Consider the following 57671-nt stretch of genomic DNA (forward strand, 5'->3'; position numbering starts at 1 on the left):
CTGGGCCGACGAGCTGACCACGTTGCTCTTGGCCCTGCCCGGTCAGGAACGCCCGGCTCTCGGCAAACATCCGCTCAACTCCGGTTCCTGTCAGTCAAGGTGGAGGGTGGTCAGGGCGACCGCCGGCACCCGGAGAACTCGCCCGCAGCTGACCCCGAGGTAACCGGCCAAAGAGTGGGCCGCCGCACTGGCCCCCTCCGCCATGCCATCGCGGAACCACGGCGAACATGGGCCCTGGCTTGAGGTTTGACCTTGGCTGTCGTCAGGGGTTCGCTCGCCACGCGTCGGTCCGGCCGTTTACGAGCAGTCGAATGTGTGGGTGCAGGGCCGGTCGGGGCACTGTTGGCAGGTGAAGAGGTAGATGCCGCCCATGTCGCCGAACATCAGTCCCGGCGGGCTCTGGATCAATCGGCGGTTCTCGTAGGGGAGGTCCCAGATGGTGCCCGTGTCGGGGGTGTCCTCCACGGGCAGCCAGGTTCGCCACGATGCCCCGTCGAATTCCGCGCTGTTGACCGTGAGCAGGTGGTCCATGCGCTCGCCACAGCCCGCGCAGTCGGGCCAGACCGGTTCCTGCGTCCACGTCGGGTATCCGCCGACCTTGACGCCGTCGGCCACCGACAGGTGTTGCCAGTACGACCAACCGGTCTCCTTCTCCACCCGGTCGAACCGCTCCTTCAGTACCTCGGCGATCTCATCGGGCAGATCCCAGCTCGGATAATCGACGACCCGTTCCGGGTGCAGGACGCAGGGGTCGGGCAGGTAGTCCTCCTCCGCGCCGTCCGGCAGGGGGCGCGCGGCGAGTTCCCCCTCACACGTGGAGCTGTCCTGCCAGTACAGCTTGGGCTGGGGAATGTAGCCGTGATCGAAGGGGCACCACAGGACCTGCAGGACGTCAGTACCGGCCGGAAAGGGCAGTTCGGGCACGTCGGCGGCGAACAGCTGGAGCACGGGTACCAGGGGCATCACCCCTGCACCAGGGCTGACTTGACCGTGATCGTCGTCGCAGTGCGGCCATCGCAGGGAGTGTGGCCACAGGAGCGGGCCGCCCAGCGAGCTGTCCCGGGGGCCAGGACTCCCTACTCGTGGATGCAGCCGGACGGTGTCCTTGCGGTAGGCGGCGACCTCGGGAAACAGCATCTCCACGTCGACGGGACGCGGTGGGGTGGTACGAGCCATCTCAGACTCCTGGTAGACCGGCACACCACGGCTGATGCCGCGGCGAACGGCAGCGTAATTGCCGGGTGTGACACCTGAACCGCTCGGAGCCTCCACCGACCCCGGAGCGGTTCACTCGGTGCCTCAGGCAAAGACCCTGAACCCTTGAGGCCCGCCCGACGGCTTGAGCGGGTTCCCGCCGTGGACGGTGACCATGATCGCTGCCTGTCGGCCGGGGGAAAGAGTCCAGGTGGCCGAACACCAGTAGGCATCCCCCAGACAGTCCACCTCGAACAGCCTCGGCAGGCCGTGCGCCGTGGAGGCTCGGGGTGAATGTCGAACTCGGTGCCTTCTCCATAGGCATGTGTGCCGACTGGCAGGCTGAAGGACACCGCCCACCGCTGCACCGGTACATCGGAGTCGTTGGTCACCGTCAAGCGGAAAAGGGCATGGCCTGGGGCCGGCTCTTCCATGAGCTTGCAGTCGACCTGCCAGAGCTGCGGTGACCTGGATTCCGTCGGCTCAAGAGTGTCAGTCACGTCGTTTGAGTCCTTCGGGCTTAAGTCCTTCGGGCTCGGGTCGCCTCAGGCTCTCACGCCGCGAAGAGCCCAGCATCTGTGCTGAGTCGAAACGGCGCGTAAGCATCGGGCCAAGGCGCCACGATCCGTCTGCCCGCCCGAGCTGCGCACCCGTTCCCGGGCGAGATCGCCGACCAGGAAGGGAGGCATGCCATCACTTCCTGGGCTGACACGTCTTGGCCGGGGGAGGATGAGCGGAGTCCGGCGGCCGCGCGGACGGCCCAGACGGCCGGGGTTCAGACGGCCAGGCGGCGAATGGCGACTACGGCCGCGTCGTCGTTGAGGTGTCCGTCAACGTGGGCCAGCAGGTCGTCCTGGAGGTGGCGCAGGAGTTCGTCGGGGTCGTCCTTGGTCCACTCGGGCACCCGCTCGGTGAAGGGATAGAAGAGTCCGTCGGCGTTGCGTGCTTCGATGACGCCGTCGGTGTAGAGGAGTAGCAGGTCGCCCACCTCGAACGGGAAGGTCTGGACGTCGTAGGCGGTGATGCCGAAGATCCCGCCGAATCCGATCGGGAGGTGGCTCGCCTCGGCCGTGAGAGGGGTGAGGCGACTGCCGCGCAGCAGGAGCGGCGGTGGGTGGCCGCAGGTGATGAGGTGGACGACCGGATCGTGGTCGGGGATGTCGAGCAGTGTGGCGGTGGCGAAGTCCTCGTTGGTGTCCTGCTCCGCCCGTGATCGCCACTGGTTGGTGTCCCAGCGGAACGCGGCGTCCAGGTGGACGGCCAGGCGAGGGAGGGTGGCCTGCCGATGGGCGGCCGCGCGGAAGGCGCCCAGCAGCAGGGCGGCGTTGTTGATCGCAGCCAGTCCGCTGCCGCGCACATCGCCGATGAGCAGCCGGGTGCTGTGGTCGGCGGTACGTGCGGCGGCGTAGAGGTCTCCGCCCAGGTCGGCCTCTTCCTCGGCGGGGATGTACAGGCCGGCGATCCGCAGCGGGCCGGTGCGGGTGGGCAGCGGCTGCAGCAGTACACTCTGCGCCGCCTCGGCCACCGACCGCACCCGGTGCAACTGCAGCTCACGTCGGTCCCGCACTACGCAGATGGTGACACAGATGCTGGAGACGACGATCAGGGCGGCCATCTGGGCCTGGATGTTGGTGGTGGGCAGGACCCCCCTGAGTACGCCGATCAGCACCTGGGCCGCCACCGCGAGAGCCCCCATCAGGGCCGTGACGCGGGCGCCGGCGAACGCCACCGTGATCGCGGGTGCCGCCACGAGCAGCGGACCGAGGTGGATGTGCGGCGGCGACAGTACATCCACGACACAGACTGTGACGATCAGCCCCAGCGGAATCACGAGAAGCGCGGGTGCGTGACCCGGCTGCCAGGAACGCTCGGAGTCCGGCCGTCGTCGAAGGGCCATGACCTAAGCGTCCCACCTGTCTTTGCATACGGGGATGTGCGTCGCCTCAAGGAAGTCGAGAAGGGGACGGTAGCGCGCCGCGCCGGAGACACGATTCGGGGCGGCACCACCGATCTCAGCGGTGCTGCTGCCCTTCGTCGGCCCGATTTGCGGCCATCCCGCCTCGCGGCCCATCTCGGCGGGTCGCGCCGCGTCACTTCCTCGCACGTGGTCCGTGCGGGGCGTTCGGCGTCAGGTAGCTTTTTTATGTCTGTTTATTCCATTTTTTGGGGTGTTCGGTGTGGTGGGATGGTTCCACTCGCTTCGAAGACTGGCGGCGGAGGAACCTGTCGCGCCCCGGGGCCTGCCCGTCCAGGACCTCGGCGTGTCATCCCAGCTGGCCGCGCTGCGTACGGCGGCGGCTCGGATCGGCACCACACTGGACGAGGACACCACCTGCGGGGAGCTGACTCGTGAGGCCGCCAGGCAGGTGGGCGGAACGGCGGCGCTACTGCGGCCGAGAACACACGCCGGCGTCGAGTACGAAGCCGTCAGCGGGAACCCGGCCGTGCTGCCTGATGCCCGGCGGGCCGCCCCCGTGACACAGGAGGCGCCGGGACTGGGGGAGAACAGGGCTGCCGGCCAGGCGTCCGGCGGGCCCCGTCCCGCCTTGTGCGTGCCACTGGCCACCAACGGGCACCACTACGGCACGCTTGTGTGCGCCCGGGACGGCGCACCCTTCACCAGCCTGGAGGCGGAATTCCTCGCCTTTCTCGCCGAGCATGCCGCCTCCCACATCCGACATGCCCGGGAGCACGACCAGGTCAGCGGCATCGTGGGCAAGCTGCAGCACGCCCTTCTCGCGGAACCCGGTCGCCCGCACCCGAACCTGGACGTCGCCATCCGCTACCTGCCGGTCGGGCAGAGCGCCGTGGTCGGCGGCGACTGGTGCGAGACCGTCCGGCTGCACTTCGGCCGGACCCTGCTCATCGTCGGCGACGTCATGGGGCACGGCTTGGAGGCAGCCGTCGATATGACCGCCTACCGCTCCTCTCTGCGCTACATCGCCTCTGCCGACCTGCCACCACACCGCGTACTGCGCCAGCTCGACGACATCGCCTCCAGGGAGCCGGACCGCCGCCCGGCCACCTGCCTGATCGCGCGCCTCGATCCCAACCGCGGCCAGGTGACCGTGGCCAGCGCCGGACACCTGCCCCCGGCCGTCATCGACGGACAGGGTCGCACCGCACTGTTGCCGATTCCTGTCGGCCCGCCCCTGGGCACCGGCCTCGGTGGCTACGAATCGGCCACCTACCGGCTGGAATCCTCCCAGACGCTGATGCTCTTCACGGACGGGCTCGTCGAGCGTCGCGGCGAGGACATCGATCAGTCCTTGGCCCGGCTGTCCGGCGTCGGCGTCGAAGGCGGCGCGGGTGTCGAGGACGTCCTCGACGCCATGCTCACCCGCCTCGACGCCGGCCACGCCGAGGACGACGTGGCAGTTCTGGCTGCCCGGTTGCACCATCGCCCGGGCCACACCTACGACGCGCGACGCTGAACGGCCTGCACGGGACCTCTTCGTGATCAGCCGGCTTCGGCACCAACATGATCACTGGCTCCGTGCCTGTTCTGCTGCGGCGTCAACTCCCGCCGCACAGCGACGATGGACCGGGCGTCCTGACGTTGGCCAGTTCGGCCCTGTCAGGTCTTGCTCCGCGCCCGCCGGCGCCGGCCTGGCGGCCGTCCAGACCGGCGGACGGGGCGACGTCACGCAGGGATGCCGAGCGGCGGGTGTTCGAGCACGCGGGGCTTGTACTCGACCAGCTGGATGCAGCCGTCGAAGTTGCGGTGCTCGATCATCTCGAGGGCAACGTCCGGATAGCCGTCGTAGATGCGTTCTTCACCCGTGGCTCCGGTGATCACCGGGAACATCACGACCCGGAAGCGGTCGACGAGTCCGGCTCGCAGCAGGGACCTGCACAGGCTGAGACTGCCGATCGTGCTGAGGAGCCCCGAGCCGCTCGACTTCATGGCGCGGACCGTCTCGACGGCGTCGTCACGGACGAGCTTGGAGTTGGCCCACGTCAGTGGCTCCTCGAGCGAGGAGGAGAACACCACCTTGGGCGCTTGCGTGAGCTCGTCGACGGACGCCTCTTCTTCGGGCCTGAACTCGTCTTGGCCCTTCGGGACCTCGCCTGCGGCGAATCCCGACATCAGGCGGTAGGTGTTCGCTCCCATCAGGTAGGTGGCCTCGGGCTGCTCGCCGAGCCATGCGAGGTACTCCGGGCCCTCGAGGCCCCAGAACCCGGGCCATCCCTCTCCCGATGCGTAGCCGTCGAGAGAGGTGATGAAGTCGACGAGAAGCTCCGACATGGCGGTGTCCTTTCCTGGGGTGTCACGAGCTTGGACCGGCCGGGAGCCACAAACTCATCGGCCGCGCTGTGGAGTGGCGGGAAAACCCATGAGGCTGCAGCCGGTCAGGTTGGCGGAGGGGTACTGCTTCTTGAGGGCCGGAGCCCTACATGATTGCACTATGCACGCAGTCGGGTAATGATCTCCACGCGATTGGGCACGGTGGTTTGAGTTCTCGCAAAGCCCCGGCTCAGCCCCACCCGAGAACGGCCCCGCCGATCTACGCGATCCCGGAACTTAAAGCTGCCCTGCCGGTGGGGAGGGCTCCGCTCGTGAGGGCGGCGGTGTGCTCCCACGTGGTCCGAAAACCGAGTGGGAATGGTCGCGATGAATCGATCAGGTCTGTACCCACCTTCGAGTGCAAAGGAGCCTCGAACAAACGCCAACAAGCCTTGGTCTCGATCATTCATGAGTCCCCGTCAGCTTGCTGACGGGGACTTTGGGGTGGTGATGTCGTCCTCGGCGTGGTCTTCGGCCAGGGCACGACGAACGGCGTCCGCCATGGCGCCGACGGCGACCGCCGTCCGGTGCGCCGGGTGCGGGGCTGGGGCACGGCGTTCGGGGCGAGAGATGCATAAAGCATTCATATAAACACTGTATGCTTCACGCATGAGCCGTCAAGATGCCACTCGTGGCGCATCCACTGCGATCGGGTCGGCCCTCTACGGGCTGGCCACCAGGGCTGTGAGACGCCTTCCGCGCGATATGAGCATCACGTCCGCCGCCACCCTGGCCACCCTGCACAGGACCGGCCCGCGACGCATCACCGATCTGGCCGTGATCGAGGGTGTCACCCAGCCCGCGATGACCGTCCTGGTCCGGGTGATGGAGGAGTCCGGACTGGTCGAGCGGAAGGGCGATCCCTCCGACAAGCGGGTCACGCTGGTGTGTCTGACCGAGGCCGGCACGTCGTACGTTCAGACGCGGCACCAGGCGGGCGTCGATGCGTTCGCGCGGCTGATCGACGAACTCGCCGACGACGAGGTCGAGGCCCTGGTGGCGGCGCTTCCGGCGCTGGCGCACCTGGCAGAGCTCGAAAGCCAGGACCGAGAAGGGCCGAAGCGGTGACGGGGCGCACCCCGGAGCGCTCCGAGGCGCGGCTGCTGGTCCCCGCCCTGATGTTCATAGCCCTGGTCGTGGCGGCGGTCGCCAGCCTGGGGACGCCGCTGATCACCAGTGTGGCGACCACGTTCCACGTCTCGCTCGACAGCGCGCAGTGGACGCTGACCGTCGCACTGCTGAGCGGCGCCGTCGCCACGCCTGTCCTCGGCCGGCTCGGAGCCGGCCCGCACCGACGGGCCACGATCCTCGCCACGCTGGCGATCGTCGTCGTCGGCAGTGCGCTGACCGTGCTGCCGCTGCCGTTCGCGGGGCTGCTCATCGGCAGGGCGGCCCAAGGCGTCGGGCTCGGTCTGACGGCGCTGATGATGGGCGTGGCCCGGGACCATCTTCCCGAGGAGCGCAGCACGGCGACGATCGCCCTTATCTCGGTGGTCTCGATCATCGGCGCCGGCGTCGGCTACCCGCTCACCGCACTGCTCGCCGAGATCGGCGGCGTACGGGCCGCCTACAGCTTCGGCCTGTTCGTCACCACTGTCGCCTTCCTGACCGCGTGGCGCTCCATACCCGCGGCGCCCGAAGGCCGCTCCGCTCACGTGAATGTTCCGGGCGCGCTCGTCCTCGCGGGTGGACTGTTCCTCGTCCTGTTCCTGGCCGGCCAGCGGAGCCTGTGGAGCCGTCACCTCGCCGTGGCGGTGATCCTCGCCGTCGTCGCCGTGCTCCTGCTGTGCGTCTGGACCGCCTCCGAGCTGCGCAGCAAGGCGCCCCTGGTCGATGTCCGGGCGGTACGGCACCCCGCGGTCGCCGGAGCGAACATCGCCATGTTCGTCGGCGGGAGCGGCATGTACCTCCTGCTCACGCTCATCACGCGGTACGCGCAGACGCCGCACAGCGCCGGCTACGGCTTCGGGCTGACCACCTTCGTCGCCGGGCTGGTCCTCGTCCCGTTCTCGGTGCTGGGGTTCGTCGCCGGCAAGCTCACGCCCCGGGTCCGGACGCTGATCGACGCACCCGTGCTCCTGGCCGGCAGCGCCGTCATCGTCGGCGGCGGGTTCGTCCTCTTCGCCGCGGCCCGGTCTAACCTGGCCGAACTGCTCGTCGCGATGGGTGTGCTGGGCTTCGGCGTCGGCGGCTTCTCAGCCGCCATGCCCGGCGTCATCCTGGCCGTCACGCCCAAGAGCGAGACGTCGAGCGCGATGAGCTTCAACTACGTCGTCCGCAGCGTGGGGTACTCCCTGGGCAGCGCGATAGGCGGCCTGGTCCTGGCCACCGGCACCGACACCGGTCATCTCTTCCCGAACGACCACGCCTACACCACCGCAGCGCTGGTCGGCATCGCCGCGATGGCGGTCACCGCCCTGACCGCCACCGCTCTCGCCCGCCAACGCCCGCCCGAGACCAACCCGACCGCGGCCACGGCCAGCGTGCCGAGTCAGGGCCGGTCGAGCCGATGACCGGCTCGCCGGAAGGGCGGCGGCCCCGTCGCGCTGGTCGGCACCGAGGAGACATATCGATGATCGCCGGCGCCAATGGCCTGCTGGGACGAGAACAACAGGTGGACCACGACTCGGCCGGCAGATCGGACGGGAGGAGGTTCTCGGCCTGCTGGAGGGGCTAGCCGAGCTGTTGGACCCGCGTGACCCGCGCGGGGTGCGCTACAGCCTGGCCGTCGTGCTCGCTCTCAACCGCGCCGCAGCTGCGTACCGGTCAGGCGGACATGGCTGAGTCAGTGAGCATCATCGGAGCGTGACCTGCTGTCCGGAAGCGGGGGTGCGTCGAGGGCTCAGCCGAGTTTGATGAAAGGTGCCGTCTTGCAGGGCAGCCCGTCGGTGTCGACGAAAGCGATCTGCATGTCGGCGCCTTCAGCTCGGCCGCGACGCGACGATCGACCAGCTCCTTCGCCGTCTGGACCGATCCCGCGCGTACTGCATGGTCCTCGCCATGCTGCGGGCCTGCTCGTGATATGTCCCCTGAGCGATGGCGTCTTGGTGGCACGCCTCTCAGAGCGCCGGAGCACTCCAGCCCCGCTCTCCTCGATCGAGTCAGTCCCACCATCGACTGTAATGCGATATGCGTATGGTGCATGAGGTCTGCGCGATAGAGTCTGCATCATGGGTATGAGCCTTGAGGAGCGGGTGCGATCGGCGGTGGCAGCGCTTCTGCATGCGGCCGGCGAGTCGCAGACCGAGCTGGCCGCCGCTCTGGGGGTGAGTCAGGCCCAGGTGAGCCGCCGTCAGTCCGGCACCGCGGCCTGGAGTCTGACCGACTGTGAGTCGGTCGCCGCGCACTACGGCATCGACGTCCTCGAACTGCTGGCGGGACCCACCAGGGCCACGGAGGCACTGCCTGCCGTGCGCCGCCGCGTTCCCGGCCGCCCGGCCGGTACCCAACGCCCTGCAGCCGTCGAAGGAGGCGTGTGATGACGGACTTCGGCGCGATCGACGCGCTGCTCGCCGGTGCCAGGAAGGAGGTGGTGCTCCCTCCCGTCGAGGAGCGGCGTGCCCTGCGTGAGGAGCTGAACGTCTCGCGCGCCCAGCTTGCGCAGGCCCTGGGGGTGAGCCCTTCCACGGTAGGAGGCTGGGAGTCCGGACGGGACCCGAGCGGCGAAGTGCGGGAGAAGTACGCGTACTTCCTGGAGGGAGCAGGGAGCAAACTGGCCGCCGAGGCAACCAGGGCGGCCGAGGAGCCGGAGGACGAGCTTGAGGCGGATGTCGAGCAGACCGCCGAGCAGGACGACGATGTCGACGTGCTCGCCACCCCCCAATCCTGCGTGCTGTGCGGACAGCCCGCCCGCCACCAGGTCGCGGGCTTCCCCCAGCACCTGGATCCCGCCGAGTGCCACGCCGCCGCGCCCGCACGGACGAACGAGCCCGCGGCACCGGAGGAGCCTGCCTCGCGCACGGACTGCTCGCGCGCACAACCCCCCGGCCTGCAGGAGCAGGCGGGACGAAGTGTCCGGGTCGTGCCCGTCGGCCGCCGCATGCAGACCGCCGACACCCCGGACCTGATCGGCTCCGCCGTCGCGGCCGCCCTCGCTGAGCACTCCGGTGACGTGGAAGAGGCGACCAAGGCGCTGGTGAAGCGGGCGATCCCGGACGCGATGGCACTGCTGGATCACACCCGCAAGGGCGGCCGCTACGACATCGTCGCCCACCCCTGGCTGCCCGACGTCCTGCGCAAGCAGACCTCCCGCGGAGCCGACCAGATCTGGGAGGCCCGACCCAAGTGGGCGCGGCCCGAACTACCGCCTGGCGTCCACGAGGTCACCGCGCTCGACATCAACGGCGCCTATCTGAGCGCCCTCAAGACCCACCTGCCGCTCGGCCAGCTGGAACACTCCACCGGCAACCACCACAACCCGCGCCGCGCCGGAGTCCACCTGATCACCCCGCCCGCCTGGGACCACGACGCCTGCCTGCCCAACCCGATCGGCAGCCGTGACGAGCCGGGCCCGCTGTGGGTGACCGAACCCACGCTGCGGCTGCTGTTGCGGATCTCGGGTCCGAAGTACGGGCTGTGCGACCCCCCGGAGATTCACGAATCGTGGACCTCCGGGGCCACCGAAGGCTTGCTGGAGAAGTTTCGCGTAGCCCTTAAGGACGCCCGGGACCGGGCGATCGCCGAAGACGACGAAGTGACGCTGGAGTACGTCAAGACGATGTACTCGAAGTTCGTCTCGACGCTGGGAGAGTCGAACTACAACCGGGAGCTGTACCGCAGCGACTGGATGCACCTCATCCGCTCGCAGGCTTTCGCGAACCTTTGGTGGAAAGCGCACCGCGCCTACGACCAGGGTCTGATGGTGGTCCGTGCGATGGGCACCGACGAACTGCACGTCATCGGCGACTGGCGCGCGGTCTTCCCGGAGGGCCGCGGCGTCACCGAGGTGAAGCTCAAGGACGTCTACACCGTCGACACCGAGCCCGGCCCTGCCGACGAGCGCGACGACTGAGGAGACCTGCGGCACTGGCCTGGACTGCTCGGAGCGCACGTCACACATGACGGCGTCGGCGCAGCAGCCAGGGGCGCCACAGGGCCGTCGGCCTGCATCGGCCTGCTCAACCTCGCCATGAGAGGGCGGGCGGCGAGGACGGGACGGCGTGCGAGGACCGACCACGGCGCCAGGTTGCGCCCTGCACCGGCGCATGGGGGACAAGGGCTCACCCGCACCTGCATCAGGCCGGTGTTGCACCACCGCCCTGCCAAGGTCGACCGGATCCCACGGCTTCGGCGCCCAAGAGCTGCACTGCATGCTCGCCGTCATGATCAGCGACGACACGGGCGCCCTTCGCCGCCAGAGGCCGCAGGCCAAGGCGCAGCCCGGATTCACCCCAGTCCCGGCGGAGCGCCCAACTGTGAACTCCTCCCTCAGAAAGTCCGGTTGGCCTCGTTGACATCCCATCAGCTCAGGCGTTTCACTCGACTCTCGTGGATGGCAACGTTGTCAGGCCGATGCGAGTCCATCGACAACGTTGTCTGTCGTCGGCGCTGTGCTGGTTCTCGGAGCGCCGGCACCTGATGTGCGAAGCACGAACTGCTGCGGAGGCAACCGATGGTGAGACCCCGACGTTCAGCTGCGCCACGTGACCGAAAGAGACACCGTCAACGCCTGGCGGCAGTCAGCGTGTTGGCCATGGCTGCCCTGCCACTCACGGCAGTGGGCAGCGCCGATGCCGTGAGCACCGCGACGCCGGCCTTCGTGAAGGATCCCGCGTCCCTGGTCAACCCCCTCATCGGCACGTCCGGTGCCGTGGACACCTTCCCCGGTCCCGACATGCCGGCCGGCATGGTGCAGTGGGGCCCGGACACGACGCCTCACCGCCCGGACGGCGGCGGCTACGAGTACAAGGACAGCAAGATCTCCGGCTTCAGCCTCACCCACGTCTCGGGCCCCGGCTGTCCCGTCGCCGGCGATCTGCCCGTTCTGCCGGTGACCGGGGCGCTGTCCGGCAGCCTCGGTGATGCGTCCGTCGGCTTCAGCCACGACGACGAGCAGGCGGGCCTCGGCTACTACAAGGTCACCGACGCGAACGGCGTCAAGACCGAGTTGACCGACACCACCCGCGCCGGCCTGGGCAGCTTCACCTTCCCCGCGGGCCGGCAGGCGAACCTGTTGTTCAAGCTCAGCGGCGGCGCCACACAAGTGGACGGCACCCGCGTCCAGGTGGTGAACGACCGGGAGATCAGCGGCGCGATCGACAGTGGTCACTTCTGCGGCGCGAACAACAGGTACACGCTGCACTTCGACATCAAGTTCGACCAGCCGTTCACTGCGAGTGGCACCTGGGTCGGCGCCACCATCAACCCCGACGCGACGTCGCTGAAGGCGGGCAAGGTCCGACAGACCCCGCAGACCTCCCAGCCCGCCCCGCTGAAGGAGAGGCACTTCACCGTCCCGGCGAAGCCGGCCCCCACGATCCATGGGAGCACTGACAAGGCCTCCGGCACGCCGTCCCCGGCACCTGGCGCCGGTGCAGCACCCCGGTCGTCGGCCACGGCCAAGGCCGCCCAGCCCCCCACGACGGGCGCGAACGGCATGTACCTGACCTTCGACACCTCCACCAACCCCACGGTGAACGCCAAGGTCGGCATCTCGTACACGAACGACGCCGGCGCGGCCTCCAACCTCGCCGGCGAGATCAGGACATGGAACCTCGACACCGTCGAGCAGGCCAACCACCAGGCGTGGAACGCGGTGCTGAACAGGCTTCAGATCGGCGGCGGCACCTCGGACCAGCAGGTGCAGTTCTACACCGCGCTCTACCACGCGCTGCTGCACCCGAACGTCTTCTCCGACGCCAACGGCCAGTACATGGGCATGGACAACCAGATCCACAAGCTGGCCAAGGGCCAGAAGGCCCAGTACGCCAACTACTCGGGCTGGGACACCTACCGCTCCCAGACCCAGCTGATGGCCATGGTCGAGCCCAAGGTCGCGAGTGACGTCGTCACCTCGATGCTCAATGGCTACGACCAGACGGGTCTGCTGCCCAAGTGGGCCTCGAACAACGGCGAGAGCTACGTGATGGTCGGTGACCCGGCCGCCGGCATCATCGCCGACGCGTACGCCTTCGGCGCGACGGACTTCGACACCGGCAGGGCCCTTGCCGCCCTCCAGCACGAGGCCACCGCCCCCAACAACGACCGCCCGGGGGAGGCCGTACGGGACACGAAGGGTTATCTCCCGCTGGACGAGAACGACTACGGCTGCTGCAACTTCTACGGCCCGGTCTCCACGCAACTGGAGTACGACTCCGCCGACTACGCGCTGGCCGCCTTCGCGAAGTCACTCGGCAGGACGGACGTCTACGAGAAGTTCGCCACCCGAGCCCAGGACTGGATGAACGTCTTCAACCCACAGACCGGCTACCTGCAGGCCAAGAACAAGGACGGCCAGTTCGCGGGCGGTTTCACCCCCGGCACCTCCAACGGCTTCGTGGAAGGCACCTCCGCCCAGTACACGCCCATGGTCCCGTTCAACCTGCAGCAGCTCATCCAGGCACGCGGCGGCGCCAAGGCGTACTCGTCCTTCCTGGACAGCCTCCTCGACAACATCACCAACCCCGGCAACACCAACGCCGACCTGAGCAACGAGCCCAGCGTGGAGATTCCCTGGGAGTACGACTACACGGGCCAGCCATGGAAGACCCAGGCGGCCGTCCGCAAGGCCCAGCAGGACCTGTACTTCAACGCCCCGGTCGGCTCCTTCGGCAACGACGACCTCGGCGCCATGAGCTCCTGGTACGTCTGGTCCGAACTCGGCATGTACCCCGAGACCCCGGGCACGGACACCCTGGCCCTCGGCAGCCCTGCCTTCCCGGTGGCCCAGGCGACCCTCGCCGGCGGCAGGACCGTGCGGATCAACGCACCGCAGGCCGCGCCCGACGCGCCGTACGTGCAGTCGCTCAGCCTCAAGGGCAAGGCATGGAACACCCCCTGGCTGACGTACGGGCAGTTCAAGGGCGCGGGGAGCATCGACTTCACGCTCGGCACCCAGCCCGACACCTCCTGGGCCTCCGACCCGTCGGCGGCACCGCCGTCGGACACCACGGGCGGCAGCCGGGTGCTGGCCGCGACCGGCCCCTCCAGCGACGGCCTGGTGCTCCAGCCCGGCACGTCCGGTGACGGCACCCTCGACCTGACCAATCTCGGCAGCAGGGCCGTCACGGTCGACTGGAAGGCCACGGCGCCCTCCGGCGTCACGTTGGACACGTCGTCCGGCTCGCTGACCGTGCCCGCCTCGGGCAGCGCCGAGGCGAAGATCCACGTAACGGCCGGCACGAGCGAGGGAACCTACCCGGTGACCTTTGCGCTGACCGACCACAGCAGCGGCGCGACGCTGAGCGGGGCGAGTCTCCGCGTGGCCGTGGCCAAGGCCGGTGCGCTGTGGCCGTACAACACCAACGAGGGCATCTATCCCGACGGCGCCACCTTCTCGGGCGGCTTCGACAACGATGGCTGGGCGTTCTCGCAGAACGCGCTGTCGGCAGCCGGTGTCACGAGCGGCTCGACCGTCACCGTCGACGGCATCTCCTACAGCTGGCCGACCGTGACGTCCGGTCAGCTGGACAACCTGGAGATGGCCGGCCAGACCATCTCGATGCCGGCCGGCACATCGGGTGCGTCGCTGGGCCTGCTCGGCGCGGCGACCAACGCGCCCACCGACGGCATCTCGGGCACGGTGACCGTCACCTACACCGACGGCACCACCTCGAAGGCGACGGTCGGCTTCTCCGACTGGACACTGAACGGCGGGTCCAGCACGCCGATCGAGGGCGACACGACGGCCGTCACGACGTCCTACCGCAACACCGCCAGCGGAGGCCGGGACAACGTGAAGACCTACGCCTTCGCCACGAAGGTCCCGCTCGATGCGTCCAAGCAGGTGGCGTCGATCACGCTGCCGGTGACGGGTTCGACGGGCACCGACCACCTCTTCGCCTACGGCTTCGGACAGTAAAGGCCCCGGCGGCACTGACGATGCCGGGCCGCTTCCCGGGCCGCTTCCCGGGCCTCCGCCCGGGAAGCGGCCCCGACGCTAACTGCACGTCAGCGTCGGCATCGCCCAGTCGCCGTGATCGCTGCCGTTCCCGTCACCGGCGTCACCGACCTTGAGGTCGATCACTTGGGCGCCGCTGACATCGACGTCGATCGGCACCGCGGCCTGTTTGCCATGGATCGTCGGCGTGGTCACCAAGGTCTTGCCGTCGGCGATCACGGAGAACGTCACCGTTCCCGCACCACCTGTCTCGTCGTCGACACCGACGTCCGCCGTCAAGCGGGAGCAGTTTCCGGCGAGATAGAGCTCGACGTCGCTGACCGCGTTGGTGCCCAGGCCCTTGCTGTAGCCGACCCCGTTGATGCTGATCGGACGGCCGTCCCCGGCCGCCTGTTCGCCGACGCTGCTGTCACGCTCCACCGGTCCCCAGCCATTGGTGGACAACAGGAACGGCAGGGCGCTCACCGCGCTCTTCCCGGCCGGCGGGGCGGGCGGGATCCCGCCGACGATGCGCTCGTCAGCGCCTACGGCCTGCCGTCCGCTCTGCCGGTAGTGCACCGTCGCCGTGAGCGCGGAGGCCGACGGCAGCGTCCCGGCCGGCGGCTGGACCTTCCAGGTGAAGGTGGCCGATCCGCCGGGCTGGACGCGCTCGACCGAGGTGGGGCCGGTGGCGCTCACGCTCCAGCCGTCGGGCGCGGAGAGCGAGGCCGTCAGCTGGGAGGCGGGCGACCGGTCCTTCGGTACCCGCAACGTCGCCTCGGCCGTGAAGGCCTGGGCCGGGTGAGCGGTGTCGGGCACGTCCAGAGTGACATCCGCTCCTGGACGCTCGGGCATCGCGTACTTCTTGTGGTCGTAGCGGGGGCTGTCGTTCTGCGCGACGCGCAGGGACGAGGCGTAACTGCCGTAATCGGTGAGCGAGACCTTGCCCAGCCCGCCGGTGCTGCCGTTCAGGTTCCACACGGCGATGGCGATGCTGTTGCGGCCGTTCGGATTGAGGATTCCGTTCGGCACCGGGAAGGTGTGCTGCGGGCCGAGGTAGTTGACGTAGTTGCCGACCTGCCAGCCGTTCACGAAGATCGTCGCGCGGTACTTGCGGGACGGGTCGTCGGTGAAGGTCAGCCCGAGCGAGGTGTCCTGGCCGTGTGGCAGGTCGAGTGTCGCGTCGGTCCGGTACCAGGAGACCCCGGGACGGGTGTCGGTCGTCGGCAGGGACACCCGGTTCCACTCGTCGTCCGGGTAGCCCGGCAGGGACCAGCCGGCGCGCTCGCCGTACAGGCCGCCCGTCGAGAGCGGGCCGCGCACCGTGTCCTGCAGGTCCTCGCCACCTCGTACGCCCTGCAGCCGCCAGGTGACGGAGGTCAGCGGCGCGCCGACGAGAGAGGCACTGGTCAGTCCGCGTGCGGTCTTGTTGCCGTTGGTCGAGTTGTAGTCCTCCTCGTGCCCCATGTTCACGGTGAGCACGGAGATGACGTTGTCTCCCTTGTCCTTCACCGAACCGGCGGGGAAGGTGAAGTCGGCGCTGCCCGTGGTGGAGCTGCCCAGGAAGGTGCCGCCCAGCCAGGCCGAGAAGGCCTGCGCGTCTCCACCGGAGTCCGAGACCAGGTGGATGCCGGTCTCCTTGCCGGTGGCGTGGAAGCGGCCGCGGTACCAGGTGTTTCCGGTGTGGAAGCCGTAGTCGTCCGCGTAGAGGACGGGGAGCGAGTTGACGCCGGAGACGCTGTTGGTGGTGGTCTTGTCGGCCACCTGCCAGCTGGTGTCGTCGAAGGCGGGGGCCGCTTCGGGGGACTCGGCGGCGTGCTTCCAGCTTGTCAGGGACGGCAGGTGTACCGGGGCGGCCACGGGGATCGTCCCGGTGAGGCTGTCCGTGTCGGTGGCCCCGGTCTTCAATGGCCTGCCGTTCCAGGTGACATGGCCGGCGGAGCTGAACACCTCGAGGTTCTTGTCATCGGCGTTGTCACCGGTGAGCGCCACGGTGCGGCCGCTGTCGAGGCTGGTCGCCGTCCGCAGCAGGTGGGTGCCGCGTACGAGCACCGGGCCAGTCGCAGTGTCCTGGCGCCAGAAGGTCTTGGCCGTGGCCTTGTCGCCGACGAGCAGGAGCAGCGGGGGTTTTCCGCCGCCGCTGATGCCGATGCGGATCAGGCCCTTGTGCGTGTAGTTCAGCCGCAGGTCACCGGTGTCCTTGTCCCAGGTGGTGGTGGCCGTGCCGCCGCTGGTGGTCACGGTGGGCTCGGAGGAGTAGCGCAGCACGGTCTCTCCGTCGCTGCCCGGGTCGCCGTAGAGCACGGCGACATCCCGGTTCCCGATGGCCGCGCTGGTCATGATCTCCGAGGTCGAGTACTGCAACTGCGCGTTGCCGAGCCGGTAGTTGGCCACAATCACATGGGAGTCGCGTCCGTCGAGGGTGATCGCGGTGCCCGGCTGCTGGGGCACGACCGGGTAGGTCGGCTCCGCGGCGGCGGTACCCGTCGGCACGTCGATGGCGTCGATCGCCACGTAGTTGTCGGTGGAGCCCGAGCTGTGGTTCCCGTCGACGACGATCTTCAGTGTGTGCGCCCCGGGCGTCAGGCCGGTCTTCTGGAAGATCACCGCTTGGTTCTCGCCACCGGAGTCGTCGACCGTGGCCACCTTGGTGCCGTCGAGGTAGACGTCGGCGTTGCCGTGGTTGTTGGTCTTCGATCCGATCCAGCGGATCGCGGTGCCGTCGAAGGGGACGGTGAGCGAGTCACCGGCCTTGTTGGAGAACGACTCGGTGTGTTTGTAGTCGCCGCCGGTGTAGCTCTGGTCGGCCACGTGCGACCACGAACCGGTGTACTGCAGCGCGGAGTCGGGGTCGTCCCAGGTGTAGGTGGTGTCCGCGGAGGGCTGGGCGTTGAAGTCCAAAGAGATGTGGGTCTTGTCGACCGCCGTGGACGTGGAGTTGCCGTGCCGCAGGACGTGGAACTGCGTCTTGGTGTCGGGGTTCATCCGGGCGGTGTCGACGGCCGCGGAGCCGTCCGGCGGTGTGGCCCTGATCGCCTCGGTCTTGGTCAGCGGGGCGACCGACTGCGTGAAGTACCCGATGAGCTTGTCCTCGTCGTACTTCGGATCGAGCTGGCGGTTCTCACGGATCGCGGCGCCGTAGTCGTACGACGTGTAGTTCTCCGGCATGCCCAGCCAGCCCCAGTTGGTGCCGCCGTAGGTCATGTAGAAGCTCTGGGCGGTCGCACCGACGGCTATGTTCTGTTTGTAGAACACGTTGGCGAACTGGTCGTTGATCAGCTGGGCGCACTTGTCGTAGCCCGGCCCGCCCCAGGGGTCGAACGCGCCGCCCTGGAACTCCGGCGAGTACAGCGGCTTGCCCGCCGGGTGGTCGTAGCTGATGTCGGGGACGCCGTTCCACTTCGAGGGATTCGAGCAGTTGAATCCCTGCGGGTACGAGTCCGGGCCGTCGACGTCCAGGGCGCCCGCACCGGAGTTGAAGGTGCCGTTGTTGTTGCCGGTCAGCGGTACGGTGATGCCGTCGGCACGGGCCTTGTCCTCAAGGTGCTGCATGTAGGAGCGGCCGGCGGCGGAGCCGTTGTAGTACTCGTTCTCGACCTGGTAGGCGATGACCGACCCGGTGCCGTTGGTCAGTTGATGCCGGGCGATGATCCTGTCGATCTGCGTCAGCCACTCGTCCGCGTACTTCAGGAACTGCGGGTCGTCACTGCGGTTGTGACCGGCTTTGGTGGTCATCCAGCCGGGCAGACCACCGCTGTCGACTTCCGCGTTGATGTACGGCGCCGGGCGCGCGATCACATAGAGCCCGGCCTCCTGCGCCATGTCGAGCAGCTTGTCGACGTCACGTACCCCACTGAAGTCGTACACACCCGGCTTCGGCGAGTGGTAACCCCAGTCGAAGTACAGCGAGGTGGAGTTGAATCCGGCGGCCTTCATCTTCTGGAAGATGTCGCGCCACAGGTCCGGACTCGGGAGCCGGAAGTAGTGGAACTCGCCGGACCACAGATAGGTGCGCTTGCCGTCGACGAGGAAGGAATAGCCGTCAAGCGTCACTGTGTGCGCCTGCGGGCCGGCGGCAGACGCGGCGGCTGTCTTTCCGCCGCTGTCATGCGCTGCCGCGGGCGCGGTCATGCCCGCGGCCAGGGCGATGGTCGCGGCCGTCGCAAGGACCGCCCTCCACCACCGGCCGCGGCCGGGTCTCGCAGCCCCTGAACCGATCCGATCACTTCGCATTGCGGCCTCCAGACCGCCTGAGTAATCAGCATCAAACAGACTCAGGCAAAGTCGAACAGTAAGGCCACGCAAGACGCAACACAATGGGGCGGGAGCACACGGTTGCGGTGGCGGTTTCGGCGTGAAATCCGTACGGATGGCCGCCGCTGACGACTCGTCACGGGGCGCAGCCATGGAACGGCGGGGGCGGGCACGAAGGCCATGTCACCTGTGGTGACGGCGAGTTTGACGGCCCATGAACCAGTGGCGAAGCAGCAGTCCGTGCAGTGCCACGCCAAGGACTGTCCCGCAGTGAGACAAGCGAGTGCAGGGACCGGTCGTCAGGCCTCCTGGTAGAGGTTGACGATGTTGCCGTCCGGGTCGCGCAGCCACACCGAGCGGCGTCCCCATGGCTGGGTAGTCGGCGGCTTGAGGACTTCAACACCTCGAGCCAGCAGTCGTTCGTGGCATGCGTCCATGTCGGCGACCTGGAACTCCAGGGTGAAGCCTCCCTTCCCCGCGGCGGCCATTGATCCGGGCACCATCGACTCCATGCCCTGCGTGGAGAAGAACGACAGAACGGCACCGGGGACCGTCACGCGGGCGAAGGGGTCGCCCCCTACGACATCGGCGTCCAGGACCGCGGCGTAGAAGGCGGCGAGGGCTGGTACGTCGTCGGTGATCAGCGCGGTGCCGGTGAAGTGTGTCTGCTGCTTCCGGGCATCGTAGGCCGAGGGTGTCAGAGCCAAGCTGGACAGCCTTTGACTTCGGGCTGACTCCCCGTCAGCCGGCGAGTCTGTCAGCGAGTTGCAGCCAGGGGTGCCGACCCTGTGCGTACGGCGTCGTCCGGGCCCCGGTCTGCGTTAAAGGCCGTTGTCAGTGCCTCCCCATAGAGTGAAAGCATCATTCGGGGAAGCTCGGAGGGGGAGCAGAAACATGTCCGCAAACAAGATCCAGCACAAGGTGAACCACGTCGCGCTGGTGGTGGACTGTTCGGGTTCCATGTATCAGCACCAGAGCCAACTCATTCGCGTTGTGGACGAGTTCGTGGCGGGACTGAAAGCCGAGTCGGACAGCCTCGGCCACGAAACCCGGATCAGCCTCTACTCCTTCGACCACAAGGTGGAGAACCTGGTGTGGGACATGGACGTGAAGCATCTGCCGTCCATGCGGGGTCTGTACCAGGTCAACAATGGAGCTACGGCCCTCATTGAGGCTTCGCTCAAGTCCCTGGACGACCTGGGCCATATCTGGGAGGAATACGGCGAACACAGCTTCCTCCAGATCGTCGTGACGGACGGCGAGGAGAACGCCTCCGGGGGCGACAGGCGGCACGACGGCGACATGGCCATCCTTGGCCCCTGGCTCGAGAAAATCACGGCGAAGATGGGCGCGCTTCCGGGCCACTGGACGTCCGCGATCCTCGTTCCGAATTCCCTGGCGAAGCGGACCGCACAGAACTACGGTTTCCCGGCCGGGAACATCGCCATCTGGGATGCGGATTCCCAGAAGGGTGTCGAGGAGGCGATCGGCACCGTGCGAGCTGCCGCCACCAGCTTCCTCCGGGGGCGAGAGCAAGGGGTGCGCGGCACTAAGAACCTGTTCGCCGTGGGCCAGGACATATCACTGGACGACGTCCGGGCGAACCTCGAACCGATTCCGGCGGACAAATACCGGCTCCTGAAGGTCGACAAGGAGGTCGAGATCCGCCCCTTCGTCAACTCGCATCCAGGTGTGACGTACGAACGTGGTTCGTGTTACTACCAGCTGGGCGCCCGGGCTCAAGTTCAGCTGAACAAGGAAGTCATCGTGGTCGAGAAGGACACCGACCGCGCCTATACGGGCGACGCGGCGCGCAGCCTGCTGTTCGGCACGAATATCCAGGGGACCGTCTCCGTGAAGGCGGGGAACAACCCCAAGCTGGAGGTATACGTACAGAGCCGTTCGGTGAATAGGAAGCTCAAGCCGAAGACACGTCTGCTCATCATGCTCTGAACCCACACGTGATAAGAACCCGGGGCCCGAAGGTGAACTCGCCTTCGGGCCCCGGATCAACGCTGGTGTTCCGGCGGCTGCGGTGTGTTTGACGCAATTGGCGAATATTTTGCTGTAAAAATCTCAGTGCCGAGTGTGCCTGGTGTGCGAGTGAAGAGAAGGAGGAGTTATGTCTGTGATCATGACTTTGGAGGTCTCCGGCAATCCGAAGGGGGTGGAGCAGTACGCCTCAGCCAACACGGAGAAGATGCAGACGGTCCTTGAAGCGGCGAAGCGTCATGGCCTCATTGCGCACCGCTTCTACGGATCCGACGACGGCGGCAGCTTGATGGTGCTCGACGAGTGGCCCGACCGGCAGAGCTTCGAGTCGTTTTTCCAGGAGCAGGAAGCCGAGATCAGACCGATGCTCGAAGCCGCTGGAGTGTCAGCGCAAGTCGAGCCGAAGTTCTGGCGGGAGCTCACCACACACGACGCCTACGGTTGGGGCGTCTGATCTCGACGGCACCACGCAGGGGTCAGTGCTCCACCAATGCCTCCATGCCGACCGGTTACCGCCCCATGGCCCGCATCACGCCGGACAGGCCACCTCGCGGAACGAGCTCACCGTCAAAGGTCACCCGCGCTCCGGGCTGGTGGCACATTCGCCAACGGCACGTCGGCCACGGAGAAGCGCTGCCGCACCGACACCATCCGCACCGGGCGGACCCCGCACGCCACCGGTCACGGCGCCTACGCCGCCCTGAGTCTCGTGCGTACGGGCACGCGGTTGCCGTCAGTCGGCCAGCGAGGCTCCGAACAGGGCCCCGGTTGCGGGTAGGCCCATGGTGGACGGGCCGAACGAGAAGGAACCGCTTGCGGTGATGCCGCTGGAGGAAGCCGAGAATACCCACGCGGCACCGTTGTTCGCGTTCTCCGCCCAGTCGCCGACGACCAGGCCGTCCTTCTTGTCGCCGTTGGCGTCCACGAGGGCGGTGTCGCCGCCGAAACGGTCCAGCTTCTCGGCGGTGCCGGGCACCCCGGCGGTGTTCTGGCTGAACGACTTGGCGCCGGCGGTGGTCAGACCGTTCGCGCTGCCGCGCAGCACGAGCACGGTGCCGGCGTCGGTGAGGCCGTCGAAGTCCTCGCCGGGCAGGCCGGTCACTACGTCGGGGTAGCCGTCGCCGTCGGTGTCGCCGATCGACAGGCCCGAGCCCATGCCGTCGCGCCATTCCCCAACGCCCGGTACGCCCACGGTGTCCTGGTTGATCCACACCGGCCTGCGGGTGGTGGACACGCCGTCCGGGCCGCCGTGGACAACGGCAATCGCACCGCCCTTGACCGGGAGGCCGACGTCGTAGTCGGTGCCGTCGACGGAGTGACCGACGACGATCTCGGCGTGACCGTCCTTGTCCAGGTCGCCGATCTCGACGTCGTCGCCGCGGATGAGCCGGCCCTGGGCGTCCTTGAGGAGGCCCTTGTTCGTGAATCCGGAAGGACCGCCCACCAGCAGGGCGACCCCGCCGGTACCGATCTCGCCGTCCTGCTGTCTGGCGCTGACGGCCAGATCGGCAATGCCGTCGCCGGTCACGTCACCGGCGGCCATCGCGAGGGCGTACCACTCCTCGCCGGGGAAGAGGGTGAACCGCGTAGTCTTCGAACTGTCGCCGTCCCGCTGGAACGGGCCGTGCAGCACCGAGCCGTCGCCCGGCGTGGTCTCGTCGCCATAGTCGTCGCCCCACGCCGCCACGTCCGGGTTCCTGTCCCCGTCGACGTCGGCGACCACGAACGTGCCGCGGGAGTTCGCCGGCACGTTCCGCAGCAGGGTCGGCGTTGAGGAAAGCCCCTTGGGGCCGCCCCAGTTGACGGCCAGGAAGCGTCCCTCGTAGCCGCTGATCGGCGACATGTACACGAGCGACAGCAGATCGGCGTAGCCGTCCCGGTCGAGGTCGCCGCTCTGCAGGTCGCTGCCGTAGCGGGTCTGTGGCTGCGCTGTCGACCGGCTCGACCAGGTCAGCACCTGCTTGCGTGAGGTCGACAGCCCGCTGGACGAGCCGTACAGCACGCTGACGGCCCCTGCCTTCGCCTGCCCGTTCAACGTGGTGCCCGGCGCGCCGATCGCCAGGTCGGGGTAGCCGTCGCCGTTGAAGTCGTCGTGCAGGCGCTTGGTGCTGGGAATGGTGGCGGTCGTTGCGGCCGGGGTGGCGGCGTTGACGACGGGAACCAGAACGGCACCGCTGACCAGGGCGACACCGGTGGCGAGCACAAGCCGTCTGCGGCGCCGAAGGAGGGAACGAGAGGCCATGGTTGTCCTGACGTAGGCGGAGAAGAAGGCGCGTGGGGGAGTAGCGGGGAGCAGCGAGGTAACACGTCGCCGAGCCGGGCGCCGCTCGCGACCTACCCGGAGCACCGGCGTACGCCTCCTCACGCCGCCCCATACGACTCACCGGGGAGACGGTTGGTTGCGCTGGGGTCCGCCGCGACTTTCCCTGCCGTTAACCGCGTACCCCACCCCAAGAGCGCGCGGCGCCCGTGAACGGCTTCGAAGTCGTCGAACTCCCGTGTCGCCTCGTCCCGTTCGGCCTGACGGTCACAGCGCCGCCACTACGCAGCCGGCCGTTGGTGCGGGACGCGGGGTTCACCGAGATCGCGCCCGGACTGACGGTCGCGGTCGAGGGACGCGAGCGCGTCGCCGCCCTGGCGGAACGCGCGCATCGACCGACCGCCTGACACCCCCACGATCTCGCCAGGACGCTGGCCGAACAAGGAATGGCCGTCGGCTCCGGCGACTTCCACGCGCCCCAGATCATGAACCGGCTGGACCTGCCCCACGGAGCACTACGAGCAGGCTTCCTGCACTACAACACCACCCACAAAGTCGACCGACTCCTCCAACTGCTCGACGAGATCTGACGCTTCACTCATCCGCTGACACCTGACCCGCACAGGAGCTCACGATGTACGTCGTCCACGACCACGCCCTGTCCGCCCCGGCCCAAGACGCCCAGGCGGTCGCCCTGGAGCTGAGGGACCGCGCGGAGATCCACGGACCAGCGGTACTGCATCAACTCCATCTCGCTGCGCCTGACGCCTGAGGCCTGACGCCTTACGAGGGCGTGCCTACCGGAGTGCGAACAGGCCGGTGACCTCGGCCCCGCGCAGTTGCTTGGCGCGGATGGCCTTCATCCCCGCGTGCAGGGTGGTGGTGCCCTCCTGGTAGGCGGCCTCGATGGGCAGGTAGTAGGTGAGGTTGAAGTAGGCGAACGGGGCGGAACAGGACGGTTCGGTACCGACGGCGCGCAGCCATGTGGTGCCGCCGAAGTGGTAGTAGAGGCTGAAGGCGACCATGCGCTGCCCCTCGTAGGCGGCTGTCACCCGGGCCTGCTCGCCCATCGCCTCGGCCTGCCGGCCCAGCAGACGGGTCATCAGGTCGGTGTCGTCGGCCGTGTGTCCGTGCGCGGACTGGAGGGCTGCCAGCAGCTGCCCGGCCTCCCGGAAGCACTCGCCGAGCGGCAGGTGGCGGATGCTCAGCCCGGCCTCGTGGAACGCCGCACGTTCGTGGCGCACCGCGACCCGGCGCTTGGAGGGCAGGGAGGCGAGGTAGTCCTCGAAGGAGCTGCCGGGCAGCGGGATGGCGGCGTCGTCCTCCATCCGCTGCGGCGCGGCCCTGTCGTACACCGCGCCCAGCTGCTCGGCGGCGGCCTCCGTCAGATACGGCCACCAGTGCGTGGTGTCGTGGCGCTCGGCGTGGGTGCGCGCGCAGTCACGCAGCAGGGCCAGGCAGGCGGTGCGCCGCTCCGGAGGCAGGCCGGGGTCGGTCAGGGGCGCGTTGTGGTACCCGCGGCGGGCACCGGCGAGCACCCGCGGTCCGGGCGGGCCGGACAGCTCCAGCAGGTCCGGGTCGTAGAAGTCGTTGGGTTCGCTGTGGACGAGGTAGAGGGGGGCGGCGGCGAGGAGCGTGCCGTCCCCGTCACGGACCAGGGCGTACGACGCGGTCGCGGTGGGATCCGACTCCTCTCCCAGTAGCCAGCGGTGGGAGAGGTACAGGCCTGCGGATCGGGCGAGCCGGTCCCAGTCGTCCGCCGGGACCTCGCGGACAGTGGAGGCGATGTGGGCTTTCACGGTGATGTCGGTCTCTCCTCGGGATCGGCGGGGGCGGTGGCCGCCGGCCGCAGCGGCCGCAGGGCGGGAACCGCCAGCAGCGCCAGGAGACAGGCAGCGCCCTGAACCACCCACGGCACGAGGCCACCGGCGGCCAGGAGGGTGGTGAACAGCACGGGGGCCGCGATGTTCCCGGTCGACCAGGAGAGCTGGTAGAGGCTCTGTTTGCCGCCCCGGGCGGCACCCGGGGTGAGGGTGACGGAGAGTTCGTTCAGGGCCGGCGAGCAGAAGATCTCGGCGAGGCTGAACAGCACCATCGCCAGCAGCAGTGCGGGCCATGCGGGGATCGCCGTGCCGGGCAGCGCCGGTGCGGCGAAGGCCAGCATGGCGGCCGTGAGGAGGCCGTAGCCGAGGGTGATGGAGTGCCGTGGCTGTGCGGGTGCGGCGTGGGCGGTCAGTGGGGTGGTGAGGGTGGAGACCAGGACCGTGTTCAGGATGAGCAGGAGGCTCGCAGTCCACGCCGCCAGCCCGAGGACAGTGGTGGCGTACAGGGCGATGAGCACGGCCAGCATCGACTGGGACAGCACGAAGGGGAGGGCGCAGGCGACGAGGAGGAGGTAGCGGCGGGTGCCGTCGTCGCGTGGCCGGTCGGGCTCCCGGCTGCTGCTCTCCGCGTCCCCGGAGTCCGGCCGCGGACCGGCCCGTGGCGCGGGCGGCGCCGTCACGGGCACGCGGGCGAAGCAGACCGCGGCCAGCAGGTACAGCGGGGCGGCGGCCACCAGCAGGCCGGTCAGGGCTCGGGTCCCGTACAGCGCGAGGGCACCCGCGGCCAGCGCCGCGCCCGCGCCGATGCCGATGTTGCGCAGGCTCCCGGTGAACGCGAACCAGGCACGGATCTCCCCGGCCGGTGTGGCCTGGGTGATCAGCGTGCGCTGCGCCGTGTAGTACGTGTTCACCCCGGACTGCACCAGGAAGTAGGCGCAGACGATCTGCCAGGGTCGGTGGGCGAGGAGGAAGGTGAGGAATCCGGCGGCGGTGACCACGTTGGCCACGACGGTCGGCGCCCGGGGGCCGAAGCGGTCCATGGTGCGGCCGGCGAGGAAGACCGAGGGCAGGGCGGCCAGTTGACCGACCGTCACGGCGGCGCCGACGGCGGGGGCGGACAGACCGCGCACCGTGGTGAAGTACAGCAGCCCGAGGGGCAGCAGCATGCCGCTGCCCACGGAGTCGACGAGGTTGCCGGTGACGAACCGGCCGTACCCACGGACGGCGGGCAGGCCGAGGGCCCGCGACAGTGGGCCGGGACGGGCGGGCGCGGGCGCGGTGGAGGTGTCCGGGGTCATGAGGCGCGGAGCAGGGTCCGGATCTTGTCCAGCACCTCCTGCCGGGGGAAACCGGTGACGGCGTGCAGGTCCTCCAGCGCCTTGACGGTCTGCTGCTCCTCGCCGTCGGAGAGAGTGAACACGACGATGTCGCCGTGGTCGGTGCCGTCAATGAGAAGTTGGTGCGCGGTGACGAGGTCCACGCGGTCCGCCAGCTCCTCTCGGGCGCCCTGCGGCAGCCGTTCGGGCGAGAGGAACTCGATGGCCCAGCGAGTACGGTGGACCGCGTCGGGGGCGTACCGGCCGAGCGCCATGTCGGCCAGGGCGGTGAAGGTGTTGGTGCCGGAGGCGGCGCAGGAGAGCGTGGTGGCGCCGCCGATGCGGGGGTTGATCTCCAGGACCACATACCGGCCGCCGCTGTAGATCATGTCCACGTTGACGGAACCACGGACGCCCAGCTCCTCGCAGAGGGCGACCAGCCGGGCGGCGACGGGCTCGAACGCCCGGTCGGCCTCGGGTCGCGGCCCGCACCAGCGCAGGTCGGCGAAGGTGAACACCGGTTCGGGGCCGGCGGTGCCGGTCCAGCACACCGGCAGGACCCGGTAGGCGCCGGGCTCGCCGACGATGTCCACGGAGCACAGGTCCCCGCTGACGCACTCCTCGACGACGGCCGACACGGGCGGCGGGTCGAGGAGGTAGGCGTCCAGCGCCGCCGGGTCGGGCACGGCCCGGATCCCGAAGCTGGTGGAGTCCCACAGTGGCTTGGACAGCAGCGGGTAGCCGATCCGCGCGGCCTGGGCCCGCAGCGCGTCGGCGTAGGCGGGGATCGCGAGGCCCCGCCCGGCCAGGAGGTCGGAGTCGGCCCGGAAGCCGCGCGGGACGTCGAGACCCGCACGGACGAGCAGCTGCTTGGTCTCCCATTTGTCGCTCAGCAGCGAGGTGGCGGCGAGCGGGGTCACGACCGTCGGTACGCCCTCTGCATCGAGCAGTTCCTTCGCGGTCGCGTCGCGCAGCGCGTTCTCGCACGGCAGGGAGATGGAGACCGCCGCGTCGGCTCCCCACCGCGTGACCAGCCCGGCCAGTTCGCGAGGGGTGACAGCCGGATCGACGGCCTGGCGGCCACCGGGGAAGTCGTCGTCCCCGGCCTGTCCGTGGGTGTGGAACAGCCGTGCCTCGATGCCCTCGCCGGCCAGTTCCCGGACGGTGCGCTGGATGTAGGGGTCGGCACGCTGGATGTCGACGGACCTCAGGAACGCGATCTTCCGCACGGTCCGGGGCGGGGTGTCCCGCTCGGCGTTCTGCATGGGCTTCCGCTCTGCTCTGGGGACGACGGGTGGGGTCACTTCACTGCTGCTCCGGGGACGGGTGGGTCACTTCACGCTCAGACTGGTGCCGGCGATCGCCAGGTCGGCGAGGCAGCGGGCCTCGGCGGGAGAGTCGGCCACCGCCACCACGTGACCGATCCGGCCGGAGCTGTCCGCCGGTTCGGGGACGGGGTCCCCGGGACGCACCTCGATCTCGCTGTGGGTGCCGGGGACGTCGGGCACCCGGACGAGTTCCAGCACTCCGGCGCGCTCGGGGAGCAGGAAGCGGATGGCCGCCGCCCGTTCCCGGGTCGCCCCGGTGTCGGGCAGCCGGCCCGTCACGGCCTGGAGGTAGGCGACGGCTTCGCTGATCCCGGTCGCGGTCTCGACGACCTCGCAGATGTTGTCACCGGGCAGACGGGCCCCTGTCTCGATCACGACCGGCGTGTGGGATCCGGGCGGGATCTTCACCTCCGTGTGCGCGATGCCGTTGCGGATCCCGACGGCGAGCGCGGCGCGGGCCGCGGTGTGCTGCACCGCCCGGGTCAGCTCCGGCGGCAGTCCGGCCGGGCAGGTGTGCCCGGTCTCGACCCGGTACCGCCCGGAGGTGGTGTCCTTGGCGACCACCGGCAGCGCGTACGGGACGCCGTCGGCGACCACGGTCTCGGCGGAGTACTCCGCCCCCGGCACATAGCTCTGCAACAGCACCCGCGCGTCCAGCGGCAGCCCGTGCGGCATCGCCCGCGTGAACCGCCGGGCAGCGGCGACCGCGTCGTCGAGGCCGTCGGGTCCGGCCACGACGCTGACGCCCCAGGAACCGCCCTGCTCGGCGGGTTTGACCACCAACGGCCAGCCCAGCGCGGCATCGGCTGCGGCCCGGTGTGCCTGCTCGGCGTCGGCGGCCACCGCGCCCGCCGGGACCGGAATCCCGGCCGCCCGGAAGGCCGCGGCCATCGCGATCTTGTTGCGGGCGGCCTGCGCGAGGGCCGGATCGTTGCCGGGCAGTCCGAGCCGTGCCGCCAGCGCCGCCGCCAGCGGGGTGAAGAGTTCCCAGCAGGCCGCGACCGCGCCGATCCGGTGCTCCCGGCAGTAGGACTCCAGGTCGTCCAGCGCCCGGTCGGGGTCCGTCAGGTCGGTGAAGCAGACACCGGCCAACGCCCGGGTCAGCCAGGGGGCGTAACTCTCGTGGACGTCGCGGTGCGTGGCGCCGTACAGCCGCAGTCCGAGCCGGCGGGCGGCCTCTGCCAGGAACGGTCCGGCGTTCCCCATCGGTTCGACCACCATCACGCCGGTGGCGTTCAGCTCTTCACTCATTCGGCATCAACTCTCGCCGGGCATCGGTGACTTGAAGGTTTCCCCAATGTAAATACCTTTCAAGAACCCAGAGTTGGTGCACTCACCCTATGGCCTCAACAAATTGTTGCATGTTCGAATGCGTAGGCACGATAACCCACGCACGGCAGGCCCGACCAGAGGGACCCAACGTGAACAACCTGCGCAACGAGCTCGCCCAGTACATCGAGCAGGGCGTCATTCCGCCCTACCAGTACTCCTACCCGCCGCGCTCGACCTACCGGCCCCTCGATGGGGGAGCCTGGGACGCACACGAGGTCTGGGCGCGCGACCTGACGAACCATCAGGTGCCGGAGCTCAACCTCTACCTGCACGTGCCCTTCTGTCGCTACAAGTGCGGCTTCTGCAACCTCTACACGGTCATCTCCACCGACCAGGAGCTGTACGACGCCTACACCGACGCGCTCTGTACGCAGATCCGCGACCACGCCGAGGTCATCCAGGCACGCCGGCTGCGCACCGTCTACATCGGCGGCGGCACCCCCTCCCTGCTCGGCACCCGCCACTTCGAGAAGATCTTCGACACCCTCGGGTCCGTCTATCCCAACTGGCGCTCCACTGTCGAGGAGGTCGCGGTCGAGGCCACTCCCGACTCGATCGTCGCGGACCCGGAGGGCTTCGGCCGGTTACTCCAACTGGGCCTGACCCGGGCCAACATCGGCATCCAGTCCCTGGTTCCGCAGGAGATCCGGGAGGCGGGGCGCGGCCAGGCGGGCGAGGACACCATCCGCCGGGCCGTCGGGATCGCGCACGAGCGGGGACTGCCCGACCTGTCCACCGACCTGATCATGGGATTCGCGGGACAGACCCCCGAGTCCTGGCGGCACTCGGTGGACGAACTGGCCAAGCTGGCCCCCACCACCGTCTCCACCTACTTCCTGACGGTGCGCCCGGACGCGTGGTTCTCCCGGACAGGCGCCTACCAGTACATGTGGAAGCCCGAGCTGTACGAGCGCTACGACTATGCCCGCGAGGTGTTCACCGCGCACGGCTACGTCCAGGAGGGCTCGGTCCGCTACAAGAAGCCCGGCCGTGGCGGCTACGTGCAGAAGGTCCTCACCTTCCACGGCGTTCCGCTGCTCGGACTCGGGGTCGGCGCACGCTCGTACACCTCGGTCCTGGACTACATGACCGGAAGCGTCAAGCCGTCCCTCACCGAGGTGGCGCAGTACATCGACCAGGCGAAGGCGCACACCCTCCGCCCCACCACGGGCTTCGTCCTCACCCCGGAGGAACGCGCCCGCAAGCGGCTGGTGTTGGACACCTTCGACCTCGACCTGGCCGAGCTGGACCGCTCTGGTCTCGACGCGATTGCCGACGAGGTGGGTACGGTGCTGGACGCCGCCGAGTCCAACGGGCTGGTGCACCGGGTCGGCCCGGGCCGGATCCAGCTCACCCCCAAGGGGTTCAAGTACCGCGACGTCCTGTCCTGGATGTTCTATTCCGACCGGGTCAAGGACCTGGACCGCGAGTACTACGAAGGGCTGCACGAGGTCAACAAGCGGGCCCGCAGGAACATGGGAACTCCGGTGCGCATCACCGGAATCACCGGTGCGCGGGAGACCGCGTGACGGACCTGTTCATCGCGGCGGGCGGGGGCGGAGACCCGATCGGGACCGCGATCACCGCGATCGCCATGAGCGCGCTGCTCACGACTGCCGGGCCGGGCGGGGCGCACGGGACCGGCGGCCCGGACCTACCCGTGGTCGCCACCTACTCCTGGGAGCGCCCGGAGGTCGACCCGACTCCCGGCCCCCTCGGCGTACGGGACTTCACCGGACTCCTCGACCGTCCCGAAGGACATGTCCTGACTCCTGCCGCGCGGGCGGTCGCCCCGGCCGGTTCCACCCTCCCCCGGCTCGCCGCGGACCTGCCGGTACGGCTCGTGCTGCTCGACCCCTACGAGGGGCTCGCCGGTCTGGCGGCGCGGATCCGGCGGCTGGCCGAGGCCTATGGCCCCGGCCGGGTGCGGATCGTCGACGTCGGCGGCGACATCCTCACCCACGGCGACGAGGACACGCTGTGCAGCCCGCTGGTCGACGCTCTGGTACTCGCCGCGTGCACCCTCGCCGAAGTCGACGCCACCGTGCACATCGCCGGCCCCGGGACCGACGGGGAGATCCCCCAGGACGTCCTTCTGGACCGCCTGGACCGCCTGGCCGGCACGGAGGACCGGTTCGCACCGACTCCCCTGCATGTGGAGGCGGCCTCCCGCGCCCTGGCCTGGCATCCGTCGGAGGCATCGGCCCTGTTCGCCGCGGCCGTCCATGGAGTGCGCGGCACCGTGCGGACCGTGGGGCGGGCGATCCCGCTCACCGACGCCTCCGCGTACGTCCTGAACACGGGCCTGGAAGCCGCCGTGGCGGAGAACCCGGTGGCGCGGGGCCTGCTGGAGTTGCGTCCCAGAACCGTGGACGAGGCGGCCGACCTCTCGGCGCAGCTCACGGGCATCCACGAGATCGCCCGCGAACGCCGCCCCACCGTGCCGCCCACCCCTTCGGCGGCACCGTTTCCGGCCGACGCGCACCAGGCACGGGAGCGGATACAGGCACAGGCCGGCGACGCGAGCCACGTGACGTCCCGCTTCGCCACCCGGGCACTGGGCCTGCCCTGGCAACGCATCCCCGAGGTACGCACCCTGCTCGGCGACGAGGGCCCCGTCCACGCCCTGCACTGACCGGCCACGAGTATCCGGCGCGTCCGCGCCCGGTGAAGGCCGGACATGCCTTGGTCAGCGCGGTGCCGCCGTGCTGTTCCTGACGGCCAGGCTCGTCGGGACGAGGTCGGTGCCGGGGCTGGGGCCGCCGTGGGTGCGGATCTGGCTCAGGACGCCCTGGACGCAGCGGCGGCCCACCTCGGCGAAGTCCTGGTGGACCGGGCAGCCGCCCGCACGGTCGCCAAACTGCACGCGAAGATCCGGCGGCAACGGCCGGACCACCACCACAAGCGCGCCCTGGACCTCGTGCGCGAGCACGACGTGATCGGGCACGAGAAGCTGAACACAGCGGGCATGACCAAGGCGCCCGCGCCCAAGCCCGACCCCGCAGGCGACGGCGGGTTCCTGCCGAATGGTGCCGCCGCCAAGGCCGGGCTGAACAAGAGCATCCTCGACGCGGGTTGGGGCCAGTTCCTCGGAATCCTGACGCAGAAGGCTGAGAGAGCCGCTCGCCGCGTGATCCCGGTGGACGCCCGCAACACCTCCCGCACGTGCCCGGTCGCAGGCGGAGGCTGCGGACACGTCGCTCAGGAGAACCGCGTCACCCAAAGCAAGTTCCAGTGCACCGCGTGCGGGTTCGTGGAGAACGCCGACACAGTGGGCACGCTGAACGTTGTGCACAGGGCCGGGCTGGTCCTCTGCGCGGAGACTTAGCCACCGATGCAGGAAACCCGCGCATTTACGCGTGGGTGGAGTCACGACCGGTGGGCGTGGTCCGGTTTCAGAAGGTGCGGGCCGCAGCGGCGCCACGGAGGAGTCCGGCGAAGGTCTGGGCGGCGGGGGTGAGCGAGTGGTCGGCCATCCGGACCAGGAGGATGCGGCGGATGGGGGCCGGCGGCTGGAGGGGCAGGATGTTGACGCCGGGTCGGATGCCCTCCAGGGCCAGGGTGGGGGCGAGGGCGACGCCGATGCCGGCGGCGACCATGGCCTGGGCTTCCTGGTAGTCGTGGGCCTCGTACGCGATATGAGGCTCGAAGCCGACGGCGCGGCAGCCGCGGACGAGGGCTTCGGCCACCGGGTGATGGTCGGCGCGGGTGATCCAGGGGTCGTCTGCGAAGTCGGCGAGCGAGGCGGCGTCGCGGCCGGCGAGTGGATGGTGGTCGCTGACGAGAAGGGCCGGCGGGTCATCGAGGAGTGGGGTGACGACGATGTCCTCCCGGTCGATTCGGCTCCAGTCGTAGTCCCACATCAGCGACATTTCGATCTCCCGGTTCTCCAGCATGGTCCAGAGTCCGGCGATGCGTGCGCTGCGGACGGTCAGCCGTACGTCCGGGTGGGCGTCCCGGAACGCGATCACGGCCTGCGGAAGGAGCGAGGCGCCGACGGTGGGGAAGGTGCCGATGCGCAGTGTGCCCGCGCGCAGGCCGGCGTAGTCGGCGAGTTCGTTTTCCGCGGCCCGCAGTTCACGTTCGATCCGGTGCCCTCGTTCGGCCAGCGCCCGGCCGGCGTCGGTGAGGGTGACACCCCGGGCGTGCCGTTCCAGCAGGGGCTGTCCTGCCTCTGTTTCCAGACGGCTGATCTGCTGCGATACCGCTGACGGGGTGTAGTTGAGGGCGCGGGCGGTCGCTGTCACCGAGCCACGCCGGGCGACCTCCGTGAACAGCAGGATGCGCCGGACGTCGAGCATGTCGCCACCTTCAGAGTTTACTTCAGCTTAATAGCCATGCAGATTTCCGAGATTGTACTTCACGCTGCCGTCACCCACCGTGGAGGACACCACGCACGGCAAGACCGTCGGTGGACTTCCCTTTCTCTGTCTGTGAGGAGTCAGTTGTGCTGCGTCTGCAGGGCGAGATGATCCGCGGAGGAACCAGCAAGTGCTGGATCTTCGACCACCGCGACGTGGTCGCCACGGGCGTGGATGTCGATGCCCTCCTGCTCGCCGCCTTCAACGCCGCCGACCCCCGCCAGATCGACGGCGTGGGCGGCGCTTCCTCCACCACCTCCAAGGCAGCCGTCGTACAGGCGTCGACCCGACCCGGTGTGGACGTCGAGTACGCCTTCGCACAGGTCGGCATCGGCGACGCACGCGTGGAGTGGGCCAGCAACTGCGGCAACTGCGCCACTGCCGTGGCCCTGTACGCCCTCCACCACGATCTCGTGCCGATCGCGCCGGACACCACCACCGTCCGCATGCTCAACATCAACACCGGGGCCCGCCTCACCGGCACCATCCCCACCCCCGCGGGCGTCGCGCCGGAGGAGGGAACAGCCGTGGTGCCGGGTACCTCGGCACGCGGCGTACCGGTCCTGCTCGGGTTCCAGGACCCGGCGGGCTCGACGACCGGCCGTGCTCTGCCGACCGGCCGGGCACTGGACGAGCTGACCGGCCCGGACGGCCCCGTCGAGGCTTCCCTGGTGGACGCCGGCGCGCCGGCCGCGCTGTTCGAGGCCAAGGCGTTCGGCCTCGACGGCACGGAGTCCCTCACCACGTTCGCCACCGCAGTGCCCGCGCTGACACTGCTGCGCCGCCAGGCAGCGCTGGCCATGGGCCTGGCCCGCGAGGGCGACCCGGTCAGCCACGCGGTGCCGAAAGTGGGCATCGTCGCGCGACCCGATCCCTATCGCACCACACAGGGCACACTCGTCAACCAGGACGAGTACGACCTGGCCGTACGCATGGTCTCCATGCACGCCCCACATCCGGCGATCGGCCTGACCTCCGCCGTGGCTCTGGCCACGGCCGCCGCCACCCCCGGCACCCTGGCCCACCGCGTCGCCCGGCAGACCGCCGACGGAACGCTGCGCCTGGGCACCCCCGCCGGCGTGATCACCACCCAAGCCGTCCCCGCACCGGACGGCGCGTCCCCCACGGTGCTGCTGCACCGCGCCGCCCGGCGTATCGCCCGAGCCGAACTCCTAGTTCCCGTCCTGGAAGGACGCCCCGCATGAGCCGCAACGACGCCGCCCCGGGTACCGTCACCGCACCACCTGGCCGTATCCGCCGGATGCTGTCCCACCTCTACATCCAGTGCCTGATCGGCGTCCTCCTCGGCGCCGCCGTGGGTGGGCTGTGGCCGTCCGTCGGCGCTGACCTGAAGCCGCTCGGCGACGGCTTCATCGCGCTGGTGAAGATGTTCATCGCGCCGATCATCTTCTGTACGGTCGTCCACGGCATCGCCTCCATGGGCAACGCCCGCGCGGTCGGCCGCGTCAGCCTGAAGGCTCTGGTCTACTTCGAGGTGCTGACCACCGTGGCCATGGTGATCGGCCTGGTCGTCGTCAACGTCGTCAAGCCGGGCAGCGGTCTGCACGTCGATGTCTCGACCCTGTCCGCCAAGGGCCTGCCGCCCGAGGCGACCACGGCCCACGAGGGCTTCGCCGAGTTCGTGCTCGCCATCATCCCGGCCACACTGGTCAGCGCCCTGACCGGCAACGAGATCCTGCCGGTGCTGCTGGTGTCCGTGCTGTTCGGCTTCGGCCTGCACGCCAGCGGAGAGGCCGGCCTGGGCATCGCACGCGGCATCGAGAGGTTCTCCACGGTCCTGTTCACACTCATCCGCTGGATCATGCGGCTGGCCCCCATCGGCGCGTTCGGCTCGATGGCCTTCACCATCGGCAACTACGGTCTGGGCACCCTGCGCCATCTGGCCCTGCTGGTCGGCTCGTTCTGGCTGACCGCCCTCTTCTTCGTCCTGGTCGTCCTCGGGACCGTGATGCGCCTGAACGGACTGCGGTTGCTGCCCTTCCTGCGCTACATCAAGGAAGAGCTGCTGATCGTCCTGGGCACCTCCTCCACCGAGCCCGTCCTGCCGCGCATGATGGCCAAGCTCCAGCACGCGGGCGCCTCGAAACCCGTCGTCGGCATCACGCTGCCCGCCGGGTACTCCTTCAACCTCGACGGCACCGCCATCTACCTGACCATGGGTTCGGTCTTCCTCGCCCAGGCCCTCGGCATCGACCTCAGCCTCACCCAGCAGCTGACCATGCTCGCCGTCATGCTGCTCACCTCCAAGGGCGCCGCAGGCGTCACCGGCTCCGGCTTCATCGCCCTGGCCGCCACGCTCAGCGCCGTACCGCACGTCCCCGTCGCCGCCCTCGCGCTGATCTTCGGCATCGACCGGTTCATGTCCGAAGCTCGCGCCCTGACCAGCCTGGTCGGCAACGGTGTTGCCACCCTGGCCGTCGCCCGCTGGGAGGGCGAGCTCGACGAGGACCGCGCCAGGGCCGTCCTGCGCGGCGAGATCCCGTACACCCCTGCCCCGGCTCCTTCTGCGGTGCCAGCCGAGCCCGGTCCGAAGGAGACGCCCGCACCAACCCGTGACCCCGTCCCCGCCGCAAGCTGACATGGCTTGGGAGGGCCGGCCCGGAGCAGAGGTTCCGGGCCGGCCCTCCCACGTCTCAACCCATGCGTCTGTCCGTACTGATCCACGGCCCGCAGGGCCGAACTGGACATGGAGGCAGAGAAGTTGAGCCGGCAAGTCCAGGGGTGCGCGATGAGCTCGAGGAGCTCGTTCTCGCGGAGTGGGGGCCGGCGCGCGCTGGCGGAACAACGGCGACGAGGCCACTCGCCCCCCCCCGGAGATGCCCCACGGGCTGGGGCATTCGGCTTCGCCCGGGCGGGTTCTTACACCCACGGGAGTACGCGTGATGACGACTCCCGGTGGATGATCCCGGTCCTGCACAGGGCGATGCTGTGGGGCAGGGCGATGGGCGTCTGCCTGCTCGGCGTGTCCGCGTCGTCCGTGACCGTGCCGGCCGTCGGAATTGCCGGTGCCTGAAACAGAATGGGAACTCGCGTGGATGCCGACTCTCTGGCCGGGCGGACCGACCCCCCGCCGCCGGATTCCGACGCCGCGCCGCGAACGCCCGCGCCGCGCCGTCCGCGGCTCAGACGGTGGTTGAGGCGCATCGCGCTCGCCTGCACCATTCTGCTCGCAGTCGTCACCACGGCCTCGTTGACCTACAACGCCTTCACCGCACGACGGGCCGCGTCTCCAGGAGGGCTGCGATACGTTCACGCGGACGATGTCCGCACCCGTTACCAGACCTGGGGCACAACTGGTTCGCCCGTTGTCCTCGTTCATGGAGCCTTCGAGCAGGTGGACACCTGGGCACGACTGGCACCGCTCCTCGCGCGCGATCACCGGGTCTACGCGCTGGACCTGACCGGAGACGGCTACAGCGAACGCCGCGGCCCGTACACCGTCAGCCACTTCACCCGGCAGCTGCTGGGCTTCCTCAGCGCCATGCACCTCGGTGGGCCGGGGGAGCGCCCCCTGCTCGTGGGCCATTCCAGCGGAGCCGCAGTCGTAGCGGAGGCGGCACTGCGCGCACCGGCGCGGATCGGGAGCGTGATGCTGCTCGACGGGGATGCCCTCAACACCGGCGCCGGTCCACCGTCAGTCCTCAAATACCTGCTGATCGACCCCTACCGCACCAGCCTGTTGCGCCTTGGCCTCGGCGTCGATTGGCTGATCCGCTCTTTCTACGACGCCCAGTGCGGACCGGCCTGCCCGCCGCTCAACGCCGCCGGACTGGATCAGTGGCGTCGGCCGCTGCGGGTGCCGGGCGCGGAGGCCGCTCTGTGGAGCATGCTCGGCGAGGGAGTGCCGGGCCTCCCCGCGAGCGAGGTGGCCCAACTCACGGCCGTCGGCATCCCCAAGTCGGTCGTGTTCGGTGCCGAGGACGACGTGTTCAGCAGACAGACCCCGCAGCAGACTGCCCGGCGCATCGGTGCACCGCACCCCACCCTCATCCCCGGAGCCCGCCACCTGACCATGATCTCCAGCCCCCATGAGGTCGCGGCAGCCGTGGAAGCCCTGGCAGGCGCGCACCCCGCTGTGCCACAACGAAGTGCCGGTACAGGGCAAGGTGGAAGTCCCCGGTGAAACACGGTGCTTGGGCACCACACCGCCCCGCGTGGTCAGCCTCTCTCGGTCGCATGGTCATGGCGCGCGGGAAGCCGCAGCGGCTTGTAAAACGAGCTCTGTCCGGCCCGGGCCGCGGGGAGTCCATGACGTTGTCAGTCGGCCTCCGCTCCTGCGATCAGTGCATCAAGTGCCGTGCGCAGCGCGGCCAGTTCAGCCGGGGTGGGATCGGTCGGTTCGTGCGGCACCAGGGCAGCGGGGTTCACCACGGGGAGGGTGCCGTCCGGACCAGGCGCAGCCGTGGCGCGGGCAAGGAACGCGCCGTTGTCGGACGGCGGGGTGTTGAGGCCGTCGCCAAGCCTCCGCAGTGCTGCCGCGAGCGGGGGCTGGGGGAAGGGGAATTCCGCGGGAAGCAGCCCGGCCTGCCAGGTGTGGTCGTCGCCGCGAAAGTCCAGGACCCAGTTCTCCCAGCCCGGCAACGGCCAGTTGTGGATGCCGGCCGCATTCTGCACGGCCCAGAGCGAGACGGTGCGGGCCTGGGGGTCGAAGTGGACGCCGCCGTGCGGCATGTCGGTGAGTGCAGGGGTGGCCGGCGAAGCGGCGAGCAGGTCGATCAGGCCGGGGCCGGCGGCGAGGTGCTCGATGGGCTCCCAGTCGCTGCCCCAAGCGCGAACGCTTCCGTCGGGCAGGCGCAGGGAGGCGACGGAGCAGGGCTCGGTGTATTCGGTGCCCGCGAACCCGGACGGTTCGAAGGTCTCGAACCAGCCCGGCGCACGCGTCAGGTCTCTGCCGAGGCCCAGGTGGTGGGTCAGATCACCCATGCCGTCGTGCGCGAAGCGGACGTCCCAGCCGGGCCATGTCCGGGCCAGTACGGCGCGGGCGGCGAAATGGTCGGCCCAGCTGTCCGCGAAGGCGAACCACAGCAGGATTCGGCGGTCGTGGTCGACCAGTGCGGCGCCCTCGCACCACACGTCGTCGAGCCATTCGTCGATCTCCCGATTGGCGCGGAAGCAGCGTGTCGCCGCGACCGGACCGGGCAGCAGATCGTCGACCACTCGGTTGGCGGCCCAGTGCGAGTAGTACCGCTGCCAGGCGCCGTTCTCGACCACCACGTACTGCGCTCGTGCTCCCATGATCAGCGAGGCTAGCCCCGCTGGACGACAGGCGGCGAACGCTTTTCAGGCCACCGGCTCGGGCCGGCGCCTGCGGCAAGTTCTGCCACCGTGTGCTGGTCAAGCCGCCTCGCATCAACCCCCCGTGGTCGGTGACCGCCGCCGTCGGTGGTGAACCTGCCCGGCCTACGGGGCAGGGGCGGAGGCGTCCCCCGTTCGTGAGCGCTCCGTCGTCGTCACGGCTGGTCACCACAGACCCGCCGGGGGATCACGTCCGACGTATTCCTCTGAGCGTCGAACACGAACATGAACGCGAGCGCGCGCGACGGACTGCTCCCGCGCGGGTTACTGCCAATTCACCGGCTGCGGCAGCGGGCGGAGGCGCGTGCCCCCGCCCGCCGGTGGTCAGGGAGCGTCGATGCGGCCGTACTTCGGCACGGTCACCGTGCGGGCCCCCGGCGTGCCGCCGAGGACGACCTTGCGGTACGTGACGTTGTTGGCCGTGCTCTGCTCCTTGAGCCGGTTGTCGGGGTTGGCGATCACCTGGATGTAGTAGGTGCCGTTCGGCAGGTCCGAGACGTCGAAGGACTGACCGGGCCGGTACTGGCTGTAGGTGTCGCCGTTGCCGACGTCGAGCACCTCGCGCACCGAGACGGCGGTCTCCTCACCACAGGCGGTGGCGAGGTCGGTGTTGTACGGGTGCCAGTTGGCGTTCTTCACCGTGTAGTCGATGGCGTCGGTGTTGGCCAGGCAGAACGCCTCCTTGCCGCTGCGGACGATCTCCCTCTTGTCCGCACCGAGCAGGCGGTAGCTGGCGAAGTCGCTGAAGTGCCAGTGCTGGTGACCCTCCCGCGGGTCCCACTCCATGGTGCCGGTGGGCGTGTACCCGACCTGCTTGCCCTTGGCGTCGTAGAAGTACTGGTACGCGTCCATCTTTTCTGCACCGGGCTTGCGGAACCCGTCCACGACCAGCGGCGAGGGGCCACCGTTCCATACGGTGGCGCTGAAGGCGAGGTAGTCCTTGCCGGCGACCGCACCGGCTCCGCCCTCGTCCCCGTCGGTGATGGCGATGCCGTACGCGGGCAGGGCACGCAGGTCGGGTTTGGGCACGTCGGCAGGAACGGCCGCCGGACCGACCGGACGCTTCGCGGCCGGCTTCAGGCTCTTCGACGCCTTCTTCTGCCCGTGCCCGGCGCCGGCCAGACCCTGGCCCCCGCCGGCGTTCTGGCGGACCGTCACCTTGACGGTCTGGGGCTTGTCCGCCATTCCGAACAGGTCGCGGTACTTCTTCGCCACCGACACCTTCGCGGTGTAGACACCGGCCGGAAGGTCGATGGCCCCGCGGAAGCCCTGGGACGTGGCCCCTGCCCAGCCCTTCTCGACACCCCACACCCCACCGAGCGCGAACGGGTTGTCGGAGCAGCCGTCGGGGTACTTCGAGGTGGCCGGGGCGTCCGGTCGGATCCGGCCCGCCCGGGTGTTCGGGCAGAACGACTGCGTGGTGTCGGCCACCTTCGTGCCCGACGCGTCGCTGATGGTGACCTTCAGGAAGTCCGGCAGGCCCGAGAAGTCCTTCACCAGGCCCGTCGGCAGGGTCTTGGTCACCGTCCGGCCGCCGGAGTGGATCACCTGTGAGGCGACGACGGGGTCGTTGTAGGACTTGCGCGTCACCCGTATCTCGAGCGGTCCCCCGTCGACCGTGATGTAGGTGCCGAGGTTCAGGTAGACGCCCGGCTCGCCCTGGTAGCGATCGGCGGTCACCGAGGGGGTGGCGGCGATCAGCTGGAGTTTTGGCGTACCCGGCAGTGTCGCCGCTCCCGCACCGGGCGCGGCGAGGGTTCCGGCGGCGCCGACGGTGAGGGCGGCCGCAGCGATGATCGCAGAACGCCGTAAGGCGGTGGGGTTGTGTCTGGTCATGAGTGCTCTTTCTGCGTCTGGTCGGGACGAGTCGTGCACGTCTTGCAGGCAGGGAAGGAGTTTCCTGTGTGCCATCTGTAAAAAGCGTGAAAAGACGATTCAGGTTGCCTGGTGAACGAAAGTCGCCCTGAATCAAGGCTCGTTGCCGCTGTCAGCTCGGTCATCGACGGCCTCCTCGGCCTGTCGGTCCTTGGTGCTCACCTTCAGCTCGCGGCTGATTTCGGAGACCCGCTCGTAGGACGGCCAGCGGCCGCCGCACCGCGACGCCGACCGTGAACGGCATCGGCCCGCCGGACACTTCCGGCGGGCCGATGCCCCGTCATCCTTCGTGTGCCGTTGTGGTGGTGAGGTCAGTCCTTGCTGGATAGGCGCCAGATCTGGATCTTCTTGGTGGTCAGGATGCTGCCGGTGTCGCATGTCCATTGGTGGACGAGGGCGCCGGGTGCGGTGGAGACGATGCTGACGTCGACGCACTTGCCGCTGTGGGCGGCGACCAACTGGTAGTCGTGGCTGTTGCCAAGCGCGGTCACCGCCCTGAGCGTAAAGCGCTGGTTGGTACCGTTGAGGCAGGTCCACTGCTGGACGGCCGCGCCGTCGGCCATCGACAAGGCCGAGACGTCCATGCACTTGCCGCTGTAGTGGTTGACGACGCTGTAAGTGTCGGTCGTACCGGCGACGAGGTGGAAGTCGAAGATCTGCCCCTGTCCGCTCCCGCAGGTGTTCTGGGGGTACTGGGTGCCGTTGGCGGTGGACCGGCCGGGGTCTTCGAGGCAGAGCCCGCAGTGCTCGGCCACGGCAGCGGAGGAGAAGCCGGCCGCAGCGCCGATGCGCAGGCTCGCGGGTGCGAAGGAGACCTGGTCGAGGTGGGGCACCGAGCTGGAGCGTATGCGCTGTCCGATGTCGCTGCCGCCGCCGGAGTCCCGCCTGCGCCTGGGGCACCCACACCGGCTCCTACGTGGCACGTCAGGTCACCGAGAACAAGACACGACGCGAAGACGGAAGGCGATCCGCAGCGCCAATGCCCGCTCGTTGACATCCTTTGGAGCATCAAGCGGGCCGTTCCCTACGAAGCGGCTGTGCTGGTCGCCACCATCAACGAGTGGATGTAAGAATCCGGCGAACGGCCAAGGACCAGTGGGCCTGACAATCCAGTCGAGAAAGCCTTTGCGGGCTGTCACCCTGGCCAGATGCTGCTCAAGTTGACCGGATCCAGCGGCGCGGGCAAGACCACGCTCGCCTTCGCCGTCGCCGACCGGCTGGACGGGGTCGCAGTGCACGACTTCGACGAGCTCGGTGTCCCAGACCCTCCGATCCCTCCCCACTGGCGCAATCGCATGACCGAGGTGTGGGTGCGCCACGCACTGGAGTACCAGGACCGTGGTATGGACCTGCTATTGACCGGGAACTCTCCGCTGGGCGAAGTACTGGCCGCCCCATCGGCCCCGTCGCTGAACGGGATCGCAGTCTGCCTGATCGACGTCGCTGACCAGGACCGGCGCGACCGACTCGCCGCACGTGACGGCGGCCGATGGGACCAGGCCGCCACCGACGCTTTCTGCGGCTGGGCCGCCTGGCACCGCGGGCACGCTCACGACCCGCGCTTCCGGCCTGACGTCATCATCGACGGGAGCTGGCCGGAGATGGCCTGGGACCGATGGACCACGTGGACCGCCGAGGACCCGCGATGGCGCACCCGCCTGATCGACACCACCGGCCAGTCACTCGCAACATCCGTGATCCAGGTCGAACGATGGGTCACCGAACAGCGCAAGGCACACCGGTCAGGCCGACTGGCCCTGACCCGAGGCTGGGCAGACGACATACCCGGCCGAACCACCCACGATGTTTGATCCACTTTTGAACCATGCCCTGGTGCCGGACGCGAGCTGGGTGAGTCGAAGGGACACGGAGTCGTAGCCGTAGCCGCGGTCGGGTCTGACCTGGACCGCGTCGTAGTCGAAGTCCACCCGATGTCCGCAGGGGCCAACGCGTTCAGCGCGGCGCGCAGGTGTTCCGCGGTGTTCCCGGAACTCGCTCGGTACGGAATGGGCGAACCCTGGAGCGGTTGACTCCAGCCCCAGAAGAAACTTCCAGTCGATGCTCCGCGCAGGGCAGCGGCCGCATGACGACCCGACAGGCACTCCACCAACTGCGGGACCGAGACGATCGCCGCCGCCTGCGGCCCGGCCCGGTGAGCTCGGGCGGGGAAGGCGCGGCGCGATCAGAGGTGTCGGCTCGTAGGCTGCGGTCATGACCGAGATCAAGACTCCAACGCCCCGCGACGCCTTCGAGCTGCTGCTGGCCGGTAACCAGCGCTTCGTCGCCGGTGCCCCCGAGCACCCGAACCAGGACGCCGTCCGCCGCGCCGAGATCGCACCGTCCCAGCAGCCCTTCGCCGTGCTGTTCGGATGTTCCGACTCCCGGCTGGCCGCCGAGATCATCTTCGACCGTGGCCTGGGTGACCTGTTCGTGGTGCGTACCGCGGGCCACGTCGTGGGTGCGGAGGTGCTGGGCAGCATCGAATACGGGGTGGACATCCTGGGCTGCCCGCTGGTGGTGGTGCTCGGTCACGATTCGTGCGGCGCGGTGGGCGCGGCGTGCGCCGCGCTGGAGGACGGCATGACACCGGCCGGATACGTCCGCGATGTCGTGGAGCGGGTGACCCCCAGCGTGCTGGCGGCGCGGGCCGCCGGGCGGATGGAACCGGAGGAGATCCTCGCCGAGCACATAAGGCACACCGTCGACCTGCTGCTGGACCGCTCCCGGGTGCTCGCCGAGAAGGTCGCCGCCGGCCAGGCCGCCGTGGTGGGCCTGTGCTACCGCCTGGCCGACGGCAGCGCGCAGCTCGTCGCTGCCCGCGGATTGGATGCCGCGGTCCCCACCGCCTTCTGAGCCCGAGCCAGTTCCATTGATCACTGACGGGCTTGGTCAGGACTGTTCCTTCAGGGCTGGGCACAACCATGCCCCCTGGACGTCGACGTCGTTGCTGTTCACTCGGTGGTCCGGGGCCCTGCGGCGCGGCGGAGCCGGTTGGCGATCGCCAGTCCCAGCCCCTCCTCCACCGGCAAGGATGCGACGATGAGGTCGCATCCGCGCTGGTCGAGTTCGCGAAGGAACCCGTACAGCCCGCGAGCGTAGGCGGCCATCGAGGCGGGGAGGGCTACCACGGCGTGCGCCTTCACCGGAGTGTCGGCGACGGAGGGAGGAAGGAAGACCCCGACCTGGTGCCCCAGCTCCTGCGCGATCTCCGCTTCGGCGACGACCTTCTCGGGCTCGACGAGGACGACCCGGGCGCGCGGCGCGTAGTGAGACGGATGCTGGCCCGGCACTCGGACGCGGCTCGTCGAGTGGACCGCCAGCGGGCGCCGCAGCACCGCTTCGAGATCCTCGCGGGTCACCCCTCCGGGCCGCAGGATGCTCGGCATCTCGCCGGTGGCGTCCACGATGGTCGACTCGACGCCGACCTCGCAGGGACCGCCGTCCAGCACGAAGTCGACGGCATCACCGAGCTCCGCACGGACATGGTCCGCAGTGGTGGGGCTGACCTGGCCGAAGCGGTTGGCGGACGGGGCCGTGACACCGCCACCGAAGGCTGACAGCAGCGCGAGTGCGACGGGATGGTCGGGAACGCGCACGGCCACCGTTTCCAGGCCACCGGTTGCTTCGAGGGGCACCCGGGGCCCGCGCCGCAGGACCAGCGTGAGGGGCCCCGGCCAGAAGTGTTCGGCCAGCAGGCGGGCCGTCGCGGGCACGTCCTGGACCCAGTCGGCCAGGTGCTGCGCGCCGCCGACGTGGACGATCAGCGGGTGTGAGGGCGGGCGTCCCTTGACCTGGAAGATGCGCGCGACGGCGGCGGGGTCCTCAGCGTTGGCACCCAAGCCGTAGACGGTCTCGGTCGGGAAGGCCACGAGCCCTCCGGCGCTCAGCACACCGGCCGCCTTCTCGATGTCACGGGTTTTCGCCGTCACCACGGCAATCCTTTCACTGTTCGGATCTCCCACATTCCACGGTCGCGTCGGCGTACGACGATGCCCGGCTTCAGCGTAGAACCGACGGGGCCCTACCCGGTCGGCCGGGCTACGCCGGGCGCAGCGAGACAGGAGCAGACCGGGAACCGTGCCCATTACCCAACGACTCGGCAGCGTCGACGTTCCGACCATCCGGACTTCCGACCGTCGGGCGCCACGTCCGAGAACCTTTATGGCACTGCGTAGGAAGGGCGTGTGCACGTGGCTCATCGGTGAGTTCAACGGGCGGGGTGAGACGGTGTGTTGGGGCCAAGGGCGGGGTTTTCGTGCGGGGTGATGGGCTGCGATTGAGAGGGTGGTGCGGAGGGTGAGGCGGGCTCGGAGGTATTGCTGCTGGTGCCGGCGGAGACCGTCGGGTTGGACTCCTTCCGGCGGAGGCACGCGGGGGAGAGGCTCTGGCATGGACTGCTGCCATGCGGCCGCGCCGGGCAGGTGACCACCTGGCTGCGCACCCATTCATTCCTGAGCTGCCGGCGGCTGTGTGTCTGCGGCTGCGGGTAAACCGGTGGTGTCTTGGCGACCGGGGCTCGTAGGTTGTGCCCTCGTGACTGACGATCCGAAGACGCGCCCGGATCCATACGGCCTCGGCCGAGTGTTCAACGAGGTGGCGGAGCTCTACGACCGGGTCCGGCCGGGATATCCGGACGAGTTGTTCGCGGACCTGGTCGCCATCACTGGCATGGATGAACGGTCGTCGGTGCTGGAGGTGGGCTGCGGAAGTGGTCAGGCGACGCGATCGCTGGCAGCGCTGGGATGCTCGGTGACCGCCGTCGAGGCGGGCGCAGACATGGCCGCACTCGCTCGCCGCCGGGTCGCCTCCTTTCGCAATGTCGAGGTGGAGACGTCGAAGTTTGAGGAGTGGGACGACCATGGCCGACGCTTCGATGCGCTTGTCGCTGCGTCGTCGTGGCACTGGGTCGCCCCGTCGATCGGCTGGCAGCGGGCGCACGATGTTGTCTCGCCCGGAGGCTGGATGGCGCTGCTGGGCCACGTCGTGGTCCGCCGGCCGGGAGAGCCGGAGGTGTATGCCGAGAGCGCCGATCTGCACGAGCGGTTCTGCCCCGGGAACCCCGGTTGGAGTCATCCGCCGCTGGAGGACGACGTCCGCACCACTGACGAAGGTTGGGGCCTGGTCGAGGACCCCGGAGGATTGTTCGGCCCGACGATGGTGCGTTGGTACCCAACCGTTCAGTGGTTCACCGGGGACGGATTCGCCGATCTCCTTCGCTCGACGTCGCTGTATCGCAGGCTCGATCCGGAGGTCCGTGAGCCCCTGCTGGACGCTGTGGCCGAGCGCATCCGCACGCGGATGGGGGACCGGGCACCACGGCGTTATCTGAGCGTTCTGCGCATCGGACGGCGCGCAGGGTGAGGCCAGGGAGCGACCTCTGACATGCCGCCGCGGCCAGGCGTGTCCCGTAACGGCTGGTAGCGGTGCCATGATCATGCCGTGTCTGGTGTGATCACGGCGTAGGAACTGTCTTGGAGGGCCGCGTTCGCTGGGCTGGCCCACGGCGGTTCGGCACGTCGGCCACCGCGTTTCGGCGCGTAGGCGTGGCCCCCGACAGGCCTGCAGCGGCAGGCCGTGCGTGGTGCCTGCGGTAGCACAACTGGGTGGCGTTGGGTGCTCGTGGCCCCTGGTCCGCGCCACCTGACCCCCGCCGGGTGGTCGGCAGGTAACGGCTGGGGCGGCTGGTATGACGCAAGCTCGGAAGGCAGGCTGGATTACCACTCCTGTCTCAGTCGCGCCCAGGTATGGGTGTCCAGGCTGTCATGGGGGCCGAGGCGGGAGAGTTCGGTGCCGTCGCGTCCCACGGCGACGATGACGGGACGGGCTGCGCGTCTGTTGTTGGGGGAAGTCCAAACAGCAATGAGCCTGCCCTGCGTGGGGTTCTCGATCTGGCGGCCACCAATCAGAACGTGCCCCACGTTCCGGCCGAGGAGCACTTTGACGCAATTGATCCATGGGGCCGTGGTGAGGGAGCGCGGAGGGTCGATGCTGCGGGTGAGGCTGAGGACGCTCCCGCCGTGGTGAACGTCGAGCACCTCGACGTCGACAGGATCGTCTGCGGGGCTGCTGCTGCCTCCCGCGTGGCGCCACTGTTCGCCGTGCCACTCCAGGAGCGCAATGTGTTCCCGTGTCCGCGGTGACTTCGGACGTGCCACGATCCAGATCGCCCCGACACCGGTGGCGGTGTCGACGTCAGCCGACACCACGGTCAGTACACGACATGGCATCCACCAGGGCTGGGGCTCATCTCCCGCCAGCACCCGCCGCACCACGCCGCGCAGAAATGACTCCCACCGGGGGCCCGTCCACAGGGCCTGTGCCCATGCCTGCATGCGCCTGCGATACCCGGTGCCCGACGGCATGAAGCGCCAAGGCGCTGAGGTAACGCCTCATACGTCTGCCCGACGCTCGGGGCGTCTGGCCGAAGGACGGCATGCCGGAGCTGACCGCATGGGAACGGCAGGTCACCTCGGCAGCGAGGTGTGCGGGCTTGTCCTGGGCGGCGGTGAGGCGGTCGGCGATCACATGTTGCCGTCGTCGGCGGTCAATCGTCTGTGACGGCAATGGCAGGCGGGCTGCTTCTTCCGTGGCGTCGTCCGGCTGTGCGTCCTTCGGGAGAGCGCTGCCGGCACCGTCCGTCTCCGATGTCGTTCTCACACCCAGGACCGGCTGATGTGCGTGAGGGACCTGGAGGAGTCGGGCTCGGCTCGCCCGGGCAGTGAACGGCCGGGCGGGTGCTGGTGTGTTGTCTGTCGCTGTGCGCCGCCGCCGGAGAGGGGGGAGACCTGTCGTGGCACGCGGCGGATCGGTCTGCGATTGGTGCTCTGTCGTCCGCATCCGGGGTGGATTGGGTGGTGTTTGGGCCGGTCTGTGGGGTGGGTGGTGGTTGGGATGGTGGCGCTTGTGGGGACAGGTAGTGGCGTGGTTTCGGTGAGGTGAGGAGGTGATGGGCGGGTGAGTGGTGCCGTGCGTCGGTCGCGCAGACATCCGGGTGGGAGGCCGGGTGGCGGTCGTGGCGGGGGACGGTTGCGGGCTGTGGTGCTGGGCAGTCGGCCGGCGCGGGGGGTGGGGCCGGTGGCGCGTGCGCGCAGGGCGGCGGTGGCAGGGCGGGGCGTGGGGGAGGGCGTGGTGGTCGCCCGGGGGTTGAGGGTGGGGGCGGCGTATGCGTGGCGGCTGTTGGTGGTGGGAGTGGTTGCTTACGCAGGCTTTGTGATGTTGGGGCGTTTGCAGCTGGTCGCTGTGGCCCTGTTCCTCGCCCTGGTCGTGACCTCTGTACTGCGTCCGCTCGCCGATCTGCTGGCGCGATGGCTGCCGCGGGCGCTGGCGGTGGTGGTGAGTGTCGCGGGAAGCCTGATGGCGGCTCTTGGGCTGCTGACGCTGGTGGGTGAGCTGGTGGCGCGCGAGTGGGACCGGCTGGGGCGGGAGTTCGGCGGGGGCGTGGGGCGTATCGAGCGGTGGTTGCAGGGGCCTCCCTTCCATGTGAGTCCGACGGTGATGTCGGATCTTCAGGGCAAGGTGGGTTCCTTTGTCTCCGGGCACCGCTCGGCTCTGGTCAGCGGTGCGGTGAGCGGGGCCGGGCGGCTGGTTGAGGTGCTGACAGCGGCGGTGCTTGCGCTGTTTTGTTCGGTGTTCTTCATCCATTCCGGTGACCGGATGTGGTCCTGGTTCCAGGAAGGGCTGCCGCGGCGGGCGCGGGATCCGTTCGGCCGTGCGGGTGGTGCGGCGTGGCGGACTTTTGCCGGGTACACGCGGGGCATCGTCATTGTGGCGGCCACCAATGCGGTGCTGGTCGGCACCGCTCTCTTCGTGCTGCGGGTGCCGTTGGCGCTGCCGCTGACATTGCTGGAATTCTTTGCCGCGTTCGTCCCGCTGGTGGGGTCACCCATTGCGTTGGGGGTGGCCACGGTGGTGGCCCTGGCGTCGCGCGGGCCGGTCATCGCGATCGTGGTGCTGGCGCTGATCGTCGTCGTCGGCCAGATCGAGGGCCATGTGCTGCATCCGCTGGTGATGAGCTGGGCGGTGCGGCTGCACCCTGTGGTGGTGGCCGTCTCGGTGATCGCCGGAAGCGTCCTGGCCGGGGTGGTCGGCGCGGTCGTGGCGGTGCCGATGGTGTCGGTGGCGTGGGCGGTGGGCGGTGAGCTGCGCGGTCCCTGGGCGGGGCGGAGAGGGGTGGGTGCCTAAGCTTGGCGTTTTTCGTCCGTGGTCGAACACGGCCTCGAACTTGCTGACTGAAGTCCTGGCAGATCTTCCGCAGATCCCGCATCAGCCCCACCCCACGCCCGTCATCGACAAGACCGTCCTCACCCTGGACGGACAACGCTGAAAGCGCTCATTGAAAGGAGGGGACAGCACGCTGCGGCTGATCGTCTTCGTGAGAGCGGCCACCTGCGCCGCACTCACCCTCGGTGGTGGCGCCTGGCACGCGGGTCTGCTGTAGCGAGGCTGAGGCGCGAGGCAGATTTTTCGGAGTTCGGCGGTCTGCGGATGTCGAGAACGTGTCGTCGGCTCCGTCCCAGGGCTATCAGCGGCCACCACCGGCCGCACGAGGAAGAAGGAGGAACCAGCATGGCGATCCAGCGGATGGACAATGTCGGCATCGTCGTCGAGGACATGGATGCCGCCATCGCTTACTTCATGGAACTCGGTATGGAGCTGGAGGGCAGGACGCAGGTCGAGGGGCTCTTCGCCGACCAGTGCACCGGACTCGACGGCGTCCGCTGTGACATCGCGATGCTCCGGACCCCCGACGGTCACAGCCGGCTCGAGCTGGCGAAATACCGCAGCCCAGCAGCGATCAACGGCGGGCCCCGCAACCGGCCGCACAACATTCTGGGCACGCACCGCGTCATGTTCGCCGTCGACGACATCAAGGACACCGTTGCCCGCCTTCGCCCTCACGGCGCCGAACTCGTCGGCGAGATCGCCCGGTTCGAGGACAGCTATCTGCTCTGCTACCTCCGCGGCCCGGAGGGCATCATCGTCGGACTGGCCGAGCAACTGCGCTGAAAAGAGGGCCCGAACCATGCAGCCGAACGACATCATCGCGGTTCTGAACCGCCCGATCAGCCAGGAGCTGCTGGCCCGTGACGCAACCCGCCTGGCTTACGTCGCCAAGGACGAGACCCCGCGTACGTCAGGAACGCGAGACACCGGCAGTCGTCTGCCTTCTGCGGCCAGAGCGGATCCGGAACCTCGCCGGGGCGCGGCAGTGTGGCTCGGGGCCTGATCCAGCATCGTCGCGATCGGCGGTTCAGCACATGCCCACCCCCGAGCACAGGTGGTCGAGGCCGAGGCGGTCCAGCGAGCGGGCGAAGGCACGCTCGGCGCTCTCCCGGCCGTAGCCCTGGACGGTTCATCGCAGGCGATGCCCACGGCGTTGACGGCCCAGCCCAAGCTACGACGCCAGGGGCACTCGCGTCGCACGTTTCAGCATGCCACTGAGCTGCCAGACGACGGCGGCGGAAAGGGCGGTCGCGCAGACGTACAGGAGATTGCTTTCCATGACCTGCTGCAGCGCCTGGCTTGTCTGGCCGGGAGTGCGTGCGTGCTTCAGTGCGGACAGGGCGTCGGTGCCCGTGGCGCCCGCGGCGAGGACGGAGAGCCACCAGAGGGTGAGCAGGGGATGGCCGCGCTTACGCTGTGCCGTCGGCCGGCCGGCTGCCCACAGGTCGTTGACGAACATCTTCAGCACGAACAGATCGGCAAAGGGGACCACCCAGCCGAAGAACAACCAGGCACGGTGGCGACGCTGTCCCTCGGGCCAGATCAGCTCCGCGAGGTTGCGCATGCGGGACATCCAGACGCTGAAGACCAGCACCGTCAACAGGGTGGCGCCGCTCCACCAGCCCCTCAGATTTCCGAACCACATGTCGGCGTCGAGCAGCGGCAGCGCCTCGCTGCCGTCCGGCTGAGCCGGCAGTGGCGGTGCATGCAGCACTTGGTACTTGTGCCACGCCGCTACCCCTGCCGCCGCAGTCAGCATTGCGTACGCGCCGAGCGCGCCGTAGGTCCATCGGGTCAGCCCGCCCGGCGCTCCTGCAGCCCTGCCCACTCCACACCTCCTGGAAGCCACCTGTTGGGAACTTCCTGCAGGTCGGCGGGGGATCTTAACCTCACAGGGCGGCGGAAGTCACGGCCCCGCCAAGCCGTGACACCCCGCTCGTGGGCCATTCGCGGACGGCGGCGAAGATCAGGCCGCCACCAAATACGCATGCCCTCAACCCCCGTCGGAAGTCCGCATTCCGGCAAACCTCGCCTTTCCGGCGTAGTGACGAATACCGTAGCGATCCGTACGCTGCGTTGCTGATCGACTTTGTCGGCAGTGGAGGTCCGCGATGTGCCATGGCCGCATCCGCCTCTTGATCTGGACAGCTGCGCTCGCGCTCCTCATGGCGGTGCTGCCCGGGACCGCGTCGGCGGTCGTCGGCGTTGCTGGTGGGGGTGGTGCCCGCGTCGTGGCGGAGGAGAACGTTGGCCCCAACCTGGTGGATCTGACCGTGTCGTCGCCGGCTCTGGGCCGGACCGCCAAGGTGCGGCTGCTGATCCCGGACGGCTGGAACGAGCAGCGCAGGGGCGAGAGTTGGCCGGTGCTGTATCTGCTGCACGGCTGCTGCGACACATATGACAGCTGGACTCGCCAGACCGATGTGGAGACGCTGCCGCAGCTGCGCCACGTGTTGGTCGTCATGACGAGTGCGAGTTGCTCGTGACGAACGGCGTCCTGCCCGCCGACCTGCAGATCGCGCACGTCTTCCTCGACGGCGACGAGGTCACGGGCATCATCGACTGGTCCGAGGCGGGCCAGGGTGATGCCCTGTACGACCTCGCCACCTTCACGCTCGGACATGCGGAGCACCTCGACGACGTCATCGCCGGCTATGGCACCGACATCGACCTCGACGTGATCCACGCGTGGTGGTCGTTGCGAAGCCTGCTGATAGTTCGCTGGTTGATCGAGCACGGCTTCGACCCCTTCGCGCCGGGCTGTGAGGTCGACGTGCTGAGATCCCGGATGTGAGGCCGCACGGGCTGGACCGCTACGTATGCGTTCTGACGCATCGAACAGGCCATCCCCTGGGGCGCATCGCCTGCCCTTACTTCAACAGAGTGCGGTGCGCAGCCGTCGCCAGCAGATGACGGCGCAGCCGAGGCTGACGAACGCGTGATCAATGTCGTCGTGGATCTCTCAACGGATGCGCAGGCGGCGAAACCAATGCAGCAGCGCGATCGCTCCTTCCACGAGCCAGCGGTTGACGCCAAGGCCGGAGCCGTGCCCGGTGCTGCGCCGACGATGTGCGATCACCATGCAGGCGCAGCGCTTGCTGCCGCAGGTAACCGACACCCCGCGGGAGCAGTGGGAGCGGCGCACCCAGCCAGAGCACGATGGCGGCACTCCGCAGCAGGGGCACGCTCCATGGCGCTGGACGTCCCCGACACCCACGACGAGTCCCCGGCGGTCGCGGACACTGGGAGTTGACGAGGCGGCAGTCGAGGGCGTCGAGTATCGCGAGTTCCAAAATTCGCTCCTGGAGGACCTCCCGCCCCGCGAGAAGCGGATCCTGTTGCTGCGCTTCTTCGGCAACATGACCCAGTCGCAGATCGCGCAGGAGGCTGGCGGCATCTCTCAGATGCGCGTCCCCCGGCTGCTGGCGCGCACACTGGCCCAGCTGCGGGAGAGGCACAGCAGATCTTGTGGGAGCGTGCCGCCCGAAACCTGATCCTGCATGCTCCTCACTGAATGTGAGACAGGGCCGTTGAATTGAGGCACTTACCGTCCTGACAGCCGTTCGGGTACTCCGGCTCGCCACGTCTTACGGTCATCCTCAGGAAGAGTTGCGTCGGGCTTTCAGCGGGTGATCGAGATTGCGAAGGGCGCGAATCCGCTGGATCGGATCACGTGGGGTACGAACAGAATCGCGGCCTCGGCGGCCCGGGCGGTCTCGATTCCCCCGAGGTCCGTGATCCACTCCTGCTGCCAGCTGAGGTCGGCAAGAAGCCCGCGTACGACCTGCTTGGCCTCCGGGTCCTGGCCGGAAAGAAAGGCGGTCGGTGTCTGGGCGAGCGCGGCGGGCGCGGTCATCACCGTGTAGAGCATCGTGTTGAGCGTCTTGACGACGCGCGTGTCGGGGAGAGCTTCTTGAAGTTGCTCCGCGAGGCTCGAGCCGGGGTAGAGCAGCTCAGCCGGTAGTCCGTCTGGTCCGTCGACGGTGGCGTTGGAGACGTCTACGAGAATCTTGCCCTGCAGTTCCTCGCGCAGCGCGACGAGCCGCTCCAGGGAGCCGGCGCCCGGGGTGGCGTTGATGACGATCTGCGCTGTCCGGGCGGCGTCGGCGGCAGAGCCTGGTGAGCGGTCCGCCACGGTCACCTCGTGCCCGGCCCGGGTGAGGGCCAGGGCGAGGCTGCCGCCGACGCGGCCGTTTCCCAGAACGGCGATCATGGTCATGTTGATGCGGTCCTTCCGGTGCTTGTGGTTCTCGGGAGTCAGCGGGAGAGAGTGGTGACGGCTTCGGTGTGCACGCCGGGCGCGGCAGCCAGGAAGCTCTCGCTCTGTGGGGTCCAGGGGCGGCCCTCGGCGTCGGATATCCGCCCGCCGGCCTCGGCGACGAGCAGCGCCCCGGGAAGCAGGTCCGCGCGGGCCCCGGCGAACTGCCAGAAGGCCTCGATCCGGCCGGCGGCCACGTTCAGCAGGTGCAGGGTGGCGGGCACGGATGTCCGCACGACGAGCGCATCGAAGAGCATCGCGGTGATCGAGGAGCCGATGCGCCGCACGACCTTCTCGTCCTCGTCCGGCCTGGCCTGGCTCGTGGCCACGAGGCTCAGGCCGAGGTCCCTGGTCTGGGACACGTGCAGCGGGCGGCCGTCGAGGTGGGCGCCGGCGCCGGCGAGCGCGGTGTAGGTCTCACCGGTCAACGGCAGGTGAACTGCGGTGAGCACCGGCTGGTTGTCGCGCACGAGAGTGGCGGTCACCGCCCACTCCGGCAGGGCGTGCAGGTGGTTGACGTTGCCCTCGGCTGGATCCAGGACCCACCATTCGCCGGGGGGCAGGGCCCCGCCCGCGAGCTCGTCCTCCACCAAGCGGGCGTCCGGGCGCAGGAGGGTGAGGCGGGGGCGCAGGACGTCGAGGGCCACGTCGTCGTTGGCGGCGAGCGCGCGCATCAGCTCTTCGCGGGTCTGGTAGCGGACCACGTCGCCGAACCGCTCCCGCAGCGCCACACCCGCCGCGCGCACGGCGACCGCGGTCTGCGCGAGCAGGTCGGCATCGGACGCGGAGCCGACGGTGGCAGCAAATCCGGTGGTCTGAATCGACTCGGGCATGGCGGTGCTCCCATCTGAGCAGGGGGATGACGAGGCGGACCAGGCGAAAGCCGTGTTTCCTTCGCGCCCGCATCTCGAAGGTAGGAGGGCGCATCATTAACTGCAAGTGCATGTAAAGCACGGCTAGGATGAGCCTCATGCAATTGGATTTGAACCTGCTCGCCGCGCTCGATGCGCTCCTGGAGGAAGGCAGCGTGGCCGGAGCTGCTGAGCGCCTGCACGTGACCGCCCCCGCGATGAGTCGAAGCCTCGGCCGGATCCGGCGCACGACGGGAGATCAGATCCTGGTGCGTACCGGGCGCACGATGACCCCGACGCCGTACGCGATCGCCGTCCGGGAACAGGTGCACGAGCTGCTGCAGCAGGTCCAGGGCGTGCTGGCACCGAGCCGCGAACTCGACCTCACGACGCTCGAGCGCACCTTCACACTCCGCTGGCACGATTCACTCGTTGCCCTCAGCGGCCCCGCGCTTCTCGCGGCCGTACGCAAGCAGGCACCGGGCGTGCGTTTGCGCTTCATCGCAGAATCGAGCATCGACACCCCCGAGCTGCGTCGCGGCGAGGTCGACCTGGAGGCGAACGCGAACCGTCCGACCGCACCCGACATTCGCGCCGAGCGGGTGGCTGAGACCCAGCACGTCATCGTCGTGAGGCGAGGGCACCCGCTCACCCGAGTCAAGGCTGTCACCGCCGCACGGTACGCCGCGGCCGAGCACATCACCGTCTCGCGGCGCGGAAGGCTCGGCAACGCCCTCGACGACGCTCTCGCGCGGCTCGGCCTCACCCGACGGGTAGTGGCGACCGCGCCCACCGAAGGGGCCGCGTTCCAGTTCGTGCGCGGTTCCGACCTCCTCGTCACAGCCCCCGAATCGACGACGCGTTCAGCGGCCACGGTTCTCGGTCTGACCCTGCTCCCACTGCCGTTCGAACTGCCGCCGGCCGCGGTGTACCTGTCCTGGCATCAGCGCTATGACACCGACCCCGCACACGTCTGGCTACGCGATCTGGCGCGGACCGCGTTGGCGCCCCCGACGTAACCCAACCTTTAAAGATCTCTAGTACACCAGCAGAAGTACGCTGCCTTACTCACGGTGACGCCAAGTGGCCGGGAGCTGGACAGCCGTCGAAGCCAACGGAGCGGTGAGGGTACTGCCGGGCAGTGACAAGTGCCCGTGCCGACCCCGTTGCAGGCGAACGCCGTGTGATGCAGGGGAGCGCGAAGAGGAGCCGTTCGGGGGACGGTGACAGTAACCGTCCCCCGAACGCTGTCCCAAGCCTCTCTTCTCGGCGCTCACGTACCGCTGGTCGCCGTCGAAGGAGGGGGCACCACGTCTTCTGAGCGCACTCACAAATGCACGCCCGGGGATTCGCCTAGTCGCCGCTTCGATCAACGAGAGTCACAGTCCAACTGGCTGTACGTGGGGGATCTTTGGCGGCCACCTACAGTCGAGCGCAAAAGTCGTTGATCAGAATGGCCGAATCAATGGTGCGCTGGCGCAGGGATTCGATGTACGTGCTGCGCCAGATCAGGGGCCGGATCTCGAAGTGGCCGACACGTTCGGCGAGACCGAAGCACGGACGTGCGCCAACCGAGCGCCTGGCGTTGTGCGTGTGCTGCTCGGTGTCGAGGCGGATGCCGGCCCGGCCATCGGCCTCCTCGCTCAGGTTGCCTTCCAGGTATTCCGCCCAGTCGGCGACCGCCCGCCACTTCTGGGAAATGCCGTGGGTCTCTCGGTGCCGGCAGTCGGCGAACGCCATCACGATCGGTGCGGCGCCCGGGTGGAAGCGGTGCCCGGTGGCTGGCGCAGGAGCACGATCAGAGGCCCGTCGCCGGTCGCCCGCGCATTCCTAGTTGCACCACGAGGCGGGTCATCCCATGGACCGGGTGGAGTGGTACGAACGTGGCGCGGAAGTCGGATGATTTCGGCGGGCTGGTGGGCTCTGGTGGCCCTGGACGGGCTCGCAGAATCCGATGGCGCAACGCAGCTCAGGCGTCAAGAATCGCCGGATGCATGAAGGAAAGTGCCGGGCGGACCATCACTCTGTCCCCGCTACGCTTGGACGACGCGGAGGCGCACCTCGCGGCGGAGGATGAGCAACTGGTGCGGTGGCTCAGCGGCGGTCCCGGCGCACGCGCGGGCGTCTCCAAGCGCTCAGTGGACGTCCCCCAGCGGGTCACGTCGCGCCACCACGACAATATGGTGCGCGGCGTGACCGTATGCGATCACGCCAGCAGATCCTGACGGACCGCGGCCTCCAGACCGGCCAGAGCCTGGCGGTAGAACCGCGGCCCGTAGGAAACCCTCGCCACACCCAGCTCGCGGAGCTTGACCAGGCTCAGCACTCCGGGCCTGGTGTTGCCGTTGACCGGCCCGGGCAGCTCGGCGACCAGCGTGGCGATGTCCCGCTCGTCGCCGACACCGATCGGGTAGACACAGTCGGCCCCGGCCGCCAGGTAGCGGCGGCCCCGGCGGATCGCCTCCGCGACCTGGTCGTCCTCGGCCACACCGGACGCCGGCAGGAAGACGTCGACACGGGCGTTGATCACGATCGGAATCTCGACGTCCTCCGCGGCGGATCGGACGGCCGCCAGCCGCTCGGCCTGTGCACCGGCGTCGACGAGTCCGCCCGCGCGGTGGTCGGTGTCCTCCAGGTTGCAGCCGGCCACGCCGATTTCCAGCAGCCGGTCAACGAATTCCCGCGGCGGCAGGCCGTATCCGGCCTCGGCGTCCACGGTGACGGGAACCGCCACAGCACGGGCGATCCGGCCCGCCAGCGCGAACATCTCCGGCCACGGAGCGGCTTCGCCGTCCGGGTAGCCGAGCATCGCCGCGAACGCGGCGCTGCTGGTGGCGATCGCGGGGAACCCGGCCTCAGTGATGACCTTGGCGCTGGCCGCGTCCCACGCGTTCGGCAGCACGAGCATCTCGTCGGCGTGATGCAGTTCGCGCAGCTGCGCGGCATACGCCTTCAAGTCCTTGTTCTCAAGCGGCATTGTCGCTCCCCAGCAGTGCCATGTTCTGGTGTTCGAGCGCCTTGACCGGGCCGTTGCGCCAGCCCTCGGCCAGCGCCGCCGACATCGGGTCGGGGAAGATCTCGTCCTCGCCGTTCTCGACGCCGTCGACGATGGCCCGCGCAACGTCGGCCGGCGAGGACTTCGGGATGTCCCAGTCGCGGATCATGTCCGTGTCCACAGGCCCGGGCAGCACGGCGTGCACGGCTACGCCCTGCCGTGCCAATAGGGCACGCAGCGACTGGGACAGGGAGAACGCGGCTGCCTTGGAAATCGCGTACGCCGGGGTGATCGGCACCGTAGCGAGCGACGCGAGCGACAGCACGTTGACGATCGCTCCCCGCGAGCGGACGAGCAGCGGCTGGAAGGCCCGGGTCACGGCGTAGGTGCCGAAGAGGTTGACGGCGAGATGCTGTTCGAGCGCGGAAACCTCGCTCAGGTCGTCGATCAGCGCCACCCCGGCGTTGTTGATCAGTACGTCGAGCTCGGTCACGCTCTCGGCGGCTGCCTGCACCTGCGCCGCGTCGGTCACGTCAAGGATGACGGACGTGACCCTGGGGTCCGGATACGCCACGGGTCGGCGTGCAGCGGCGTAGACGCGCCTCGCGCCGCGCCGCAGAGCTTCCTCCACCAGCGCCTGGCCGATGCCGCGGCTGGCGCCTGTCACGAGAACCGTCTTGTCGGTGATGGTCATGCCACTACTGACACGGCCCCCACCGAAAACTGGGCGCTCCGACAGCGACCAGTTCCGCCAGCCACCGGTGTCAGTACAGGGGAGGATCCAGACGGAGGTGTCGGATGGAACTGCTCGATCGGGCCCGCAGCGGCGACCGGGACGCGTTCAGTGCCCTGGTCGAGCCGCACCGCGGCGAATTGCGCGCGCACTGCTATCGCATGCTCGGTTCGTTGCAGGACGCCGAGGACGCGTTGCAAGAGACCCTGCTGTCGGCCTGGCTCGGTCTCGACGG

General features: G+C 69.1%; 46 protein-coding genes and 4 pseudogenes (1 of these 50 cut by a window edge). 27 read left to right on the forward strand and 23 right to left on the reverse strand.

The window, feature by feature from the left end; genetic code table 11:
• Nucleotides 1–297 precede the first annotated feature (297 nt).
• Nucleotides 298–1176, reverse strand: a complete 879-nt coding sequence (locus IH68_RS50040) for a hypothetical protein (RefSeq protein WP_030938200.1) — start codon at nucleotides 1174–1176, stop codon at nucleotides 298–300.
• A 793-nt stretch (nucleotides 1177–1969) separates the two neighbouring features.
• On the reverse strand, nucleotides 1970–3091 hold the full coding sequence (locus tag IH68_RS0122915; protein WP_030938202.1) for a PP2C family protein-serine/threonine phosphatase: 1122 nt from the start codon (nucleotides 3089–3091) through the stop codon (nucleotides 1970–1972).
• Nucleotides 3092–3455: 364 nt separating this feature from the next.
• On the opposite strand from IH68_RS0122915, the gene IH68_RS0122920 reads away from it, so the two are divergent.
• On the forward strand, nucleotides 3456–4628 hold the full coding sequence (locus IH68_RS0122920; protein WP_234341499.1) for a PP2C family protein-serine/threonine phosphatase: 1173 nt from the start codon (nucleotides 3456–3458) through the stop codon (nucleotides 4626–4628).
• 209 nt (nucleotides 4629–4837) lie between these two features.
• Here the strand turns inward: IH68_RS0122920 and IH68_RS0122925 are convergent, their stop codons facing one another.
• On the reverse strand, nucleotides 4838–5443 hold the full coding sequence (locus tag IH68_RS0122925; protein WP_030938206.1) for a dihydrofolate reductase family protein: 606 nt from the start codon (nucleotides 5441–5443) through the stop codon (nucleotides 4838–4840).
• Between the two features lie 744 nt (nucleotides 5444–6187).
• Here IH68_RS0122925 and IH68_RS0122930 point away from each other — a divergent pair.
• From IH68_RS0122930 to IH68_RS0122950, 5 genes are all read left to right on the forward strand, one after another.
• Nucleotides 6188–6550 (forward strand): MarR family winged helix-turn-helix transcriptional regulator, encoded by a 363-nt coding sequence (locus tag IH68_RS0122930; protein WP_030938208.1) that lies wholly within the window; start codon nucleotides 6188–6190, stop codon nucleotides 6548–6550.
• A gap of 50 nt (nucleotides 6551–6600) precedes the next feature.
• Nucleotides 6601–7995 carry an MFS transporter gene (locus IH68_RS0122935; protein WP_078912577.1) on the forward strand — a complete coding sequence of 465 codons (1395 nt, stop codon included), beginning with the start codon at nucleotides 6601–6603 and terminating at the stop codon, nucleotides 7993–7995.
• Between the two features lie 657 nt (nucleotides 7996–8652).
• Nucleotides 8653–8961: a helix-turn-helix domain-containing protein gene (locus IH68_RS0122940; protein WP_030938211.1), complete on the forward strand. Its 309-nt coding sequence runs from the start codon at nucleotides 8653–8655 to the stop codon at nucleotides 8959–8961.
• A complete protein-coding gene (locus IH68_RS0122945; protein WP_030938214.1) occupies nucleotides 8961–10493 on the forward strand; it encodes a helix-turn-helix domain-containing protein in 1533 nt (510 codons plus the stop codon). Before IH68_RS0122940 ends, IH68_RS0122945 begins: the two co-directional genes overlap by 1 nt.
• Nucleotides 10494–11174: 681 nt before the next feature.
• Nucleotides 11175–14501, forward strand: coding sequence for a lectin (locus IH68_RS0122950; RefSeq protein ID WP_234341501.1), 3327 nt, complete (start codon nucleotides 11175–11177; stop codon nucleotides 14499–14501).
• Between the two features lie 78 nt (nucleotides 14502–14579).
• Here the strand turns inward: IH68_RS0122950 and IH68_RS0122955 are convergent, their stop codons facing one another.
• Both IH68_RS0122955 and IH68_RS0122960 read right to left on the reverse strand, forming a co-directional pair.
• The gene (locus IH68_RS0122955; protein ID WP_030938218.1) at nucleotides 14580–18752 is read right to left on the reverse strand and encodes a beta-galactosidase; all 4173 of its coding nucleotides are present in this window, start codon (nucleotides 18750–18752) and stop codon (nucleotides 14580–14582) included.
• Nucleotides 18753–19072: 320 nt separating this feature from the next.
• Complete coding sequence (locus IH68_RS0122960; RefSeq protein WP_051833655.1) at nucleotides 19073–19480, reverse strand: VOC family protein; 408 nt, start codon at nucleotides 19478–19480, stop codon at nucleotides 19073–19075.
• A 187-nt stretch (nucleotides 19481–19667) separates the two neighbouring features.
• Here IH68_RS0122960 and IH68_RS0122965 point away from each other — a divergent pair, with 187 nt between their 5' ends.
• Nucleotides 19668–20726: a vWA domain-containing protein gene (locus IH68_RS0122965; protein WP_030938222.1), complete on the forward strand. Its 1059-nt coding sequence runs from the start codon at nucleotides 19668–19670 to the stop codon at nucleotides 20724–20726.
• 169 nt (nucleotides 20727–20895) lie between these two features.
• Nucleotides 20896–21219 carry a hypothetical protein gene (locus tag IH68_RS0122970; protein WP_030938224.1) on the forward strand — a complete coding sequence of 108 codons (324 nt, stop codon included), beginning with the start codon at nucleotides 20896–20898 and terminating at the stop codon, nucleotides 21217–21219.
• 279 nt (nucleotides 21220–21498) lie between these two features.
• Here the strand turns inward: IH68_RS0122970 and IH68_RS0122975 are convergent, their stop codons facing one another.
• A complete protein-coding gene (locus tag IH68_RS0122975) occupies nucleotides 21499–23007 on the reverse strand; it encodes an integrin alpha (RefSeq protein WP_030938226.1) in 1509 nt (502 codons plus the stop codon).
• Between the two features lie 227 nt (nucleotides 23008–23234).
• Between IH68_RS0122975 and IH68_RS59850 the strand changes: the two genes are divergently transcribed.
• The 3 genes and pseudogenes from IH68_RS59850 to IH68_RS56445 all read left to right on the forward strand — a co-directional run bounded on the left by IH68_RS59850 (nucleotide 23235) and on the right by IH68_RS56445 (nucleotide 23797).
• Nucleotides 23235–23432, forward strand: coding sequence for a hypothetical protein (locus IH68_RS59850; protein ID WP_030938227.1), 198 nt, complete (start codon nucleotides 23235–23237; stop codon nucleotides 23430–23432).
• A 12-nt stretch (nucleotides 23433–23444) separates the two neighbouring features.
• A pseudogene (locus IH68_RS55440) lies at nucleotides 23445–23615 on the forward strand (aminotransferase class V-fold PLP-dependent enzyme); the annotation flags it as partial.
• 44 nt (nucleotides 23616–23659) lie between these two features.
• Nucleotides 23660–23797, forward strand: coding sequence for a hypothetical protein (locus tag IH68_RS56445; protein ID WP_159403711.1), 138 nt, complete (start codon nucleotides 23660–23662; stop codon nucleotides 23795–23797).
• A gap of 25 nt (nucleotides 23798–23822) precedes the next feature.
• Here IH68_RS56445 and IH68_RS0122995 read toward each other — a convergent pair whose 3' ends face one another.
• The 4 genes from IH68_RS0122995 to IH68_RS0123010 all read right to left on the reverse strand — a co-directional run bounded on the left by IH68_RS0122995 (nucleotide 23823) and on the right by IH68_RS0123010 (nucleotide 28743).
• Nucleotides 23823–24824 carry a GNAT family N-acetyltransferase gene (locus IH68_RS0122995; protein WP_030938228.1) on the reverse strand — a complete coding sequence of 334 codons (1002 nt, stop codon included), beginning with the start codon at nucleotides 24822–24824 and terminating at the stop codon, nucleotides 23823–23825.
• A complete protein-coding gene (locus tag IH68_RS58200) occupies nucleotides 24821–26146 on the reverse strand; it encodes an MFS transporter (RefSeq protein WP_051833659.1) in 1326 nt (441 codons plus the stop codon). The genes IH68_RS0122995 and IH68_RS58200 overlap by 4 nt, the downstream gene beginning before the upstream one ends.
• Nucleotides 26143–27429, reverse strand: coding sequence for an ATP-grasp domain-containing protein (locus IH68_RS0123005; protein WP_051833661.1), 1287 nt, complete (start codon nucleotides 27427–27429; stop codon nucleotides 26143–26145). The genes IH68_RS58200 and IH68_RS0123005 overlap by 4 nt, the downstream gene beginning before the upstream one ends.
• A 66-nt stretch (nucleotides 27430–27495) precedes the next feature.
• Nucleotides 27496–28743 (reverse strand): ATP-grasp domain-containing protein, encoded by a 1248-nt coding sequence (locus IH68_RS0123010; RefSeq protein ID WP_037885032.1) that lies wholly within the window; start codon nucleotides 28741–28743, stop codon nucleotides 27496–27498.
• Nucleotides 28744–28913: 170 nt separating this feature from the next.
• On the opposite strand from IH68_RS0123010, the gene IH68_RS0123015 reads away from it, so the two are divergent.
• Both IH68_RS0123015 and IH68_RS0123020 read left to right on the forward strand, forming a co-directional pair.
• Nucleotides 28914–30353 (forward strand): coproporphyrinogen-III oxidase family protein, encoded by a 1440-nt coding sequence (locus IH68_RS0123015; RefSeq protein ID WP_030938233.1) that lies wholly within the window; start codon nucleotides 28914–28916, stop codon nucleotides 30351–30353.
• Nucleotides 30350–31459, forward strand: coding sequence for a DUF1152 domain-containing protein (locus IH68_RS0123020; protein ID WP_037885033.1), 1110 nt, complete (start codon nucleotides 30350–30352; stop codon nucleotides 31457–31459). Before IH68_RS0123015 ends, IH68_RS0123020 begins: the two co-directional genes overlap by 4 nt.
• A 54-nt stretch (nucleotides 31460–31513) precedes the next feature.
• Here the strand turns inward: IH68_RS0123020 and IH68_RS58205 are convergent.
• Nucleotides 31514–31657, reverse strand: a pseudogene (locus IH68_RS58205) (LacI family transcriptional regulator); the annotation flags it as partial.
• Here IH68_RS58205 and IH68_RS0123025 point away from each other — a divergent pair.
• A pseudogene (locus IH68_RS0123025) lies at nucleotides 31658–32152 on the forward strand (RNA-guided endonuclease InsQ/TnpB family protein); the annotation flags it as partial. It abuts the pseudogene before it with no gap.
• A 67-nt stretch (nucleotides 32153–32219) separates the two neighbouring features.
• Here the strand turns inward: IH68_RS0123025 and IH68_RS0123030 are convergent.
• A complete protein-coding gene (locus IH68_RS0123030; RefSeq protein WP_030938238.1) occupies nucleotides 32220–33125 on the reverse strand; it encodes a LysR family transcriptional regulator in 906 nt (301 codons plus the stop codon).
• A gap of 146 nt (nucleotides 33126–33271) precedes the next feature.
• Between IH68_RS0123030 and IH68_RS0123035 the strand changes: the two genes are divergently transcribed.
• From IH68_RS0123035 to IH68_RS51795, 3 genes are all read left to right on the forward strand, one after another.
• On the forward strand, nucleotides 33272–34390 hold the full coding sequence (locus IH68_RS0123035) for a PrpF domain-containing protein (protein ID WP_030938240.1): 1119 nt from the start codon (nucleotides 33272–33274) through the stop codon (nucleotides 34388–34390).
• Nucleotides 34387–35784: a C4-dicarboxylate transporter DctA gene (gene dctA / locus IH68_RS0123040; RefSeq protein ID WP_030938242.1), complete on the forward strand. Its 1398-nt coding sequence runs from the start codon at nucleotides 34387–34389 to the stop codon at nucleotides 35782–35784. Before IH68_RS0123035 ends, dctA begins: the two co-directional genes overlap by 4 nt.
• 441 nt (nucleotides 35785–36225) lie before the next feature.
• A complete protein-coding gene (locus IH68_RS51795; RefSeq protein WP_078912562.1) occupies nucleotides 36226–37329 on the forward strand; it encodes an alpha/beta fold hydrolase in 1104 nt (367 codons plus the stop codon).
• A gap of 134 nt (nucleotides 37330–37463) precedes the next feature.
• On the opposite strand, the gene IH68_RS0123055 is transcribed toward IH68_RS51795, so the two are convergent.
• From IH68_RS0123055 to IH68_RS0123065, 3 genes are all read right to left on the reverse strand, one after another.
• Nucleotides 37464–38441, reverse strand: coding sequence for a hypothetical protein (locus tag IH68_RS0123055; RefSeq protein WP_159403713.1), 978 nt, complete (start codon nucleotides 38439–38441; stop codon nucleotides 37464–37466).
• Between the two features lie 384 nt (nucleotides 38442–38825).
• Nucleotides 38826–40337 (reverse strand): lysyl oxidase family protein, encoded by a 1512-nt coding sequence (locus tag IH68_RS0123060; RefSeq protein ID WP_030938249.1) that lies wholly within the window; start codon nucleotides 40335–40337, stop codon nucleotides 38826–38828.
• Between the two features lie 350 nt (nucleotides 40338–40687).
• Nucleotides 40688–41209 (reverse strand): RICIN domain-containing protein, encoded by a 522-nt coding sequence (locus IH68_RS0123065; RefSeq protein ID WP_030938251.1) that lies wholly within the window; start codon nucleotides 41207–41209, stop codon nucleotides 40688–40690.
• A 315-nt stretch (nucleotides 41210–41524) separates the two neighbouring features.
• On the opposite strand from IH68_RS0123065, the gene IH68_RS0123070 reads away from it, so the two are divergent.
• Together IH68_RS0123070 and IH68_RS0123075 are read left to right on the forward strand one after the other, a co-directional pair.
• Nucleotides 41525–42187 (forward strand): hypothetical protein, encoded by a 663-nt coding sequence (locus tag IH68_RS0123070; RefSeq protein WP_051833665.1) that lies wholly within the window; start codon nucleotides 41525–41527, stop codon nucleotides 42185–42187.
• A 400-nt stretch (nucleotides 42188–42587) separates the two neighbouring features.
• Nucleotides 42588–43229: a carbonic anhydrase gene (locus IH68_RS0123075; protein WP_030938255.1), complete on the forward strand. Its 642-nt coding sequence runs from the start codon at nucleotides 42588–42590 to the stop codon at nucleotides 43227–43229.
• Between the two features lie 98 nt (nucleotides 43230–43327).
• Here the strand turns inward: IH68_RS0123075 and IH68_RS0123080 are convergent, their stop codons facing one another.
• Entirely contained in the window at nucleotides 43328–44305 is a 978-nt protein-coding gene (locus IH68_RS0123080; protein ID WP_030938257.1) for an L-threonylcarbamoyladenylate synthase, read from the reverse strand.
• A gap of 604 nt (nucleotides 44306–44909) precedes the next feature.
• Here IH68_RS0123080 and IH68_RS0123085 point away from each other — a divergent pair.
• Nucleotides 44910–45737 (forward strand): class I SAM-dependent methyltransferase, encoded by an 828-nt coding sequence (locus tag IH68_RS0123085; protein ID WP_030938259.1) that lies wholly within the window; start codon nucleotides 44910–44912, stop codon nucleotides 45735–45737.
• 353 nt (nucleotides 45738–46090) lie between these two features.
• Here IH68_RS0123085 and IH68_RS0123090 read toward each other — a convergent pair whose 3' ends face one another.
• Nucleotides 46091–46708, reverse strand: a complete 618-nt coding sequence (locus IH68_RS0123090; RefSeq protein WP_234341502.1) for a hypothetical protein — start codon at nucleotides 46706–46708, stop codon at nucleotides 46091–46093.
• Nucleotides 46709–47402: 694 nt separating this feature from the next.
• Between IH68_RS0123090 and IH68_RS0123095 the strand changes: the two genes are divergently transcribed.
• Nucleotides 47403–48557, forward strand: coding sequence for an AI-2E family transporter (locus IH68_RS0123095; RefSeq protein ID WP_420719001.1), 1155 nt, complete (start codon nucleotides 47403–47405; stop codon nucleotides 48555–48557).
• Between the two features lie 384 nt (nucleotides 48558–48941).
• On the forward strand, nucleotides 48942–49382 hold the full coding sequence (locus tag IH68_RS0123100; protein ID WP_030938264.1) for a VOC family protein: 441 nt from the start codon (nucleotides 48942–48944) through the stop codon (nucleotides 49380–49382).
• Between the two features lie 388 nt (nucleotides 49383–49770).
• On the opposite strand, the gene IH68_RS0123105 is transcribed toward IH68_RS0123100, so the two are convergent.
• Entirely contained in the window at nucleotides 49771–50427 is a 657-nt protein-coding gene (locus IH68_RS0123105) for a DUF4328 domain-containing protein (protein ID WP_159403714.1), read from the reverse strand.
• A 307-nt stretch (nucleotides 50428–50734) separates the two neighbouring features.
• Here IH68_RS0123105 and IH68_RS59435 point away from each other — a divergent pair, with 307 nt between their 5' ends.
• From IH68_RS59435 to IH68_RS0123120, 3 genes and pseudogenes are all read left to right on the forward strand, one after another.
• A complete protein-coding gene (locus IH68_RS59435; RefSeq protein ID WP_159403715.1) occupies nucleotides 50735–51085 on the forward strand; it encodes a hypothetical protein in 351 nt (116 codons plus the stop codon).
• A pseudogene (locus IH68_RS0123115) lies at nucleotides 51067–51393 on the forward strand (phosphotransferase); the annotation flags it as partial. The gene IH68_RS59435 and the pseudogene IH68_RS0123115, both read left to right, overlap by 19 nt.
• A 286-nt stretch (nucleotides 51394–51679) precedes the next feature.
• Nucleotides 51680–52093 (forward strand): sigma-70 family RNA polymerase sigma factor, encoded by a 414-nt coding sequence (locus IH68_RS0123120; RefSeq protein ID WP_030938268.1) that lies wholly within the window; start codon nucleotides 51680–51682, stop codon nucleotides 52091–52093.
• Between the two features lie 128 nt (nucleotides 52094–52221).
• Here the strand turns inward: IH68_RS0123120 and IH68_RS0123125 are convergent, their stop codons facing one another.
• Both IH68_RS0123125 and IH68_RS0123130 read right to left on the reverse strand, forming a co-directional pair.
• Nucleotides 52222–52818, reverse strand: coding sequence for an NADPH-dependent F420 reductase (locus IH68_RS0123125; RefSeq protein ID WP_030938269.1), 597 nt, complete (start codon nucleotides 52816–52818; stop codon nucleotides 52222–52224).
• A 38-nt stretch (nucleotides 52819–52856) separates the two neighbouring features.
• The gene (locus tag IH68_RS0123130) at nucleotides 52857–53690 is read right to left on the reverse strand and encodes an inositol monophosphatase family protein (RefSeq protein ID WP_030938271.1); all 834 of its coding nucleotides are present in this window, start codon (nucleotides 53688–53690) and stop codon (nucleotides 52857–52859) included.
• 137 nt (nucleotides 53691–53827) lie between these two features.
• Between IH68_RS0123130 and IH68_RS0123135 the strand changes: the two genes are divergently transcribed.
• Nucleotides 53828–54727: a LysR family transcriptional regulator gene (locus IH68_RS0123135; RefSeq protein ID WP_030938272.1), complete on the forward strand. Its 900-nt coding sequence runs from the start codon at nucleotides 53828–53830 to the stop codon at nucleotides 54725–54727.
• Between the two features lie 403 nt (nucleotides 54728–55130).
• Here IH68_RS0123135 and IH68_RS0123140 read toward each other — a convergent pair whose 3' ends face one another.
• The 3 genes from IH68_RS0123140 to IH68_RS0123155 form a co-directional block, all read right to left on the reverse strand.
• Nucleotides 55131–55454, reverse strand: a complete 324-nt coding sequence (locus tag IH68_RS0123140; RefSeq protein ID WP_420719005.1) for a terpene synthase family protein — start codon at nucleotides 55452–55454, stop codon at nucleotides 55131–55133.
• Between the two features lie 460 nt (nucleotides 55455–55914).
• Nucleotides 55915–56685: an isocitrate lyase/PEP mutase family protein gene (locus IH68_RS0123150; protein ID WP_037885035.1), complete on the reverse strand. Its 771-nt coding sequence runs from the start codon at nucleotides 56683–56685 to the stop codon at nucleotides 55915–55917.
• On the reverse strand, nucleotides 56675–57397 hold the full coding sequence (locus IH68_RS0123155) for an SDR family NAD(P)-dependent oxidoreductase (protein WP_030938280.1): 723 nt from the start codon (nucleotides 57395–57397) through the stop codon (nucleotides 56675–56677). The genes IH68_RS0123150 and IH68_RS0123155 overlap by 11 nt, the downstream gene beginning before the upstream one ends.
• 104 nt (nucleotides 57398–57501) lie before the next feature.
• Here IH68_RS0123155 and IH68_RS0123160 point away from each other — a divergent pair, with 104 nt between their 5' ends.
• Nucleotides 57502–57671, forward strand: the beginning of a protein-coding gene (locus tag IH68_RS0123160) for a sigma-70 family RNA polymerase sigma factor (protein WP_030938282.1). 808 nt of this gene lie beyond the right edge of the window; only the first 170 of its 978 coding nucleotides appear in the window; its start codon is at nucleotides 57502–57504; the stop codon falls past the right edge of the window.

The organism is Streptomyces sp. NRRL S-646 (assembly GCF_000720765.1).
Lineage (GTDB): Bacteria > Actinomycetota > Actinomycetes > Streptomycetales > Streptomycetaceae > Streptomyces.

Bases quoted from the DNA above. Each gene is read 5' to 3' on its own strand.
- IH68_RS50040 (WP_030938200.1), bottom strand. From the start codon at position 1,176: ATGGCTCGTACCACCCCACCGCGTCCCGTCGACGTGGAGATGCTGTTT.
- IH68_RS0122915 (WP_030938202.1), bottom strand. From the start codon at position 3,091: ATGGCCCTTCGACGACGGCCGGACTCCGAGCGTTCCTGGCAGCCGGGT.
- IH68_RS0122925 (WP_030938206.1), bottom strand. From the start codon at position 5,443: ATGTCGGAGCTTCTCGTCGACTTCATCACCTCTCTCGACGGCTACGCA.
- IH68_RS0122930 (WP_030938208.1), top strand. From the start codon at position 6,188: ATGAGCATCACGTCCGCCGCCACCCTGGCCACCCTGCACAGGACCGGC.
- IH68_RS0122935 (WP_078912577.1), top strand. From the start codon at position 6,601: ATGTTCATAGCCCTGGTCGTGGCGGCGGTCGCCAGCCTGGGGACGCCG.
- IH68_RS0122940 (WP_030938211.1), top strand. From the start codon at position 8,653: ATGGGTATGAGCCTTGAGGAGCGGGTGCGATCGGCGGTGGCAGCGCTT.
- IH68_RS0122945 (WP_030938214.1), top strand. From the start codon at position 8,961: ATGACGGACTTCGGCGCGATCGACGCGCTGCTCGCCGGTGCCAGGAAG.
- IH68_RS0122950 (WP_234341501.1), top strand. From the start codon at position 11,175: ATGGCTGCCCTGCCACTCACGGCAGTGGGCAGCGCCGATGCCGTGAGC.
- IH68_RS0122955 (WP_030938218.1), bottom strand. From the start codon at position 18,752: ATGCGAAGTGATCGGATCGGTTCAGGGGCTGCGAGACCCGGCCGCGGC.
- IH68_RS0122965 (WP_030938222.1), top strand. From the start codon at position 19,668: ATGTCCGCAAACAAGATCCAGCACAAGGTGAACCACGTCGCGCTGGTG.
- IH68_RS0122970 (WP_030938224.1), top strand. From the start codon at position 20,896: ATGTCTGTGATCATGACTTTGGAGGTCTCCGGCAATCCGAAGGGGGTG.
- IH68_RS0122975 (WP_030938226.1), bottom strand. From the start codon at position 23,007: ATGGCCTCTCGTTCCCTCCTTCGGCGCCGCAGACGGCTTGTGCTCGCC.
- IH68_RS56445 (WP_159403711.1), top strand. From the start codon at position 23,660: ATGTACGTCGTCCACGACCACGCCCTGTCCGCCCCGGCCCAAGACGCC.
- IH68_RS58200 (WP_051833659.1), bottom strand. From the start codon at position 26,146: ATGACCCCGGACACCTCCACCGCGCCCGCGCCCGCCCGTCCCGGCCCA.
- IH68_RS0123005 (WP_051833661.1), bottom strand. From the start codon at position 27,429: ATGCAGAACGCCGAGCGGGACACCCCGCCCCGGACCGTGCGGAAGATC.
- IH68_RS0123010 (WP_037885032.1), bottom strand. From the start codon at position 28,743: ATGAGTGAAGAGCTGAACGCCACCGGCGTGATGGTGGTCGAACCGATG.
- IH68_RS0123030 (WP_030938238.1), bottom strand. From the start codon at position 33,125: ATGCTCGACGTCCGGCGCATCCTGCTGTTCACGGAGGTCGCCCGGCGT.
- dctA (WP_030938242.1), top strand. From the start codon at position 34,387: ATGAGCCGCAACGACGCCGCCCCGGGTACCGTCACCGCACCACCTGGC.
- IH68_RS51795 (WP_078912562.1), top strand. From the start codon at position 36,226: ATGGGAACTCGCGTGGATGCCGACTCTCTGGCCGGGCGGACCGACCCC.
- IH68_RS0123055 (WP_159403713.1), bottom strand. From the start codon at position 38,441: ATGGGAGCACGAGCGCAGTACGTGGTGGTCGAGAACGGCGCCTGGCAG.
- IH68_RS0123060 (WP_030938249.1), bottom strand. From the start codon at position 40,337: ATGACCAGACACAACCCCACCGCCTTACGGCGTTCTGCGATCATCGCT.
- IH68_RS0123070 (WP_051833665.1), top strand. From the start codon at position 41,525: ATGCTGCTCAAGTTGACCGGATCCAGCGGCGCGGGCAAGACCACGCTC.
- IH68_RS0123075 (WP_030938255.1), top strand. From the start codon at position 42,588: ATGACCGAGATCAAGACTCCAACGCCCCGCGACGCCTTCGAGCTGCTG.
- IH68_RS0123090 (WP_234341502.1), bottom strand. From the start codon at position 46,708: ATGCAGGCATGGGCACAGGCCCTGTGGACGGGCCCCCGGTGGGAGTCA.
- IH68_RS0123100 (WP_030938264.1), top strand. From the start codon at position 48,942: ATGGCGATCCAGCGGATGGACAATGTCGGCATCGTCGTCGAGGACATG.
- IH68_RS0123120 (WP_030938268.1), top strand. From the start codon at position 51,680: ATGCAGGCGCAGCGCTTGCTGCCGCAGGTAACCGACACCCCGCGGGAG.
- IH68_RS0123125 (WP_030938269.1), bottom strand. From the start codon at position 52,818: ATGACCATGATCGCCGTTCTGGGAAACGGCCGCGTCGGCGGCAGCCTC.
- IH68_RS0123130 (WP_030938271.1), bottom strand. From the start codon at position 53,690: ATGCCCGAGTCGATTCAGACCACCGGATTTGCTGCCACCGTCGGCTCC.
- IH68_RS0123135 (WP_030938272.1), top strand. From the start codon at position 53,828: ATGCAATTGGATTTGAACCTGCTCGCCGCGCTCGATGCGCTCCTGGAG.
- IH68_RS0123150 (WP_037885035.1), bottom strand. From the start codon at position 56,685: ATGCCGCTTGAGAACAAGGACTTGAAGGCGTATGCCGCGCAGCTGCGC.
- IH68_RS0123155 (WP_030938280.1), bottom strand. From the start codon at position 57,397: ATGACCATCACCGACAAGACGGTTCTCGTGACAGGCGCCAGCCGCGGC.